The following is a 57,671-nucleotide window of genomic DNA, read 5'->3' on the forward strand; positions in this document are numbered from 1 at the left end:
TAAAAGCTATTGGCTAGGGACTAGCCATGGTAAAAGAGTGGAGTTCTGTAAGTTAGGTATCTTGAATACAGGTATAACATCCTAAATACTACTCTATGTTCCCAGAAGCGCGGTCATTAATGACCGAGTAGTTCACGTTTTAAATAGCTTTGGTTCCCATAGTTAACACTGAATGTGGTAAGATATTAATAGCTATTCAGGATCGAAATAAATTCTCGTTGCCAATCAAGCAGTGAGACACAATTAAATAAAGGAGCCATATTAGTTAATGAGTAAAATTAAGATTATCCCATTTGGTGGGGTACGTGAAAATGGTAAGAATATGTATGCTGTCGAGGTCAACGACCAGATTTTCATTTTGGATACGGGCCTAAAGTATCCCGAAAATGAGCTAATGGGAATTGATGTCGTAATTCCAGACTGGGAATACCTTCGTAAACACAAGGATAAGATTGTCGGGGTATTTTTGACCCACGGCCACGCCGATTCAATTGGTGCTTTACCGTACTTTTTGATGGACTTCAATGTTCCCGTATTCGGGAGTGAGATGACCATTGCCCTGGCCAAACTTGCCGTTAAGAAGCATAAGGAAGTTAAAAATTTCAACGACTTTCACGTTGTTGATGAAGCAACGGCAATTGATTTTGATGATGTTACCGTTTCATTCTTCCAGACAACCCATACGATTCCTGAGACCTTAGGGATTGTTGTGGGTACCGATGAAGGCAACATTGTTTACACCGGTGACTTCAAGTTTGACCAAACGGCTACCAAGGGTTACCAAACTGACTTGGCCCGGTTAGCGGAAGTGGGTTCACAAGGCGTCTTGGCGCTCTTGAGTGACTCAGCCGGCGCGGGAATTACTGGTGCTTCAACCCGGGAAAAGGACATTGGTGAATATATCAAGGAGACCTTCAAATACCAGGATGGTCGGATTATCGTTGCCAGTGTTGCTTCTAACATCATGCGGGTTCAGCAAATCATTAATGCTGCCGTCGCGGTTAACCGGAAGCTGGTTTTGTCCGGAAGTGACATCGAGCAAATCATTGACACGGCAATGAACTTGGGCAAATTAAAGCTACCTAAGGACCTGTTAATCAGTATGAAGGAGGCTGACCAGCTTGATCCAAACCAGGTAGTAATTTTGGAAACGGGGAAGATGGGCGAACCAATCAAGTCCCTGCAACAGATTGCTAATGGTGATAACCCTAAGATCAAGCTGAGCGATAGTGACCTAGTCTTCGTAACCACAACTCCATCCTACGCTCAGGAAACGGAAGTTCAAAAGACTAAGGACATGATTTACCGGACCGGGGCCGAGGTAAAGTTCATTTCAGACGACCTCAACCCGTCCGGGCACGCTAACCAAAATGACCAGCAGTTGATGCTAAACTTCATGAAGCCGCAGTACTTTATTCCAATCCAAGGGGAGTACCGCTTACTTGACCGGCATGCCCAACTAGCCGAAGAAGTTGGCGTTCCTGCCGACCACATCTTCATTACTAACAAGGGAGATGTCCTTGAATACAAGAACGGTGAATTCCACATTGGTGAACATATTGATGTGGGCAACACCATGATTGATGGTACCGGCATTGGTGACATTGGAAACATTGTTCTCCGCGATCGGCGGGTTCTTTCTGAAGACGGTATTTTTGTGGTGGTAGCCACTATCGATCGGAAGAAGAAGAAAATCGTTGCTCGGCCCCAAATTACATCGCGTGGTTTTGTCTTTGTAAAGACTAATCGCCAGCTGATGAAGCAAAGCGCCGACCTGGTTGAAAAGGTTGTTCAAGACAATTTAGACCAGAAGGAATTCGACTGGGGGCATCTCAAACAGGATGTTCGGGAGAAGCTCAACCGCTTCCTGTTCGACCAGACCAAGCGGCACCCCGTTATTTTGCCCGTGATTATGGAAATTAATCAACATTCCAAGAAGAAGTCTAAGAAGACATCCGAAAATAAGGGTAAGAAGGAAAAAGCGGGCCATAAAGAAAAACAGCATCGTGGTCGTGGCCGCGGACGTAAGCACCAGGCGGCAAATGAAAATAAGAACCACCAAAAGTAGTGGTGGGCAGGCCAGAAAAATGGCCGCTTAAAATGTTAATTTATGTATTTGGGGACTGAGAAAAAATTTTGCTTTTCTCAGTCTTTCATATATTTAGGGAAGATAAGCTTATCTATCCTTCCCATCTTCAAGAATAAACAAGTGCTGTACAAGCGATTAAGGGGGAAACAATGGATAAAGGACAAAGTGAGAAATATCAGCAGGCACTCCAACTGATGGCAGAAGAAAAGTGGCTGGATAGTGCTGTTATCCTGGAGGACCTGATTAACGAATCACCAAATGATGATGTAAATCGCCACTTGGTTCGCGCCCTCTACGAAGCAAAGCAATACCAACGGGCGTTTGTGTACTTCGTTGAGCAGCCGTTAGCGTTCACGGAAACCTATAGTGAGGCCTGTCTGGGGGTGCAGTTGATGTTGCACAACCAATCATACATGGCAGCTCGTCAGTTCATTGTTGAACTGCCAACCGCTTGGCAAGGCCCCCTGCGAAGGGATGTTAGCGAGGCAGAAATGGCCGCTGATCAAAAATACCGGGTAACGATTCAAACCCTTCTCCGTTCTTTTTATCACCTTGGCGATTGCTCCTTGAGTGAGCAGCAGGAACGGCTTAGTGAAGCCCAGCAGTTACCGCTTAACGACTACCTTACCGGTGCCCAGTTCCTCTTGCGTGACCCGTTTACCCATGAGCTGATCAAGGCGTCGATAATCGATACCCTCCGGCAGGCGACAGTTAATAAAGAGTTAACTTTGCAGTGGATTGACAAGCAAGACTATCAAATTAACCCCAGCCAACTGCAGGCAATTGACGACCTGCCAGTTGTCAAGGAACTTCGTCAGGAGCTTAACCGTCGACTAGGAAGTAAGAATCCCACCCAATTTCAACTTGCAAGCCAGGAGTTACAGCTGCAGCTGATGCTCCTCTACCCCCTAATTGAGGAGAAGGTTACTTCACCAGGGGAGTGGATTGACTACCTGATTGACAAGATTTCTGGGAAGAAGGAGGACAAAAAGAACCCAGTAGGCCCGCTCCAGGATACCTTAACGGAGATAATTGATGATTTAAGTGAAAAACATTAACAATATTATTTACAAATCGTCAGATAGTTGATATTATATTTAAGAATTCTTCTTCAAGCCTTTGATATAAAAGCTTTCAATTGGCGAAAAGAAGTAGTACAATACACATAAGGGTGTGTCAGTTATTTCGTAAAGAAACGACTGGCATTATACTTGTAAATTATCAGGAGGTTTTCATTAATGGCTGAAAAAGAACATTATGAACGTACAAAGCCCCATGTAAACATTGGTACTATTGGCCACGTTGACCATGGGAAGACTACTTTAACTGCTGCTATCACTAAGGTACTTGCAGCTAAGGGTCTGGCAAAGGAAGAAGATTACGCTGATATCGATGCCGCTCCAGAAGAAAAGGAACGTGGTATCACTATCAACACTGCCCACGTTGAATACGAAACTGAAAAGCGTCACTACGCACACATCGATGCTCCAGGTCACGCCGACTACGTTAAGAACATGATCACTGGTGCCGCACAAATGGATGGTGCTATCCTGGTTGTTGCTGCTACCGATGGTCCTATGCCACAAACCCGTGAACACATTCTTCTTGCTCGTCAGGTTGGTGTTAAGTACATCGTTGTATTCCTGAACAAGACCGACTTAGTTGACGATGACGAATTAGTTGACTTAGTTGAAATGGAAGTTCGGGACCTTCTTAACGAATACGATTTCCCTGGTGACGATATTCCTGTTGTTCGTGGTTCTGCCCTCAAGGCTCTTGAAGGTGACCCAGAACAAGAAAAGGTCATCCTTCACTTGATGGATGTTGTTGATGACTACATCCCAACTCCAAAGCGTCCTACTGACAAGCCATTCATGATGCCTGTCGAAGACGTCTTCACTATCACTGGTCGTGGTACTGTTGCTTCTGGTCGTATCGACCGTGGTACTGTTAAGATCGGTGACGAAGTTGAAATCGTTGGTCTGACTGAAGACGTTCTGAAGTCAACTGTTACTGGTTTGGAAATGTTCCACAAGACTCTTGACCTTGGTGAAGCCGGGGACAACGTTGGTATCCTTCTTCGTGGTATTTCTCACGACCAAGTACAACGTGGTCAAGTTCTGGCAGAACCAGGTTCGATCCAAACTCACAGGAACTTCAAGGGTGAAGTTTATGTTATGACTAAGGAAGAAGGGGGCCGTCACACTCCATTCTTCTCCAACTACCGTCCACAATTCTACTTCCACACAACTGATGTTACTGGTACGATTGAATTGCCAGATGGCGTTGAAATGGTTATGCCTGGTGATAACGTTACCTTCACTGTTAACCTTCAAAAGCCAGTTGCCCTTGAAAAGGGTCTGAAGTTCACCATCCGTGAAGGTGGACACACTGTTGGTGCCGGTGTGGTGTCCGAAGTCTTAGACTAATTTTTAGTCAGGCAAATAAAAAGGTCCGGTTTATCCGGATCTTTTTTCTTTTAAATTTTATGGGAAATCAGGGCCGGAAAACGCCCATTTAGTTGCAATTGGAGCGGCCGTACGGTAAACTAATAAAGTATGTAAAGACCAACTTGATAGAGTAATGGTCAAATTGATTGTTATTGGAGGAAATAAAATGTCAGCAAAATGGGAACGCGATAGCGATGCCAGCAAGGGGACATTAACTTTTGAAATTGATGTCGACACTATTAACAAGGGAATTGACGAAGCCTTTATCGAAACCCGGAAGAAGATTACGGTTCCTGGTTTCCGTAAGGGCCGTGTTCCTCGCCAAATCTTCAACCAAATGTATGGTGAAGAATCCCTGTACCAAGATGCTTTAAACAAGGTATTGCCTGCTGCCTACAGTGATGCTGTTAAAGAAGCTGGAATCAAGCCGGTTGACCAACCAAAGATTGATATTAAGAGCATGGAAAAGGGTCAACCATGGACTTTAACTGCTGAAGTGGCAGTTGAACCAGAAGTTAAGCTTGGCGATTACAAGGGAATGGAAGTGCCTGAACAAGACACGACTGTTTCTGATGCTGATGTTGACTCTGAAATTGAAAAGAAGCGTCAACAACAATCTGAATTGGTTCTTAAGGAAGATAAGCCAGCTGCTAAGGGTGACACCGTTGTCATCGACTACGAAGGTAGCGTTGATGGTAAGAAGTTTGACGGTGGTTCTGCCGACAACTACTCCCTTGAATTAGGTTCTGGTTCCTTTATTCCAGGATTTGAGGACCAACTGATTGGCCACAACACCGGTGACGATGTTGATGTTAAGGTTACCTTCCCAAAGGACTACCATGCTAAGAACTTAGCCGGTAAGGACGCAACCTTCAAGGTTAAGGTTCACGAAATCAAGGAAAAGCAACTGCCAGACCTGGATGACGACTTTGCCAAGGACGTTGACGAAGACGTTGATACGTTGGATGAACTGAAGGACAAGACCCGGAAGCAACTCCAAGAACAAAAGGATAACCAAGCTAAGGGCGCAATCGAAGACGCTGCTATTGAAAAGGCAGTTGCCAATGCCGAAATCGAAGACATCCCACAAGCAATGTTGGATGAAGATACTAACCGGCAAATGCAACAATACCTTGCTGGTATGCAACAACAGGGGATTAGCCCAAAGATGTACTTCCAAATCACTGGTACTAAGGAAGAGGACCTTAAGAAGCAATTTGCTAACGATGCTGAACAACGGGTTAAGACTAACCTGGTTCTGGAAGCAATCGTTGACGATGCTAACATTGAAGCCAGTGACGACGAAATCAAGGACGAAATCAAGGACTTGGCAAAGCAATACGGTATGGAAGAAGATGCCGTTGAAAAGGCACTGTCCAAGGACATGCTGAGCCATGATATCAAGATTAAGAAGGCCGTTGACTTGGTTGCTGATTCAGCAAAGCAAGTTAAGACTGATGACAAGAAGGCCGACAAGTAGGCTGACTAACTGGTGGAGTAACAATCCATTGGGAGGTTACCAAGACCGCTTGTAAGCAGGTTCCTAGTGTTCGAACTATCGAATGCTGGGAACTTTTTGTTTGCAGACGGATCGCATAATAGCGAACAGAATATTCGAATTCGCGGTAAAATTTTGGTATGATGGTCTCATAAGTTTTAGAGGAGGTCTATAAATGTTTGAAGATACCAGTGATATGGATTCAATTCACTGCTCCTTCTGTGGTAAGTCACAGGATGAAGTTAAAAAGATTGTAGCTGGACCAGGCGTTTATATTTGTAACGAGTGTGTTGATTTGTGTAAGCAAATCATCACGCAGGAATTAGCCGAAGACGGTGCCAAGAACACCTTCCGCGTCCCAACGCCGGCAGAGATCGTTAAGGAGCTCAACGATTACGTAATCGGCCAAAGTGACGCCAAAAAGACGTTGGCTGTTGCTGTTTATAACCACTACAAGCGGGTCAACGCAATGGTTACCGGAGACAACAACGATACGGAACTACAAAAGAGTAACATTGCCGTGATTGGCCCAACTGGTTCAGGGAAGACCTACTTGGCCCAATCCCTTGCCCGGATTTTGAACGTTCCGTTTGCCATTGCGGACGCAACAACGCTGACTGAAGCCGGATACGTTGGTGAGGACGTTGAAAATATCATCTTGAAGCTCCTCCAGGCAGCAGACTTCGATGTTGATCGTGCCGAGAAGGGGATTATCTACATTGATGAAATTGATAAGATTGCCAAGAAGAGCGAAAACGTCTCAATTACCCGGGATGTTTCCGGTGAAGGGGTCCAGCAAGCCCTGCTGAAGATCCTTGAAGGGACAATCGCTAACGTTCCGCCGCAGGGTGGTCGGAAGCACCCCCAACAGGAATTTATCCAGGTCGATACGAGTAATATCCTCTTTATCGTTGGTGGGGCCTTTGACGGAATTGAAAACATTGTTAAGGAGCGGGTCGGTGAAAAGACGATTGGTTTTGGGACCAGCTCTGCAGAGCGGGATAACATTACCGAAAAGAATATCCTGCAGCACGTTATTCCAGAGGACCTATTGAAGTTTGGACTGATTCCGGAGTTTATTGGTCGGCTGCCAGTTATGACGGCATTACAAAAACTTGACGAAGATGATCTCGTCCGGATTTTAACCGAGCCGAAAAATGCACTGGTAAAGCAGTACCAGGAATTGATTCGCCTTGATGGCAGTGAATTAAGCTTTACGGACGGTGCCCTGCGTGCAATGGCTAAACTGGCAATTGCCCGGAATACCGGTGCCCGGGGACTACGGTCAATCATTGAAGACGTGATGCAGGACGTTATGTTTGACCTACCAAGTCGTAGTGACGTGGCCAAAGTAGTGATTGACAAGCGTTGTGTTACGCACCACACCGAACCCAAGTACATCATGAAAGACGAGCAAGCCTCGTAAGTAAAGGAGGGTAACCAACGATGGAGGTTCACAACGTAGACTTGACAATCAGTGCGGTTCGTCCGAACCAGTATCCGCAGACTAACTACCCGGAGATTGCCCTGGTTGGCCGGTCCAATGTCGGCAAGTCATCACTGACGAATGTATTGATTAACCGGCGTAACTTTGCCCACACCTCCAGCCAACCGGGTAAGACCCAGACACTGAATTTCTACAATGTTGAGGACCAACTCTACTTTGTTGACGTGCCGGGTTACGGTTACGCGAAGGTTTCTAAAAAAGAGCGGGAGCGGTTTGGCCAAATGATTGAAGAATACTTGACCCAGCGGGAGCAGTTACGGGGGACGATTCTTCTGGTTGATGGTCGGCACGCCCCAACTGATGATGACGTCAGCATGTATCAGTGGCTCCAATACTATAACATCCCGACCCTGGTGGTGGCCACGAAGATTGACAAGGTCAAGGGTAACGCCTGGAACCGGCAGGAAAGCTTGGTCAATAAAACATTAGGCCTAGATAAGCAAACGCCCCTGATCCTCTTTTCAGCGGTAAAGAAACATGGTCAAACGGCCGTCTGGGAGTGGATAGAAAAGCAAACGGGGGTGGACGAGAAGTGAACTTTAACGAATACCAAAATGCTGCCAAACGAACGCTTTACGGCAATGAGCAGGTCTTGACGAACTGTGCCCTTGGTTTAGCAGGTGAGTCTGGACAGGTGGTAGATTTAGTTAAGAACTATGCCTTCCGAGGGCAAAAGCTTGACCGCCAGGAACTTATACACGAGATGGGTGATGTCCTATGGTACCTGTCACAAATTGCTGAATGGGCCGATATCCCGTTTGATGAAGTGGCAAGGGAAAATATCGCTGAATTAAATAAGCGGTACCCCGCTGGCTTCAAAAAGCAGGCTAATGAATAGAATCCGGAAATACTCTGGATAACAATCTAGAAACCATAAAATGGGCCGAGAAAATTCGTTTTTCTCAGCCCATTTTATGGTTACAGCTACTTCTTATCAGCCTTATTTTTCTTTTCTTGATCTTCTTTAGCTTTCTTATCCTTAGGAAGTTTCTTCTTTGGATCAATGGCAAACTGGTCGAAAAGCCGGTCCAGTTGCTCACTTCGTCTGGTAACTAAACCCATTTTGCTCGCTCCTTTTTTGTGTATCATAGCATAGGCAAGATTAAATCTGCAAATAAATGGCCAGGAAGCAGACACAATCTTTGCCATCTGCTGCCATCTTCAATTATAATATTATACTAGCATTTCTTACGGAGGGTTATGATGGCAAGCGATTATCTTGAACATAAATTAGCATTACTGCCGGATAAGCCCGGCTGTTATTTGATGAAGAATATCAATGATCAGATTATTTACGTTGGTAAGGCCAAAAACTTGAAAAACCGGGTTCGCTCCTACTTCAAGAGTAGCCATATGGGTAAGGTCGCCAAAATGGTTTCCGAAGTTGCTGACTTTGAAACCATCATTACATCGACCAATAAGGAATCTTTCTTGCTGGAAATTACCCTGATTCAAAAACACCAACCCTATTTTAATATCAAACTCAAGCGGGGGACGGGGTACCCGTACATTAAAATTACCAATGAGCGCGACCCCCAGGTTAAAATCGTCAGCAAGATCAAAAAGGACGGGGCCTATTACTTTGGGCCCTACCCCAACGTCTACGCAGCGGAAGAAACGGTTAACTTTATTCAAAAGGTATATCCGCTACGCCGGTGTAACGGCTACCAGGGACGGCCGTGCCTGTACTACCACATGGGTCAATGCCTCGGGGCCTGCTTTAAAAAGGTTCCCCAAGAAGAGTACGACCGGCAAATCAAGAAGATCAAGTCCTTCTTGAATGGTAACACCGCGACGGTAAAGCGGCAGTTGACGGAGAAAATGGATAAGGCAGCGGCAGCCCTCGAATTTGAACGGGCAGCGGAAATCCGTGACCAAATTCACTACATTGAAGTTACGGTTGAAAAACAGAAGATCATATCCAATGACAAGACCCCACGGGACCTGTTTAACTTTTACATGGACAAGGGCTGGCTCTCAATTCAGGTTTTCTTCATCCGTCAGGCGCGGTTGATGAAACGGGAAAAGCGGCTTTTTCCCGTGGTTGATACGGCAATTGAAGAAATGACCAGCTTCATCCTTCAGTTTTACAACCGGCGAAATAATATCTTACCCAAGGAAATCCTCCTTCCCAAGGGGCTCCCAAATAAGGAAATCAGTGAAATCCTCGGGGTGCCGGTCCGGACCCCCAAGCGGGGCGAAAAACGTGACCTAATAGCGATGGCGGCGGAGAACGCCCGGCTGGTCCTCGATGAAAAATTCCGCCTCTTAGAAATGGATAAGGGGAAGACCACGGGCGCCATGAAGGAGATTACCGACGCCCTCGGCTTACCGGTGGGGCATAAGATTGAAGCATTTGACCACTCCCACATTCAGGGGGCTGATCCAGTGAGCGCGATGGTCGTATTCATCGACGGGGAACCGGCAAAGAAGCTCTACCGTAAGTATAAACTTAAGACGGTCATTAACCATGCGGATGAGGCCGCTAGTACCCGGGAAGTAATTAGACGGCGTTATAGTCGCCTCCTGCGCGAAAACAAGCCGATGCCGGACATGATCTTCATGGATGGTGGCGAAATCCAAATTAATGCCGTCAAGGACGTCTTAGAAAACGAACTTGGCCTAGATATCCCTGTTGTCGGGATGGTCAAAAACGACAAACACAAGACCGCGGACCTCTTATTTGGTGATGAGGACCAGCATGTCAATCTGGATCCCCGAAGCCAGGGCTTTTACCTGGTCCAGCGGATTCAAGATGAGGTTCACCGGTTTGCAATCACCTTCCACCGGAATGTGCATACCAAGCACTCCCTAAGCTCCCGTTTGGACGAGATTAAGGGGGTTGGACCACGGACGCGGACAAAACTGTTAAAGAAGTACGGTTCGGTGACCAAGATTGCCCAGGCATCAGTTGACGAGATTCATTCACTGGGTATTAACCGGCCGACCGCCCAACTGATTAAGGTTTCCCTCCAAAAGAACGCAGAAGTAGCGAAGGGAAGCAGTCACGATTGATTTTGACGGTCCCTCATTTTTAAAATATACTAGGTAGTATATAGATTACAGATCGGAGAAATAAACATGAATACCTTTGTAGATCAAATCAAGATTGAAGCACATGCCGGCAAGGGTGGCGACGGAATGGTGGCCTTTCGCCGGGAAAAGTACGTTCCCAATGGTGGCCCAGCTGGTGGTGACGGTGGTCGCGGCGGAAGCATTATTTTAAAAGTCGACGAGGGTTTACGGACCCTGATGGACTTTCGTTACCACCGAATTTTTAAAGCTAAGAATGGCGGCAACGGGATGAACAAGCAGATGACGGGCCCGAGCGCTGAGGATACGGTGATTGCCGTGCCCCAGGGGACAACTGTTCGGGACCTGGATACTGGTAAGATTATTGGTGACCTGGTGGAAAAGGGCCAGGAACTGGTAATTGCCAAGGGCGGCCGTGGTGGTCGTGGCAACATCCACTTCGCAAGTGCCAAGAATCCAGCACCAGAGATTGCCGAAAACGGTGAACCCGGTGAGGACCGTTACCTGGAGTTGGAACTGAAGATGCTGGCCGATGTTGGCCTGATTGGCTTCCCATCCGTGGGTAAATCGACCCTCTTATCGGTGGTTACCGGTGCGAAACCGAAGATTGCGGCCTATGAATTTACCACCCTGGTGCCGAACCTGGGGATGGTGATGCTGCCTGATGGCCGGGACTTCGCCATGGCTGACATGCCCGGACTAATTGAGGGCGCTTCTAAGGGGATTGGTTTGGGCCTCCAGTTCTTGCGGCATATTGAACGGACGCGGGTTCTCCTGCACCTGGTTGATATGAGTAGTGAGGACGCGGATCAGGCGATTGACCGCTTCAAACAAATTAACCACGAGCTGGCTAACTATGATCCAGAACTGTTGAAGCGCCCCCAGATTGTGGTCGCCACCAAGATGGATATGCCAAACGCGGAAAAGAACCTGGCACACTTTAAGGCTCAGTTGGCAACGGATGATACGCTGAAGGAAACTCCCCGGGTCTTTCCAATTTCAGCGGTGACGCACCAAGGGGTTCAGCAGTTGATGCAACTGACGGCCGACCTCTTAGACCAGACCCCGGCATTTGACAGCGAAAGTCATGACGAAAAGCTTACTACCGAGTATGAAGCGGCCGGGAAGGAATACGAAGAAAACAAGGAGCCGGCCTTCACAATCACCCGGGATGAAGACGGCACCTGGGTTCTTGGTGGCACTAAGCTACTCCACCTCTTTGATATGACGGACCTTAATCACGAGCAAAGTCAGCTCCGGTTTGCCCGGCAAATGCGGCAGATGGGGGTTGATGATGCACTCCGTGAACGTGGTGTTAAGGATGGCGACCTGGTAAGGATCAGGAAGTTCGTCTTTGAATTTATTCAGTAATTGTGTGTTCAGAAGGTAGGGAATATAATGCAACTTGAATTTTTAGGGACTGGCGCGGGATCGCCAAGCAAACAGCGGAATGTATCTAGTGTGGCACTACGGCTACTGGAAGAACGCAACGCAATATGGTTATTTGACTGTGGTGAGGCCACCCAGCACCAAATCCTGTCAACAACGATTCGGCCACGGAAGATTGAGAAAATCTTTATCACCCACCTGCACGGTGATCATATCTTTGGCCTTCCGGGCTTATTGAGTTCACGCTCCTTTCAGGGGGGACACGAGCCCTTAACCGTTTACGGACCAGTGGGGATTAAGCGTTTTGTGGTGACGGCATTGCAAGTAAGCGAATCGCGGCTAAGCTACCCCCTGCATTTTGTGGAAATTGACCACGAAGGGGAAGTCTTTAACGACGGTAGTTTCAAAGTGATTGCAAGGAAGCTGGACCACAAGATTGCCTGCTATGGTTACCGGGTTGTTGAAAAAGACCATCCTGGCGAACTTCAGGTTGCAAAACTACGGGAGATGCACATTCCATCCGGCCCAATCTATGGTCAGTTGAAGGCTGGCAAGACGGTTACCCTGGATGATGGGCGTGTCCTTGATGGCCATGACTTCATCGGCGCCCCACAGAAGGGTAGGATCGTTGCCATCCTCGGTGATACACGGAAAACGGCCAATGCGGTGACTCTAGCCCAGGATGCGGATGTCCTGGTCCACGAGAGCACGTTTGCCAAGGGTGAAGATAAGATGGCCAAAAACTACTACCACTCGACTAGTCTCCAGGCAGCTGAGATTGCCAAAAAGGCGGGGGCAAAGCGGCTGCTGTTGAACCATATTTCAGCCCGCTATACCGGTAAGGCGGCCTATCAACTGGCATACCAGGTCCGGGATGTGTTCCCGAATACCCGGGTGGTCAACGATTTTGATATCATCGACATTCCATTTAATAAGTAAAGGGGCGGTTGCAATGATGAGAAGAGTGAAAACTTTACGATTCCTAAGAAACGAAGTGGTTCTGATCACCGGAGGTTCCAGTGGAATCGGCAAGGCGTTGGCACTAGAAGCCGCCCGGCGGGGAGCAATTGTCGTGGTGACGGCCCGCAATAAGGAAAAGGTTTCTGCGGTTGCCAAACAGTGCCTCCTGCTCTCTGGTCGGCCGGCATTTGCCTACCAAATGGACGTGACATCGCCCGATGAAATCGACGCGGTTCTTGATAAGATCTCCCACCAAATTGGGGGCATCGACGTCCTGGTCAACTCTGCCGGACTGGGGAAATTCGCCCCAGCTGCTGGGCAGTCCTATGAGACAATGAAGGGGATGACCGACGTTAACCTCCTAGCGTTGATGTACATCAGTCGCTGCGTTGCCAAGCAAATGATGAACCAGGGCTATGGGGCAATCATCAACTTGGGATCGGCGGACGGAAAGATCCCGACGCCCAACAGTGCGGTATACTCTGCTACTAAGGCCGGAGTCATTCAGTTCGACAATGTCTTGCGGATGGAAGTGGCCGATTACGGCGTTCAGGTTCTAACGGTTAATCCCGGACCAGTTAATACGCCGTTCTTTGATAAGGCTGACCATAGTGGGAACTACCGGAGTCACCTACCAAAGTGGATGTTTATTTCGGCGGACGAGCTTGCCCGGCGGGTATGGAACAACGTCGGTTACAAGACGCGGGAAATCAATGTTCCAAGCTATGTTTCTTATCTGGGCTGGGCATACCAAGTCTTCCCTGGCCTAGGTGATTGGGCAATCAAGAAGTTCTTCGACTTTCAGCAGAACAAGCAAGAGCTGTAATTAAACCCGGACGCGGACAAAGGCAGTACAATTGCCTGAGCCGTGAAGGGAAAAGACAAAGGCAGTGGAAGAACACCGCCTTTTATTATTTTCTGGATAGATGTGAGGGATAGAAATGATTAATTCACATTATGCTTGGCAATTTCAGCCAGTGGCGGATAAGAAGGTCTGCCATGATTTAAGCAGTCAGCTACATATTTCGCCAATCATGGCGCAGTTACTTGCTAACCGGGGCATCAAAGAAGCTGATGCTGCCCAGGCCTTTCTTCAGCCCGACCTGCAGACGGTTCACGATCCCCACCAGTTGCATGACATGGACAAGGCGGTTGACCGGATTGAACAGGCGATTGCCGCAAATGAAAAGATAACCGTTTACGGCGACTATGATGCTGACGGGATAACAAGCACCGCGGTCATGTACGAAGCCTTAAACGAAATTGGGGCAAACGTTGACTACTATATTCCGGATCGCTTTAAAGATGGCTACGGGCCCAACGCGGACGCCTACCAACGCATCATTGCGGCTGGCACAAAGCTTATTATCACGGTGGACAATGGGGTCAGTGGAAAAGATGTAATCGACGCTGCAATGGCCCAGGGGGTTGATGTGGTGGTGACTGACCACCACGAGCTCCCGAAGGAACTACCAAACGCGGTTGCCATTGTCCACCCCCGTTATCCCGGAAGCAATTACCCATTTCCTGACCTATCAGGGGTGGGGGTGGCCTTTAAAGTGGCCTGGGCCCTGCAAGATGAGTTCCCGGAAGAAATGCTGGACCTTTTGGCAATCGGCGAAATTGCCGATGTTGTGAGTGTGACCGATGAAAACCGGGCCTTGATCGGGGCTGGCATCCAACTTCTGCGTCAGGGGATGCGGCCTGGTATTCACGCCCTCTTACAAGCAGCGGGGGTGAATGAAGCACAGTTGACCTCCACCGACATTGGCTTTACGATTGCGCCCCGTCTTAATGCTCTGGGTCGTATCGCCGACGCTAATGCCGGAGTCGAACTGCTGACGACCGTTGACGAGCAAACAGGTAGCCAGCTTGCCCAACAGGTCGAAGCGGCGAACCAAAAACGACGCGAATTGGTTGATCAGATTATGGCGGAAGCCAGTGACCAGGCAGCCCATGCACTAGATCAGCCGGTCCTTCTTCTGGTTGGTCATAACTGGCACCAAGGCGTTTTAGGCATTGTTGCAAGTCGAATCATGGACCAGACAGGGAAGCCGACCATTATTGCCAGTGCTGATGACGGAAGTGAAGTGGCCAAGGCCTCCGGACGTAGTATCGCGGGCTTTAACCTCTTCGATGCCCTTGACCCCCACCGTGACCTCCTGACGACCTTTGGGGGCCACCCCGCTGCCTGTGGTTTGTCCTTTGAAATAGGTAAGACGGACGAGTTACGGGCGGCGTTGTTTGCCCAGGCACAAAAGTAGCAATTTGATAGTCATAAACAAATCCCGTTGGTGGTTGATGCCCAACTGCGGGCGGGGGATGTTAATGAGCAGTTGTACCAGGAAATTCAAAAGTTGGGCCCCTTTGGTCCTGGTAATGAGGAACCCGTTTTTGAATTTAACGATGTTCAGCCCAGTGACGTTCGCACGATGGGGAAGGCTAATGACCACCTTAAGTTTTCCCTGAATGGTCAAGTGACTGTTGTTGCCTTTAACCAGGGAAAACTGGCACCAATTCTCAAGGGGCAGGGTGGTCAAGTTGACCTGGTTGCGAAGCTGAGTGTTAATGAATGGCAGGGGAAACGGACAATCCAACTACTACTCACCGATATCCGTGTCCGGGGGACAGTTATCCTAGACCAGCGGACAAGCCACCTGACCGCTAACCATTTTGGTCAAGCGGGCTTCTATGTTGTCGAAGATACCCGGTTACGGGAGAACATTGCGCCTCACGTTGGGGACGGGAAAGCCCTATCGATTGACCAGGCGGCCGCGACGGACTTTGCTGGTAAGACAGTGACGGTTGTTGACTGCCCGAAGAGCTTAGCGACCTTTACCAAGATCTTCGACAAGGATAGCGCAAGTCCAGCCCTGATTCGCCTATTACTGTTTGAAAACAACAGTGTTTATCTTGCCGGGCTCCCCACCCGGGATGATTTTGCTGCCCTTTACCGTTTCCTGGCTCGAAAGGCAAATATCCAGTGGCCAGGCCAGCGGACGGCGGTTAGTCGTTATTTAAGAATTAATGAAGTTCGATTAAATTTGATGATTAATGTGTTTTCTGAGGTAGGATTTGTTACAATTAGTAATGGTGTTTTAAACCTTGCCAAGAATACGCAAAAGGCCGATTTAAAACAAACGGACCACTATCAGGCGCAGCTTGCCCGTTACCAGGCTGAGCAGACGCTCCTTTACAGTAATGCCGGAGCGCTCGCTAAATGGGTTTTACAGTGCCTGAAGGAAGATTAAAGGAGACATTTTCTGGTTATGACTTTAGACCTTTATAAATACGTTGCCAGTATCCCAGACTATCCAGAGAAGGGGATTATCTACCGGGATATCTTACCGTTGATGGCAAATGGTGAAGCGTACAAGCAAGCAACTGATGAGTTGGTTAATTATGCCAAAGATAAGAACGTTGATATGGTTGTTGGCCCTGAGGCCCGTGGCTTTATCGTTGGTTGCCCAATTGCCCGTGAATTAGGTGTTGGTTTTGCACCGGCACGGAAGAAGGGGAAGTTACCCCGTAAAGCAGTCAGTGCTAGTTACACCTTGGAATACGGTAGCGCAACCTTGCAGATGGAATACGATTCAATCAAGCCAGGACAACGGGTCCTCGTTGTCGATGATTTGCTGGCCACTGGTGGGACCATTTCCGCAACTATCAAGATGGTTGAAGAAATGGGCGGAATTGTCGTTGGCTGTGCTTTCTTAATTGAGTTGAAGGACCTTCATGGACGTGAAAAGGTTAAGGACTACGACGTTAAGGCACTGATGGAATTTTAAAAATAGAGGGTGAGGCATCACAGTCACACCCTTATTTTTATATCAAGGATATTTGAAAAGGAGTTTAACAATGATCTTTCTGGTTATTTTTGGCGGCCTGATGTTGATTCTCGGCGGCTTCTATTTAGCAAATTCATGGCAACGTTACCGTGAATGGAAGTCGGGGACGGTTATCGTTGTTTTGAGTCTGATTGCCGTGATTTTCGGGACAATTAATTTGCCGGTCTTTAAGGGGCAACAGCAGGCTTCAAGTCAGTCGAGTTCTTCTAGTCAACAAGTTAGTCAAAGTAGTTTTTCAAATGACTTCAGTACGATTAATGGCGGCCAGCAGGGGAGTTCTAACCACCAAATGGCGGTCCTGCGTCAGCTTCAAAAGGGGTATGCTAAGTTAGGAACGGTATCGTTTAACGAGGAGAATAACACTTACACGATTAAGCCAACGGCGGATAATACGGTTCAAGCGGTCAAGGCAATCGTAAGTGACCCTAGCCAGGCTAGTCAGATGGGGTGGTCAAACCTGACCAATTCGATTAAGGAGAATTCCAGCCAGGTTTCGACTGCTTTGAATGGCGATTACACGATTCGAATTGTTAACCCAGACAACACTGACCAGGCGGTTTATAGTGCCAAGAATGGTAAGACCACCTATAATATCGCGAATAACTAGCTAGATACGGGATTTTTAAGGAGACCACTGGCTAGGTCAATTGAACGTCTACAAAAATAATACTTATGCTTATTTGATTGACGAGTAAAGAAATAAAACCGTTAAGCAAATTGTTGAGGCCCTTAAAGTCTTGTAGCTCTGAGAACTAGCCAATTTCTGTACATATTTTGTCGGCCTGCACAAAATGCGGGCTTTTTTAGTAGATGTGTGCAGACTTTATTTTTATGGTGTTTCTTCATACCAAATAAAAAAGCACGAACCCTCGATATTAAAGGATTCATGCTTTTCTGTGTTTCCACATTTTTATATAAAAGGAGAGTACAGGATTTGAACCTGCGCGCCCGCTCTACACGGGTTCGCCGGATTTCGAGTCCGGTGCATTACCACTCTGCCAACTCTCCATCGTCAACTTCTATATTGTATCAGATAAGCCCTAAAAGGTAAAGTGGTCTCCTGGAATTCCTTCCTAACAGCATTCCATGATTTATTGATTGTAATTGTTTGTTGATATTTTCAAATATCAGTAATTGGACCTCTTATAGTCGTATACCAGTGAAAATAGCTGTCAGAATTATGTAATGGCCGGTAAAGCATGAACTGAAGTGAGTAGTATCCAACCGGTTGGTTAAAGCTTTAATTCCTTTTAAGTTAAAAAGCTCAACTTGCTTAATCTTTTTTTGCTTGAAGTCAGTACAGCATCTTGAATGTAATTTTTGAACAAGTAATCGCCTAAAATAGCCGGCCTAGTACAAGTATAGATAAAGCCGTTAATCCATTACACCGTTGGAATCTCTAGCCAAAAACACCCAGCTGATTTAATGTTTTAAATGGTTTTGAATTATTAGTGTATGTCAAAATACCACCTTCAAAAAACAAAAAACCTGAGACCTATGTAAATACACAGAACTGAGGCTTTGCTAGTCCAACACCTACTCTAAGGGTCCTTTAGACTTGATCTATACAATTTATTATCACAGATAATAACGTGGGCGTTAATTGCTATTATTTATTTGGTTTATAATTTTCAATCTCTGCACCAGCAGAGATGGGCTTCTCTAGTTACTGATTAATGTCCATAGATTGCATTAACTTTAGATTGCATATTAGGGTCTTGTTGTCCTGTTGAGCTATTGACAGCCCACTCAGTAAGTTCACCTTCTCCATTGTCACCAACGAGCATGTCATAGTTGGAGTCTCCATCATTAACGTTTTGGTGATGAAAACTATGACCATCAATCACAACCTTGCTGTCATCATCTTTATTGCTGCTTTTTGAAGAATCATCTGAACTTTCAGCAGTGTTGGCCATTCTACTGGTGCTATTAGAACCAGTAGCTACCTGCTTATTACCATTGGTGGATGCAGATCCCTCATCCTTAGGAGTTGCTTTTGCCTTGAACTTATAAGTGTGTTTTCCGATTAGCTGGCCAGCGTCGTCTTTGGCCTTTAGAACAACGGGACGCTTACCACTCTTAAGTACCGCAATAAATTCACCCTTTTCATGACCACCTTTGTTGATTTCTTGATTCATTTCATCATCTAATGAATCACTAACGTCAACAACATCACTATCAAGTTGGTTTTGTGTGTTTTTATCAGGCTGATAAGCGCTGAAAGTCTGCATCCAAGCGTCCTCCGCTGACATGTCTTTAGCGGACTTATTATAAACGGTGTAATCAAAAATTATACATTTTTTACCGTCATCATTTTCACCAAGAGAAACGTTTGTAATTTTGATAGTATACTTAGGCAGTTTAGCAATATGACCATCAAAACTCCCCTTTGGCTTTGAAATATCGGTAATTTTATCGGTGTTATTATTAGTACTACTTATCGATTTTGAAGAAGAGCTGGTGCCGTCAAATATAGCAGTAATTACAATTCCGCTGATTCCAATAACGAACGCGTCAATAATTACCCATCCCCAAAATTGCTTATACCAGGGAACAACGTTTTTATACCTATCTGATCGCATTACAGCTCACCTTACTTCTTGCTGTCTTCTAGTTTATGCCAGGCAAAAAATACAATTCCGATAATAAAAGCTAACCATGACCAGATGATTAAATCTTTGTAGATGCCTGCATTAATTAGGCCAAGGATCCAAGCAATCAAGAGCATAATTAAAGATGCAATGTCAGGGCCAAAATTGTCTTTACCACGTGTAGCAATATAAACGATTCCGGAAGCGAGATATAAAATTTCAACAATAAGTCCTGCGGTACCAGCATGGCCACCAGAATTAATAAATGCTTCGCTCATACCAGCCATAACAGATTGAATAGAAATGAAAAATGCAACAACAATCATAATGATTCCCACAACTAGTTTTGTTGTTTTCAAGAGAAGACCTCCTCTAAATATTCAGCTTTTAACGTCTTCAGCATTTGGACAATGTAAAATTAGGTTCCAAGATTATTTCAGCAACATATGACCTCAATTATTCTTATAATTTAAGTATAAATGAGTACGCTCGTAATACCTAGGAAATTCGGAAAATCATATACGGATACGAATATTGACGCTGTTCGCAAAGCTTCTCGTACATATCGCAAAAGCAATGATTTGATATAAACCGTTCGACCTCTGTATAATAAGCAGCGGAATAATTAATCGTCTTAGATCAAATAAAAAGCAGGAGCATCATGGCAAAAAAATATTACGTCGTAAAAAAAGGCCGCCAGCCGGGAATATACAATTCATGGCCGGCGTGTCAAAAACAAGTAAGTGGTTACGCTGGAGCAGTTTACCGGGGATTTTCGACCTTAAGTGAAGCACAGGCTTGGCTCGCAGTCCCATCAACGTCCAAACGGTCAACGCGGCGACCTGAACAGCTGCGGCTAGCGTTAGGGGACCAACAACCAGCTAATCAACCCGAAGTCTACTTGTACTCCGATGGGGGCTCACGTAACCACGGAAATAAACTTGGTCAGCACGTCAAGCAAACTGACAAGGCGGCCTGGGCCTACCTCATTGAGGGTGCTGGTCGCCGGCTCACTGGGACTGGTGGTGAGTGGGGGAGTACCAACAACCGGATGGAGCTACTGGGGCTGATCAATGCCTTAAACAGGCTCCTTGAACTTGGCTGGCAGGATAAAAAAATTGCGGCAACTCTTGACTCACACTACGTCTTGGACCCGATCATGAAGGGGTGGTTAAACGGTTGGCGACGGCGTAACTGGCGGACCTCAACGGGTAAACCGGTCGCCAACCAGCAACTGTGGCAGGAAATTTTAATCCTGTTACCGCGCTTCTCCGCATTGCACTTTACCTGGACCAAGGGGCACGCCAATAATTCTGGTAATAACACGGTTGATGAATTACTAAACAAAACGATGGATAAAATGAGGGAATAGCAGTATGAAGATTGGAATTGACCAGATGGCTTTTGCCACGACAAACGATTATATTGACCTCCGCGAACTAGCCAAAGTTCGGGGTGTTGATCCGAATAAGTACACAATTGGAATTGGCCAAGACCAGCAGGCCGTTGTTCCACCCACCCAAGACATCGTTACGCTGGGGGCCGCCGCTGCTCAGAAGCTTATGACTAAGCAGGTTATTGATCACCTATCGACAATCATCGTCGCCACTGAGTCGGGTGTTGACAACTCTAAGGCAAGTGCGATTAATATCAAAGAATTACTGGGCCTCAACGACTATGTCCGCGCAGTTGAACTAAAGGAAGCCTGTTACGCGGGAACGGCGGGAATTCAATTTGCCCGCGGCCTGGTAGCATTACATCCCCAAGAGACGGTGCTAATCATTGCCGCCGATATCGCCCGCTACGGTTTGCAAACGGCGGGCGAGGTTACCCAGGGGGCAGGTGCCGTTTCCATGCTGATTAGTGCCAACCCCCACATTTTGGCAATTGAACCGACAAGCGTGAACCTGACAAAAGACGTGATGGACTTCTGGCGTCCCCTCTATGCCACTGAGGCAATGGTGGATGGTAAATACTCAACCAACGTTTACGTTGACTTCTTCAAACAGGTATTTACCCGTTATCAAATGATGACTGGCCACCAGCTCGCTGATTTTGCGGGCCTGCTTTTCCACCTGCCATTCACTAAGATGGGTAAGAAGGCCCTGGAAGGGGTCCTGGGTGACCGGCAGGATCCAGTGGCAACTCGGTTGCGCACGGCGCTTACCGCCAGTCAATTGTACTGCCGCCAGGTCGGCAACCTATACACCGGTTCACTCTACCTCGCCCTCCTTTCGTTCCTGCAAAATGGGCAGGTCAAGGCTGGTGACCGGTTGGGCATGTTTAGTTACGGTTCCGGTGCCGAAGGTGAGTTTTACACGGGAATCGTTCAGCCGCACTTCTTGGACTATACTAATGATGTCCAAGCAATGCTTCAAAAGCGCCACCAGGTCTCAATTGCGGAATATGAGGACATGTTTAACCACCAGCTGGGGATGGATGAGCAGGATGTGGAATTTGACCTCGGCAATGACCATGCCCCCTTTGTTCTCGCGGGGCAGCAAAATCATCAGCGGATTTACAAACAACAATAATAAAAAGGGGCGCCAGCACTCGTATCTTCGAGTCCTGACGCCTTTGTTAGCTAAGTAGTTAAAAAATATTGTCGCGGAAGAGACCGACAACCTTTCCCAGGATCTTAACGTTCTTGAGAAAAATCGGGTCCATGGTATCATTTTCGGGTTGGAGACGGAAACGATTCTTTTCCTTAAAGAATCGCTTGCAGGTGGCCTCATTATCATCGTTCATTGCGATGACAATGTCACCGTTCTTGGCGGTGGACTGTTTACGGACGATTACTTGGTCACCGTTTAAAATGCCGGCCTTGATCATACTGGTTCCCCGAATCGTTAACATGAACAAGTCGTTGTTGTCCTGGATAGAAGGTGGAATGGGGAAAAAGTCCGTGGCGTCTTCTACGGCAAGAATTGGTTGCCCCGCCGTAACCACCCCTAACAGGGGAATTTTTGTCTGGCGTGGCTTTACCCCCAAGAGGTCCAGCCCTTTTGGCGTGATTTCCAGTGCCCGTGGCTTAGCAGGGTCCTTTTCCAAAAAGCCCCCTTCAATTAGACGGTTAATATGACCGTGGACGGTTGAAGTTGATGAAAGGCCGACCGCACTACAGATTTCACGAACGGTTGGCGGGTAGCCGTGGTCAGTGACCTGCTTGTGAATAAAACTTAGAACAGCCATTTGTTTATTTTTTGCCGGTTTTGCCATGATAGCACCTCATTAATTTATTATTATCTTAAGGATATCATAGCCTTACCGGAATTTCAAACGTACGTTCGCAATTGACAAAAAAAGTGATTAATTTAAAATGATATTGTGAATTAAAGAACTGGAGGTCAGCTTAATGACAGAATCAAAGGAACAGGAAAAGCTTTTAAAGCGGATCAATGAGCTTGCCCACAAAAATAAGAAGGAGGGCCTTACTGAGGCCGAAACCCGGGAACGTGAACGCCTGCGCCGTGAATACATCAAGAACTTCCGTGAGACCATGCGGAGCAACATTGAGATGATGCGGATCTACAACAATGAAGGAAAGGAAGTCACACCTGAAAAGGTGAAGGAAATCCAGCGGAAGAAAGGTCTCCGTGACGATTAATTTAATTTGCTACTTTTCAAGTGTTAAACATTCGTGTAAGATGAAAAGGTAACTTAACAAAGGAGGAAGCAATCTTGGGTATGACGATTTTATTTGTCATTCTGGCGCTGCTGGTTGGTTTATTAATCGGCTTCTTCGGTGCTCGTAAGTACATGGAAAACTACCTTCGTAATAATCCCCCAATTTCTGAGGAAATGTTGCGGACAATGATGCTCCAGATGGGGCAGAAGCCATCCAGCCGGAAGTTACATCAAATGATGCAAACGATGAAGGCACAAGCACGTAAGGCTAATAAGTAATTGGCCGGGTGACTTATATAAAAGAATAGGACTTCAATGCCTGGTTTACCAAACATTGAAGTCCTATATTTTTAATTAAAAATCATCGTCTTTAGGCTTTGGGGGCATGACGTAAACGAAGCTGGGGTCAATCTGCTTGTCGAGGTCATCAAAGGCCGTCTGCATCTCGTTTTCCAATTCTGCCTCGTACTCTTCATTTAGCTTTTTCTTCCGGTCAACGTAAATCGGCTTGCCAAAAGCAATCTTACGTGGCTTGCGAGTGAAGAGTTGCCCAAACTTAAGGGGCCCCTGGTAGACTGCCGGAACGAGGGGCACGTTCGCTAATTTAGCAATCAGGGTTGCGCCACCCTTGAGCTTGGCTGAGTAACGGGAACCACTGGGAAAAATAATTGTGGAAAGATCACCGTTACGCAGGAACTTCACCGGTGTTTTAATGGCGGATGGGCCCGGGTGCTTTCTATCTACTGGGTAGGCATTAAGGGCCCTTAAAAACCAGCCCGCGATTGGATTCTTAAATAACTCCTTTTTAGCCATAAAGCTAAATTTCTTTGGCCAAACGGCAAGGGCTAATAAAACGGGGTCCATCCATGTCCGGTGGGGTGCTACAATAATGTAGTTACCGTCGGGGAGGTTTTCCCGATTGTAGATACGGGCGCGCCCGTTAATCAATGTCAAAAATGGATTGACGATTTTTACTAAGAATGTGTAAAGCATTTTTATTCTTCCAATCTATGTTAAATGATACTTCAAAGCTAAAGTATGACTAAAAAAAGATCAACTTGCAAGGACAAAAGGGGAAATAGCGATGAATGAACCAACGAAATTCTTACGTGGCGACGAGCGAATCGACCAGTTATATAGCCAGGACGTCAAAATTATTCAGAGTCCGTCCTGCTTTGCCTTTTCCCTCGATGCGGTTTTGCTGGCCGACTTTGTCCGTCCCAACCACCGTCACCGCCTGAAAACGGTCGATTTGTGTGCCGGTAACGGGGCAGTGGGGCTCTTCCTTCATGACAAGTTAGGCGGGACCTTTACTGAAGTGGAAATCCAGAAACGTCTGGCGGATATGGCCGCCCGCAGCATTCAACTTAATCAACTTGATAACCGTTACCGCGTTTTAAATATGGACATTGCCGATATCTTCGCCCAGGTGCCTAAGGATTCTGTCGATGTGGTCCTCTGCAACCCGCCTTATTTTCCCGTCACGGAAAAAAGTCAACGTAACCCTAACCGCTACCTCGCGATTGCCCGCCACGAGATTAAGACGAACTTCACGATGGTTGCTCAGCAGATGAGTGGCCTATTGAAGATGAACGGTCACGGATACCTGGTTCACCGCCCGGACCGCTTAACAGAAATCCTGACGACCCTTCAAGAACACCGCCTGGTTCCCAAACGACTGCGCTTCATCTATCCAAAACCAGGACGGGAAGCGAATATGATGCTGATTGAGGTGATCAAGGATGGGAAGCCCGGGGGGATGAAGGTTGTTCCACCGATTATTGTTAACGGGGACGATGGGGAATACCTTCCAGCAGTGAGGAAGCTTTTATATGGCAAAGAGTAAACCTTATTATATCTATGTCCTGTACTGTGCCGACGACAGCCTTTACTGCGGCTTTACTGATAATGTCCAACGGCGCTTTGACCAGCACCAGACTTATAAGGGAGCCAAGTACACCCGGGTGAAGAGCCGCCACCCCCTCCAGTTGATTTACCAGCAGGAATTCGGCAGTAAACATGCCGCCCTCAGTGCAGAATACCATTTTAAACACCAAACGCGGCAGAAAAAAGAACGGTTCCTAAAGGCCCACGGAATCGACGTGGCACACTATTTTGTTTTGAACCACCAAAACACCAAAAGAAAAGGTTAAAAAGCTTGTCATTAGACAAGCTTTTTTGTATACTATTAAGCGGTGTTTAATAACATATAACACACCTGTGACGATAAGAAGGGATGTGCCAGTAATGGTTCCCATTCTTAGACGACTCATGGGGAGGAAAAACAATTTGGAGGTATTTTTATGTCTGTTGTTACTATGAAGCAATTGCTTGAAGCAGGTGTCCACTTCGGTCACCAAACTCGTCGTTGGAACCCAAAGATGGAACAATACATCTTCACTGAACGTAACGGTATTTACATCATTGACTTACAAAAGACTGTTAAGCTGATTGATACTGCTTACGACTACATGAAGAACGTTGCCGCTGATGGCGGAGTTGTTCTCTTTGTTGGTACCAAGAAGCAAGCTCAAGACTCAATTGAAGAAGAAGCTACCCGTGCAGGTCAATTCTACGTTAACCACCGTTGGTTAGGTGGGACCTTGACTAACTGGAAGACCATCCAATCCCGGATCGCTCGTCTGAAGGAATTAAAGAAGATGTCCGAAGACGGTACCTTTGATGTTCTGCCAAAGAAGGAAGTTGCTGTTCTGACTAAGCAACGTGAAAAGCTGGAACGGTTCCTCGGCGGTATCGAAGACATGCCTCGGATCCCAGACGTACTGTTCATCGTTGACCCACACAAGGAACAAATCGCTGTTAAGGAAGCACAAAAGCTCCACATCCCAATCGTTGCCATGGTTGATACGAACACCGACCCAGATGACATCGACTACGTAATTCCTTCTAACGATGACGCAATTCGTGCCGTTCGTCTGATTACTTCCAAGATGGCCGACGCAATTGTTGAAGGTAAGCAAGGTCAAGATGAAGCTCAACAAGCAGATGCTGATGCCGAAGAAGCTGCTGAAGACACTACTGTTAGTGAAGATTCTCTGAAGAACCTCAAGAACAGTGTTGAAGGCAAGTAATTTAAAAACCGATTAATACTTGGGCTGTTTTGTGTTATGGACCATTGTGGCCCTGAGTACAAACAGTCCTTTTTTTGTAAAACTTATTAACTGTTAAAGGAGAGACTCTGTCATGGCTGAAATTAAAGCTGCTCAAGTTATGGAATTACGGAAGAAGTCCGGTGCCGGAATCATGGATGCCAAGAAGGCATTGGTTGCAAGTGATGGTGACATGGACAAGGCAATGGATTACCTTCGTGAAAAGGGAATCGCCAAGGCTGCTAAGAAGAGCAGCCGGGTTGCTGCTGAAGGTTTAGCAGACATCGCAGTTAACGGCAATACGGCCGCAATTGTTGAACTGAACTCCGAAACGGACTTCGTTGCTGCCAGTGACCCATTCAAGGACCTGCTGAAGAAGATCACTAAGTTAATTAGTGAAAACAAGCCGGCCAACGTTGACGAAGCTTTGGCAATTAAGACCGATAATGGTACGCTGAAGGATGATATCATCAGCACCACCCAAAAGACCGGTGAAAAGGTTAGCCTGCGGCGTTTTGAAGTCGTTGAAAAGGACGACGGTGATTCCTTCGGTGCTTACCTCCACCAAGGTGGCCAAATTGCTGCCTTAGTTGTTCTGAAGGGTGCCGATGAAGCTACTGCTAAGGACGTTGCAATGCACGTTGCTGCTATCAACCCTGAATTCATGACTCGTGACGATGTTTCCAAGGAACGTCTTGACCACGAACGCGCTGTCTTCAAGGAAGAAACTTTGAACGAAGGCAAGCCTGCTAAGATTGTTGACAAGATTGTTGAAGGGCGTTTGAACAAGTTCTTGTCCCAAATCTGCCTGGCTGACCAGGAATTCGTTAAGGATTCTGACAAGACCGTTGCTGAATTCGTTAAGGCTAACAACGGTGAACTGAAGTCCTTCATCCGTTACGAAGTTGGTGAGGGAATCGAAAAGAAGCAAGACGACTTTGCTAAAGAAGTTAAGGACCAAATGAACTAAGCGTTCGATTGGCGAGAAGGACGTACTTATTAAGTGCGTCCTTTTTTACAAGGTTGATAAGGGATAAGGAGGAACATGATGGCTGATATTAAGTATAATCGAGTTATCTTGAAGCTCAGTGGCGAAGCACTTGCTGGTGAAAAGGGATTCGGCATTAACCCACCGGTGCTCAAGGATGTTGCTAAGGAATTAAAGGCGGTTCACGATAAAGGAGTCCAAATTGCCATCGTCGTCGGCGGTGGAAATATGTGGCGGGGCGTTACCGGTGCCCAGCTCGGCATGGAACGCGCCCAGGCGGACTACATTGGGATGCTAGCAACAATTATGAACGCCCTGTCTTTACAGGACGCCCTTGAGTCAATTGGCGTCCCAACCCGGGTGCAAACGTCAATTGAAATGCGGCAAATTGCTGAACCATATATCCGGCGGAAGGCCATTCGGCACCTGGAAAAAGACCGGATCGTAATCTTTGCCGGCGGTACCGGGAGCCCTTACTTCTCAACCGACACCACCGCAGCACTGCGGGCGGCAGAAATCAATGCTGACGCAATCTTAATGGGGAAGAATGGGGTTGATGGTGTTTACTCCGCTGATCCGAATAAGGATAGTAGCGCGGTTAAATTTGACCACTTGACCCACATGGACCTGATTGAAAAGAACCTGCACGTGATGGACACCACCGCTAGTTCGCTGTCGATGGATAACCACATTCCAATCGTCGTCTTTAATCTGAACACGGCCGGCAACATTATGAAGGTTGTTACTGGCCAGCAAGTTGGAACAACTATTGAGGGAGACTAAATTATGGCATCAAGTAAAGAAATCTTAAATGACGCAAAAACAAAGATGAAGAAGTCGGGGGAAGCATTGCAAAGAACCCTTGCCGATATCCGGGCAGGGCAAGCCAATGCGAGCCTTCTGAACTCTGTTAAGGTTGAATATTACGGAGCAGAAACGCCGCTGAACCAGGTTGCTTCGATCACAATTCCGGAAGCACGGCAGTTGCTGATTACCCCGTACGACGAAAGTATCTTAGAGGAAATTGAACGGGCAATTTATGCTTCTAACCTGGGACTGACACCACAAAACGATGGTAGTGCGATTCGCTTGATCATTCCGCAATTAACTGAAGACCGGCGTAAGGAACTGGTCAAGGACGTTAAGGCGGAGTTGGAAAAGGCTAAGGTTGCCGTTCGTAATGTTCGCCGTGAAGCCATGGATGACCTGAAGAAGGGCAACAAGAATGGTGACTTCAACGATGACGAATTCCACGACCTGGAAAAGAAGGTCCAGGACGAAACGGACGCCGGGATTAAGAACCTGGAATCAATTGCCGCAGATAAGGAAAAGGAATTGCTCCAATAAACATTTACCTGCTAGGGGATGGCCCGTGCTGTCCCCTTTTTTGTTATTAGGTATAAATTTTTGCTAAAAAGCGGCCGTGAGTTGATAATTCGCTAACGGGAGCTTTATAATTAATTAGCGCTTTGTTTAAAAATATTCATTTACCATAGTATGGAGGGAGAAATTTGTTTTCTAAAAGAAAAACCGCTGGTGTTGAGCCAGAGTTGGACCCGCAGCGCGTTCCACAACATATTGCAATCATCATGGACGGCAATGGTCGGTGGGCCCAAAAGCGGCACCTGCCCCGGGTTGCCGGTCACAAGCAGGGAATGCAGACCGTCAAGACGGTTGCCATTGCGGCTAGTAAATTAGGAGTCAAGGTCCTATCCCTATACGCTTTTTCTACCGAGAATTGGAAGCGACCCAGCAGTGAAGTCAATTACCTGATGCAACTGCCAATTCGCTTTTTCTCAACCTTTGTTCCGGACCTGATTAAAAACAACGTCCGGGTAATGGTGATGGGCGATACAAGTAAGCTGCCCGTTCAGACCCAGCAGGCGGTCCGCGATGCCATTAAGGATACCGCCAAATGTGATGGGATGGTGCTCAACTTCGCCTTAAACTACGGAAGCCGTGATGAAATTACGCGGGCCATGAAACAGATTGCCGGTGAGGTAAAACAAGGCCAGCTTTCACCAGATGATATTAACGAAGAAACGATTAGCCGCCACCTGATGTCTGCCAGCCTGGGGACACTCGCGGACCCCGACCTTTTAATTCGGACGAGTGGTGAAGAACGAATTAGCAACTTTATGCTATGGCAGATTGCTTATAGTGAGCTTGAATTTGTGCCAGAACACTGGCCTGACTTTGATGCCGAGTCATTGAAGAGGGCCATTATCGAGTTTCAAGGTCGTCACCGCCGCTTTGGCGGATTAGAGAACCAATAGGGAGGATGTTTTAAAAGTGAAGACGAGAATTATCACGGCGGTGGTGGCCCTGGCCATCTTTATTCCACTGATAATCTATGGTGGGTGGCCACTGACCGTTGCTGCTGTTGTGTTAGGAATCATTGCGATGTCAGAAGTCCTCGTGATGAAGCGGATGTTTGTGATCTCTTTTGAGGCGATTGTTAGTTATCTGGGAGTGGCCCTATTAATCTTGCCGGATAACTGGTTGGATTTCTTACCCAGTGTGGCGACCCGCTGGTTTGGCTTCTACTTGCTGGTTGTCTTATTGCTACTCCACACTGTCTTGCGGAAGCAACGTTTTACCTTCGATGATGCGGGCGTAATTACCTTAGCAATGCTGTACATTGGGATGGGCTTCCACTACTTTGTGGCGGCCCGGGCAATTAATTTCCAGACCCTGTTGTACGGGATGCTGATTGTCTGGATCACTGATAGTGGCGCTTACTTGATTGGGCGAAAACTCGGGAAAAATAAGCTGGCACCAAAGATTAGTCCCAACAAGACCTGGGAAGGATCGATTGGGGGGACAGTCTCTGCAACCATTATTTTAGCGATCTACCTGTACCTGTTCCCTGTTGGTGATGGCTTTGTTACCATGATTATCCTGACGCTAATTCTGTCGATCATGGGCCAGTTAGGGGACCTAATCGAATCTTCTTTGAAGCGGTATTATGGCGTCAAGGATTCCGGTAAAATTCTGCCTGGTCACGGGGGAATCCTGGACCGCTTTGACAGTATGTTGATCGTTATGCCACTTCTACACATGGTTGGTATTATTTAAGGAAGGGATTCTGTGATAATAACAATTATTACGTTTATCATCGTTTTTGGGGTCCTCGTGCTTGTTCACGAATTCGGCCACTATTACTTTGCCAAACGGGCTGGTATCTTGGTTCGTGAATTCTCCATCGGCATGGGCCCTAAAATATGGTGGAAGAGGAAAAATGGCACGACCTACACCGTCCGCATTCTTCCCGTTGGGGGTTATGTACGCCTGGCAGGAAATGACGATGAGGATGAAGAGGAGATGCGCCCGGGGACCCCACTGACACTCCAGTTAAACGACCAAAATAAGGTCGTTACCATCAACACGAGTTCGAAGTCGACCCTGTTTCAGGGGATCCCCCTCCAGCTAGTGGACAGTGACCTGACGGATGGCCTGTGGATCAAGGGTTTTGTTAATGGCGACGAAAGCAAGGTCAAAACTTATGAGGTTGACCACGACGCCGTTGTCATCGAACGTGACGGCACCCAGGTTCAGATTGCTCCTCGTGACGTCCAGTTTCAGTCGGCCAGTTTGCCCGCGCGGATGATGACCAACTTTGCGGGGCCGATGAATAATTTCATCTTGTCACTACTGGTGTTTATCATCCTGGGCTTTACCCTTGCTGGGGTTCCCACCAATAGCAACCAGATTGGAAAGGTCAACGCCAACTCAGTTGCAGCCCGTGCTGGCTTAAAAGCCGGTGACCGAATCACGCACGTGGGGAAGGTCCGGGTCAACAACTGGTCAGAACTGGCCACTAATCTTTCCAGCAAACCGGGACAAAAAGTTCACCTTACCTACCAGCGGGCTGGAAAAACAAAATCCGTTACCGTGAAACCAAAGACGGTTAAACAGGGTAAGCAGAAAGTCGGCCAGATTGGGATTATCGAACAGCAAAAGACGGGTATCAAGGCCCGCCTGTTATTCGGCTGGCAACAGTTTGCCCAGGCGGGGACGCTGATTTTTAGTGTCTTAGGCCACATGTTCACGCACGGCTTCAGCCTAAATGACCTGGGAGGCCCAGTAGCAATTTATGCGGGGACTTCTCAGGCGACCGCACTCGGGGTTAACGGTGTATTGAACTTCTTAGCCATGTTATCGATTAACCTGGGGATCGTAAACCTGTTGCCGATTCCAGCACTTGATGGTGGTAAACTACTACTAAACATTATCGAGGCAGTTATCAGAAGACCAATCCCGGAGAAAGCCGAAGGAATTGTGACGATGATTGGATTTATGCTACTATTGATACTAATGATTTTGGTTACCTGGAATGATATTCAACGCTATTTCATTCGGTAATCGGGGGAATTAAAGGAGAATGATGATGAAGCAGTCAAAGATTTTAATACCAACCAAGAAAGAGGCCCCAAGTGATGCCGAGGCCCTCAGCCATAAGATGATGGTCCGGGCAGGTTACATTTACCAAATCTCATCGGGGGTCTGGTCATACCTGCCACTTGCTTACCGGGTTATCCGTAAGGTTGAACAAATTATCCGCGAAGAAATGGACAATGCTGGTGCTTACGAAATGATGATGCCCGCTCTTTTACCAGCCGAACTGTGGAAGCAGTCTGGTCGTTACGAAGCTTATGGCGATAACCTCTATAAGTTGAGTGACCGTAATGACCGGGAATTTGTTCTCGGCCCGACCCACGAGGAATCATTTACTGAGGTCCTTCGTGACAGCATTAAGTCGTACAAGAAGTTGCCACTGGTTGTTTACCAGCTTCAGGATAAGTTCCGTGACGAAGACCGGCCGCGGTACGGCATCCTTCGGGGCAAGGAATTCGAGATGCTGGATGCCTACTCATTTGCTGCTGACGAGGCGGGCCTTGATGAAGCCTACCAGCAACAAGCCCAGGCTTATCGGAACATCTTTGACCGGGTTGGGCTGAAGTACAAGATTATCCTGGCGGACTCTGGAACCATTGGTGGGGACAATTCTCAAGAATTCTCCGCCCCTGCTGAGGTTGGTGAAGACGTCATCGTTTATACAGACGGTGGTTATGCCGCTAACCTGGAGAAGGCAACTTCCAAGTTTAATGGTGTTCAACAAACCGCTGAACCAGCTGAACTGAAGAAGCAGGCGACGCCGGGCGCTCATACGGTTGACGAGGCAGCCGAAAGCTTGGGGATCGATGCCAGTCAGATCTTGAAATCGATGCTTTTCATGGCTAAAATGGGCGAAGACGATTACCAACCGGTATTGGTTCTGATGCGGGGGAACGACGAGGTTAACGAGACCAAGGTGACTAACGCACTGGGGTGTGAAGACCTTGAACTAGCCACTGAAGCGGACGCCGCTAAGTACCTCGGCGCGCACCCAGGTTCCTTAGGCCCAGTTGGCGTTGGTGAGGATGTTAAGATCCTGGCCGATAACTACGTGAAGGTTCTGGTAAACATGGCTTGTGGTGCTAACGATGATGGTTACCACTTTGTCAATGCCAATATTGACCGCGACTTCCGGGTTGACCAGTTTGGTGACTTCCGGAATGTTCAGGAAGGCGAAATCGCCCCTGACGGTCACCCAATCAAGTTTACGAACGGGATTGAAATTGGTCACATCTTCAAATTAGGAACGGGCTACTCCGAAAAGCTCGGTGCAAAGGTCCTTGATAAGAACGGCCGCCTGGTTGACATGATCATGGGTTGCTACGGCATTGGTGTGACGCGGATGTTATCAGCGGTTGCAGAACAAAATGCTGATGAAAATGGTCTGGTATGGCCAGACAGTATCGCCCCGTTTGACGTTCACGTCATTCCGGTTAACGCCAAGAAGGAAGAACAGATGACGATGGCAAACAACATCGAAGACCAACTTACTAAGGCGGGCTACGAAGTCTTAGTTGACGACCGGAAGGAACGGGCCGGTGTTAAGTTTGCTGATTCTGACCTGATTGGGATTCCATTGCGGGTTACGATTGGTAAGAAGGCTGCTGATGGAATTGTTGAAGTCAAGATTCGGAAGACGGGCGAAACAATTGAAGTCAAGCAGGAAGAACTTGTTAATACGGTTGGCATCTTGCTGAAACAACTTGCAGACCAATCTGTTGAGGATAAGTAAATAAAATGTGGTACGGAATGGTACCACATTTTTTAAGTAGGAGGACTCAAAAGAAGTGGCTTTAAACAGACAAGAATTATTTAGGAAGCTGTTGGAGCAGATCCATTTTCCTGAGAAGGATAACGGCGCTTTCAAGGAAGCAGCGGTTCAATCGGTTGTCGTTCACCGAGCCAGCCGGCGGTGGGAATTTCACCTGATAATGCGTCAGCCATTGCCATTAAAGCTCTACAAAGAGTTTTACCAGTCCCTACAAATGGGATTTAAGGACATCGCGGGGGTTAGCCTCCAAATTAACACGCCGGCAACTGATATTGATCCTGGCCTCGTTGCTGACTACTGGGAAGAGGTCATCAACCAGAGTAAGGTTGAATCACCGATGCTCCAGCAGGCCTGCGTATCGACCGTTCCAGAAGTTCGCGACGGTCGGGTGACCATCGTTGTCGAAAACGATATTGTTAAGGAGATGCTGGTAAAGAAGGCCCTGGCCCAAATTGAAGAATCGTACCAGCGGTTTGGTTTCCCCCATTTTAAAATCCACCCCTTTGTTGATCAGTCTGCCTCGCAGGCGAAGATCAAGGAGTTGAAGGAAAAACATGAAGCTGCAGATGCCGCATTAGCTGCAAAGGCGATCGCCCAGATAAAAAAGAAGAATACCACCAAGAAGCATTCTGGCAGTCATCCGGCCGCACCAGCGGCGGGCCCGGCACAACTCGGTCGGGTGATTAACGACAAGCAAGAAGTTGTCCAGATGAAGGATATCCAGGGTGAGGAGCGGTCGGTAGTTGTTGAGGGCTACGTCTTCAATGCTGAGGTCCGTGAATTACGGTCCGGTCGCCAGCTTCTGACCTTTGAAATCACCGACTACACCTCATCCTTTGCGGTTAAGAAGTTCTCCCGCAACAGTGATGAGGAAGCCCAGTTTGCGAACATCAAACCGGGGGTCTGGCTTAAGGTTCGCGGGCCGGTTCAAGAGGATACCTGGATGCATGACCTGGTTATCAATGCTTATGATATCAACCAGGTTAGCCATCAGGAGCGTCAAGATACGGCACCAGCGGACAATAAGCGGATTGAGTTACACGCCCACAGTGAAATGAGCCAGATGGACGCCACTAATTCGATCAGTGAACTTGCTGCCCAAGCCAGCAAGTGGGGACAACCAGCAATTGCCATTACGGACCACGGGAACGTTCAGGCCTTTCCAGAGGCTTTCAAGGCCGCCAAGAAAAACAAGATTAAGATGCTCTACGGAATGGAAGCCAACGTTGTTGATGACGGGGTTCCCCTGGTTTATAACGAGAATCATGCGGTCTTAAAGGACCATTCCTACGTTGTTTTCGATGTTGAAACAACCGGGTTATCAGCAATCTATGATAAGGTCATTGAACTGTCGGCCGTTAAGATGAAGGACGGAAACGTCATCGAACGGTTTGATGAATTTATTGACCCTGGTTTTCCCTTGTCAGAACAAACGACTAACTTAACCAGTATTACTGATGAGATGGTCCATGGCTCCAAGAGCGAGGAAGAAGTCTTCCGGATGTTCAAGAACCTGTGCAAGGGTAGCATCATCGCTGGGCATAACGTTTCCTTTGATATGGGCTTTATGAACACCGGTTACCGTCGCCACGGAATGGAAGAAATTACGGAACCAGTGATTGATACTTTACCACTGGCCCGTTTCCTGTATCCGAACATGCGGGGTTACCGGTTGAATACCCTGAGTAAGAAGTTCAAAGTGGCTTTGGAACACCACCACCGAGCAAATTACGATGCGGAGGCTACGGGGCACTTGCTTTATAAGTTCTTAAAGGACGCCGAGGACCGTTATGGTGTTCGCTACGTTGATGACCTGAATAAACACATGGCAGAAAACGATGCCTATAAACACGCCCGGCCGTTCCACGCGACGCTGATTGCCCAGACCCAGGCTGGCTTGAAGAACCTCTTCAAGTTGGTTTCATTCTCAAACGTTAAGTACTTTCACCGGGTACCCAGAATTCCGCGGACAGTGCTGACCAAGTACCGAGAAGGTATTTTGCTGGGAACCGCCTGTTCCTCTGGGGAAGTCTTTACTGCAATGATGGAAAAGGGGTATTCGGAAGCAATGCGCAGGGCCCGCTACTACGACTTCATCGAGGTCCAGCCACGCCCAAATTACGCACCGCTGCTGGAGCAACACGTCATCAGCGATCAGGCCCACCTGGAAGATATCATTAAAAACATGGTTAAACTTGGTGATGACCTTAACAAGCCAGTGGTGGCAACGGGGGATGTGCATTACATTAACCCGCATGACGGAATTTACCGGCGGATCCTGATTAACTCCCAAGGGGGCGCTAACCCATTGAACCGGACAAAGCGCCCGGACGTTCACTTCCGGACGACCGATGAGATGCTGAAGGAGTTCAGCTTCCTGGGTGAGGACGTCGCCCAAAAGATTGTGGTGGACAATACCCATAAGGTGGCCGACATGGTTGATGATGATATTCGACCAGTCAAGGACCGTCTGTACACCCCCCACATGAAGGGTGCGGAGCAGGAAATTCAGGACCGGACCTGGCACACGGCCAAGGCCTGGTATGGTGACCCACTACCTAAATTGGTTAAGGACCGGGTGGAGCTTGAGCTCAACAGTATTGTGAAGAACGGATTCTCCGTTATTTACTTAATTGCCCAGCGACTGGTTGCCAAGTCAAACAAGGACGGATATCTGGTTGGGTCCCGGGGTTCCGTTGGTTCTAGTGTGGTGGCCACCCTGTCGGGGATTACGGAAGTTAACCCCTTGCCACCACATTACCGGTGCCCAAAGTGCAAGTACACCCACTTCTACACCAAGGGTGAGTACAGTTCTGGCTTTGACCTGCCGGAGCGGAAATGCCCTAAATGTGGGACCCTGCTGGTGAAGGATGGACACGATATCCCGTTCCAAACCTTCCTCGGTTTCAAGGGGAACAAGGTGCCAGATATTGACCTGAACTTCTCCGGTGACTACCAGCCAATTGCCCATAACTACATGAAGGTCCTCTTCGGAGAAAAGAACGTATTTCGGGCCGGAACAATCGGCACGGTGGCGGACAAGACGGCCTACGGTTATGTAAAGGCCTTTGAACGGGATAACGATGTTCAGTTCCGCGGTGCCGAGGAAGACCGCCTGTCTAAAGGGGCAACCGGCGTCAAACGAACGACCGGGCAGCACCCGGCCGGGATTATCATTGTCCCCGACGATATGGACATTTACGATTTCACGCCCGTTCAGTACCCGGCAGATGACCAGGATGCCGCCTGGGAGACGACCCACTTCGACTTCCACTCAATCCACGACAATATCCTGAAGATGGATATCCTGGGTCACGATGACCCGACGATGATTCGTGCCCTGCAGGATCTTTCTGGGGTGAACCCGAAGACCATTCCAATGAACGATCCAGGGGTAATGTCCTTATTCTCGAGTCCGAAGGTATTGGGAGTTACAGAAGAACAGATTCAAAGTAAGACCGGGACACTGGGCTTGCCGGAGTTCGGGACCCGGTTTGTCCGCGGGATGCTGAATGATACCCACCCGAAGAACTATTCTCAGTTACTCCAGATTTCCGGACTGTCCCACGGAACCGGTGTGTGGTTGGATAACGCCCAGGAGCTGATCAAGGAAGGGACGGCAACGATTGCCAACGTGATTGGTTGCCGGGACAACATCATGACCGACTTGATCCACTACGGTTTGGATTCTGAAACCTCCTTCCAGGTTATGGAATCAGTCCGTCACGGGCGCGGAATCCCGGATAACTGGCAGAAGAAGATGAAAGAAGCTAACGTTCCCCAGTGGTACATGGATTCTTGCCTGAAGATCAAGTACATGTTCCCGCGGGCTCACGCGGCCGCTTATGTCCTAATGGCCTTGCGGATCGCCTACTTTAAGGTTTACTTCCCACTGGTCTACTACTGTGCCTTCTTCTCTGTGCGGGCGGATGACTTCGATGTCGTTGCCATGGCGCACGGCAAGGAAGCCGTCAAGGCGCGCATGGCGGAGATTAACGAGAAGGGTAATGACGCCAGTGCCAAGGAAAAGAGTCTGTTGACTATTCTGGAACTAGCAAACGAGATGCTGGAACGGGGCTTCAAGTTTAAGATGGTTGACCTGAAACGGTCAGACGCCTCTAACTGGCTGATCGATGGCGACTCGTTGATTGCACCGTTCCGCGCAATCCCGGGGCTGGGGCTCAACGTTGCCAAGCAAATTGTTGCGGCCAGAGAAGAGCGGCCGTTCCTTTCTAAGCAAGACTTGGCAGAGCGGGGCAAGGTCTCGCAAACCCTTATCGACTTTTTAGATGAAAATAATGTTATCTCCGACTTACCGGACGAGAACCAGCTTAGTCTGTTTTGATTGCAGTGCTTTTTTTCAGAATTAAAAAATGAAATGCGGGTAGGATGACCATTGCCTACCCGCATTTTTTATTTTTGCAAAGAAAACGCTACCACGTATTAAAAATATCCTATAATGAAGAAGAATTCATGTCATTGCATGGTTGTGAGATTAGGGAGGACTTATTTTGAAAAATGGTTTTAGTCGTGCACAGCAAGGAGTTGTTGGCTGTTTAATAATGGCGAGTTGTTCCTTCTTTTTGTTAATGAACCAGGCCCAAATCAAGGCCAATACAACCGCCGCCACGACGGCAACTGCTCAAACACAGACAGTTAACGCCAGTGCAACTGGTCAGCAATTGGCATTCGACAGCAAGGGGAACCCCAGCTACAATGCCACCGACCAGGGCAACTATGGTTGTTTGGACCAGGTCAAATTTAATGATGGTCAGCTGAGTGTCAGTGGTTGGCACGCTACCAACCGTGCACAGGGGCGACCTTACCATTACATCATTGCCTATGATCGGACCAACAGCCGTGAACTTAGCCGGGTCAATGTCACTAGCCAGCCAACAGAACGTGCTGACGTGGCCACGGTCCACAATGTTTATGGGGCAAAAGAATCTGGCTTTCGGACCAGCTTTAACCTCGGCCCGGCAGCGGCAACCACTGGTGAGGTTCAAATCATCAGTCGTTATACCGATGACCAGAATGGTAACGGCAATGCAGCCGACTACTGGTTTGCCCCCGTCACGGTGAACAGGGGTAACTATGCCCACCTTGACCAGGTTACCGTTAATAATAACGAGTTACAGCTAGCGGGCTGGCACGCTACCAACCTGGCAGCCGATAAACCGTACCATTACCTGATCATGATCGATCGGACAAACAATAATCGGGAAGTCGGTCGTGTACTGGTTGACCAACCGGTTAAGCGCCCTGACGTTGCCGCGGCCTATCCAGACGTGGAAGGGGCCGGTAAATCTGGCTTCAGTGCCAACATTTCCTTGCAAGGGCTTAATCTCAGCCACCAGCTCCAGGTCATCAGTCGTTACTCTGGTGCCAAGAATGGGAATAGTGATTACGTTGACTTCTGGTTTAGTCCAATTACCAAGGAAAATGAAGCTAACCAGGGATGTCTAGACTCTTATAATCTTAATAGTGGGAAAACAATGACCGTTAGTGGCTGGCACGCCAATGATCTGGCCCAAATTAAGTCCCACCACTTCATTATTCTGTTTGACCAGACGGCAAATCGGCAGGTCAGCCAAACAGCGGCCCAGCAGGTTGAACGACTAGATGTTGCGAGCGCATTTCCCCAAATCACCCAGGCGCGCCACGCGGGTTTTACCGCGGTATTTGACCTAAGTTCGACCCGGCTCACAGCCGGTCACGTCTACCGGGTCATTAGTCGCTATTCCACCAGTAATACCGGGAACGGGGACCAGGGACAGTTTGTTGACTACTGGTACGCACCAATTAAGTTGGACCAACGAGGTGGTGCCTGCTTGGACACCGTTCAAATGACTAGTGATGGTCTCAAGGTTGCCGGGTGGATGGCTAGTGACCAGTCGCTCGACCGGCCCTATGCCTACTTAATTGTGTTGAATAATGGTCAAGAAATTAGCCGAACCCGCCTTAACCTACAAGCACGGGGCGATGTTGCTAGGAAGTACGGCCAAGTATATAACAGCCAAAACAGTGGCTTCTCAACCCTGCTAAAGCTTGATCCGCAAAGCGTTACCGGGCAACTCGGTATTATTCTTCGCTTTAGCGGCAAACCAGACGGTAACCGCGACTATGTTGACCTGTTAAGTCAGTCGTTTGCCTCTAATGATGGTTACTTTGACAACATCAACGTTAGCCCCAATAGTATTTACATCAGAGGTTGGCACGCCAGTAACCAATCGGCAGATAAACCCTACCAGTGGCTGATTTTTGTTAATCAGGATGGGCATGAACTATACCGTCAGCAAGTATTGGATATTAATAACCCGCGGCCAGACCTGGCACAAAACCGTTCCTTCATCTTCGGGGCTGGTCGTGCGGGCTTCAAGTTGGCCTTTGCCATTCCCCAAGCGCTCCAGCACCATGTCGTCCGGGTTATCCACCGCTTAACTAATGATCCGCAGGGTAACGGTAACTATGTTGACTGGTGGTCGGGCCCCGTTGACATTAATGCCTACCAGCAGCGTCTAATTAGCCAGTGGCAGCAAGTAGCCAACCGCTTTGCCAACCCGGTAAGTATCGCAATTCAAGTTGCCCAAACTGGTGAGGTCATCACATACACCAACGTACCGGGACAAAATTTTGTAACGGCAAGTACGGTCAAAGTGGGAATCCTCGCAAAGTTACTTCATAATCAAGGAGGCAACTTATCAGCCGCCCAGCAAGGGGTAGCATCCCGGATGATCCGTTTCAGTGACAATGATTGTGCGACTGAGTTATATAACGAGATTGGTGCCGAAAATGGCCTCAACCAGCTATTCCAAGAATTGGGGATGAATTCCTCCCACTGTAATGGTCACTGGGCATTTACGACGACGACTGCTACTGACCAGCTCTGTCTCCTTCATGAAATTTTCCTTAATCCGCGCTCTTCTTACCTGAATCAGCAGTCGCAACAGTATATTCAAAACCTGATGGGTCAGGTTACCCCTAGCCAGGCCTGGGGGATTTCGGCCGGCAGTTCACATTTCTACATTAAGGACGGTTGGAATACTAGCAATGGTTGGAACGTCAGCAGCATTGGCGCAATCCCTGGCAAATACACAATTGCAGTATATACAGTAGCCCCTTCATTTGACCGGTGCCGGTCATACGTTGAACAATTGGTTTTGGCAACCCGGCAAGTAATCAGCTGACTTAAGAAAAGCGCGTCGCTTGTGTTTGGCCCTTAGCCATGCTACAATATCAATTGGTAAATAACTCGTGGGAGTGAGCAGCAATGCTCGCTCTTTTTATTGCAAACAATGGAGGTGACAAGATGAGTACTGTTACTGAAACCGTAAAGGACTTAGTAACCCCAATCCTTGATGAACACGACTTTTACCTGTACGACATTGAATTTGTCAAGGAAGGCAAGAGTTGGTATCTCCGGGTATACATTGATAAAGATGGTGGAATCACGCTTGAAGACTGCGCAACGGTTAGTGATCAACTAAGCGAGGCCCTGGACAACGTTGAGCCCGATCCAATCCCCCAGGCTTACTTCTTGGAGGTTTCCTCCCCTGGTGCAGAACGGCCGTTAAAGAGCGAGGCCGACTATGAACGGGCGGTAAACCAATACATCCACGTTTCTCTGTACCAGCAGATTGATGGTCATAAAGTTTATGAGGGAACGTTGACCAAGCTATCGGATAAGGAATTAACTTTAGATTATTTAGATAAAACCCGTCACCGGCAAGTTGTGATTGACCGGAGTAAGGTTGCGAAGGCCCGCTTGGCCATTAAGTTTTAATTAAAGGAGTGTTCGCTGTGAGCAAGTCAAAAGTCAATGCAGAAATGATTGGCGCCCTTGACTACTTGGAAAAGGAAAAGGGAATTAAAAAGGAAGTTGTAATCGAAGCACTTGAACAGGCTCTTGAATCGGCCTACAAGCAAAACTACGGCGAGAAGAACGTCGAGGTTGAATTTAACGCCACTACTGGTAACATCAAGGTGTACGCCGTTAAGACGATTACCGATGATGAAGATAAGGTTGCAGAAGACGGTAATGAGTACATGAGCCTCGCTGCTGCCCGGAAGCTTCCGCATGGTCAAGGTTATGACCTTGGTGACCAAATTCGTGAAGAGGTAACGCCCCGGAACTTTGGCCGGATCGCTGCCCAAACCGCTAAGCAGGTGGTTATGCAGCGTCTTCGGGAAGAAGAACGGAAGATCATTTACGATAAGTACAAGACTTACGAAAACGAAATCATCACTGGGGAAGTTTCCCGTGAGGACAAGCGCTTCACCTATGTCGACCTCGGCGATGGGGTCGAAGGGGCAATGGGTTACCGTGACAAGATGCCCAACGAACATTACCATGTTCACGACCGGATCCAGGTTTATGTATCAAAGGTTAACGATGACCGGCGTGGTCCCCAAATCTACGTCAGTCGGACAGCTCCAGAACTGTTGAAGCGGCTCTTCGAACGGGAAGTCCCTGAGATCAAGGACGGGACCGTGTTGATTGAAAACATCGCCCGTGAGGCCGGTGACCGGGCAAAGGTCGCTGTTTACTCCAACGACGATAACGTCGACCCGGTTGGAACATGTGTTGGGCCACGGGGCTCCCGGGTTCAGGCAATCGTCAACGAACTTGATGGTGAAAACATGGACATTGTGGAGTACGTAAAGGATCCTGCTAAGTTCATCGCTAACGCCCTTAACCCGGCAGAAGTTCTTGACGTCATCTTCAACGATCCGGTTACGATTGAACGTGAAGATGGTGAAGAAGAGCAGGAACGGTCGTGCACCGTTGTTGTTCCGGACGACCAGCTTTCCCTAGCAATCGGTAAGCGGGGACAAAACGCACGCTTGGCGGCCCGGTTGACTAAGTACAAGATTGATATCAAGTCGGCTTCCGAAATGGAAGAGATTCAGGCCCAAGAGGCAGAAGATGATAGCGAACCAGCAGGTGATGATGACCAGCCAGCAAGTGACGGTCAAGCATCTGACGAAGAATAATTGAGCAGTGGGGTGAAAATGATGAAAAAGAGAAAAGTACCAATGCGCAAGGATATCGTCACCGGAGAAATGATGCCCAAGCGGCAACTTATCCGGGTGGTTAAGAACAAGGAAAACGAGGTTTCTCTAGACCCCACCGGCAAGAAGGCCGGACGGGGCGCCTACATTGCGGTTGATGTTGAAATCGCTAAGCGGGCCAAAAAGGAAAAGACCTTTGAAAAGGCGTTTCACGTTAAGCTTGACGACGCTTTTTATGATGAACTGATCAAGTATACCGACCACTTGCAAGCTCGCCAGGAATTATTCGGAAAAAATGAAAAATAACCGCCAACAGGCACTCGGTTTGCTCGGGTTAGCGCGGCGTGCCCGCCAGTTAACCAGTGGTGAAGAAACAGTATTAAAAAATATTCAAACTAATAAGGCAAAGTTTGTGTTTTTGGCAGGGGATGCTGGTACAGCAACGGCTAAGAAGTTTACTGACAAGTGTCGGTACTACCATGTCCCGTACTCACAAGCCTTTACTAAAGACCAGCTCAGTCAGGCAACGGGCCAATCACGGACCGTTATTGGTGTGATGCAACCAGGTTTTGCAAGAAAGTTTGAGGAACTAATGACAATGGAATAGGAGAGTGAGCATATGGCCAAGGAACGAATCTATGAACTAGCTAAAGAGCTCAAAATGCCAAGTAAGAACCTTGTTAAGGTTGCTAACCAACAAGGGATGGAAATTAAAAGTCACATGTCTTCCGTAACTCCCGCTCAAGCGGCCAAATTACGGGAAGTCGTTAAAAATGAGAATGGTGGTCCAAAGAAGGCCAGTGCTAAGCCAGCCAACCATCATAAGAACCACCAGGCAAAGGATGACCACCAAAAAGCGGCGTCCAATAAGCACCAAAATAAGCGGGAACACGAAAACCATCCGAAGAAGGACAATAAGCCTGCCCGGCATGAGAATGAACGGCCCCGTGAAGAACACCAAAACCGGCACAGCGAAAAGCGGCATAACGAGAGCCGCCGTAACCAAAACAATGGTGGTCGTTTTGGTGGCAGCTTGAACAACAATGACCGGCATGGCAAGCGGTTCAACAAGAAGAACAAGAAGCGCAATAAACGTAATAAGGGGAATAACCGTCTCCGTGAAGTGAACCACAAGCAGCCGACCCAACGGAAGGATAAGCCGCTTCCGGACGTACTGGAGTACACCGAAGGGATGAACGCCCAGGACCTGGGTAAGATCTTACACCGTTCCCCAGCTGAAATTATTAAGAAGCTCTTTATGCTCGGCGTAATGATCAACCAAAACCAGTCCCTCGACAAGGACACCATCGAACTCTTAGCAACCGACTACGGGATTGATGCCAAGGAAAAGGTTGAGGTTGACGTTTCTGACATTGATAAGATGTTTGAAGACGAACAAAACAACACCAAGCACCTTGTTAAGCGGCCACCAGTTGTCACTGTCATGGGACACGTTGACCATGGTAAGACCACCCTGCTGGATAAGCTGCGGCACTCGCACGTCACTGAACATGAAGCCGGTGGGATTACCCAGGAAATTGGGGCCTACCAAGTTCACTATAACGATAATTTGATTACCTTCTTGGATACCCCAGGACACGCTGCATTTACCGAAATGCGGGCTCGTGGTGCTAACATCACTGATATTACCGTCCTGGTGGTTGCCGCTGATGATGGGGTAATGCCGCAGACGGTGGAAGCCATTCACCACGCCCAGGCTGCCAAGACACCAATCATCGTTGCCGTTAACAAGATTGATAAGCCAGGTGCTAACCCGGACAAGGTTACAGAAGAGCTGGCGAAGTACAACCTGATTCCAGAAGACTGGGGCGGTGACACCATCTTCGTCAAGATTTCCGCTAAGTTTGGCAAGAACCTTGACGAGCTGTTGGACATGATCTTGCTCCAAGCTGAAATGATGGAATTAAAGGCTAACCCTGACCAAAACGCGGCCGGATCCGTTGTCGAAGCACGGCTCGACCAAGGTAAGGGACCCGTGGCAACCGTGCTGGTTCAACAAGGGACCCTACACGTTGGGGACCCAATCGTGGTTGGTAACACCTTTGGCCGGGTTCGGACGATGACTAACGAAAATGGCCGGCGAATTAAGGCGGCGACCCCATCGACCCCTGTTGAAATTACGGGGCTCAACGAAGTTCCTGAAGCCGGGGACCGGTTCGTTGTCTTTGACGATGAAAAGACTGCTCGTGCAGCTGGTGAGGCACGGGCAAAGCGGGCCCAAGACAAGGAACGGCAAAAGACTTCCCATGTTACTCTGGACAACCTCTTTGCCACAATGAAGAAGGGGCAAATGAAGACCTTGCCATTAATTATTAAGGCCGATGTTCAGGGGTCAGTTGAGGCCCTGAGTCAAAGCTTACAAAAGATCAAGGTTGATGGTGTCCGGGTTGACATCATCCACCAAGCAGTCGGGGCAATCAGTCAGAGTGATGTTACCCTGGCGGAAGCTTCCAACGCGGTTATTATTGGTTTCAACGTCCGGCCAACACCAGTTGCTAAGTCGCTCGCTGACTCCAGCAATATTGATATCCGTCTCCACCGGGTCATCTACAACGCCATCGAAGAAGTTGAGGATGCCATGAAGGGGATGCTTGAACCGGTCTACAAGGAAGAAACGATTGGTGAAGTTGAAGTTCGGCAAATCTACAAGGCTTCCAAGGTCGGGACGATTGCTGGGGGGATGGTTACCTCTGGTAAGATTACCCGTGATTCCAAGGTCCGCTTAGTTCGTGACGGCGTGGTCGTTTACGAAGGTGAACTGGGTTCATTGAAGCGGTTCAAAGATGATGTTAAGGAAGTCAAGGCCGGCTTTGAATGTGGTTTGACCATTGCTAACTACAATGACATCAAGGAAAAGGATGTTATTGAAGCATACCAAATGAAAGAAGTACCAGTTAAATAAAGGAGGAGGCAAAATGCCAAACAGACAATATCGCGTGGACCGGCTCGCACAGCAGATCCAACGCGAAGTTGACGATATCCTTTTGAAGCGGGTTCGTGATCCACGTGTTCAAGGCGTAACGATCACCGGCGTTGATGTTACTGGCGATTTGCAGCAGGCAACGATCTATTACAGTATCCTGTCTGATAAGGCCTCAGCGGGTGAAAAGACCCAGGAAGGCTTGGATAAGGCCACCGGGCTAATCCGCTCTGAATTGGGGGCCCGCCTAAACATCTTTAAAACACCAGAGATTAAGTTTGAACGGGACCCGTCCGTAGCTTATGGCAGTCGGATTGACCAACTGATCAATAAGCTTCATCAACAAGAAAAGTAACTGACTGAAATAAGGGAGCGGGGCAGATCTTTGACCAGCTCCCTTTTTGTATACGGAGGAGCAAACGAATGGACGGAATTATTCCTTTATATAAAGAACGGGGAATGACCAGCTTTGACTGTGTTAACCGCCTGCGACGAATACTGAAGACCAAAAAGATTGGTCACTCGGGGACCCTTGACCCGTCTGTTGATGGGGTCTTACCAATTTGTATTGGCAAGGCAACGAAGGTCGTTGAGTACTTGATGCAGTCAGGGAAGGTTTACCAGGGCGAGCTGTTAATTGGCAAGGCGACGACAACGGAGGACCTTGACGGTGAGATAATCGCTGCCCAGCCCGTGACTAGTAAGATTTCCCCAGATGTCATCCGTGATCAGATGGCAACGCTGACGGGGGCGATTACCCAAATTCCGCCCATGTATTCAGCGGTGAAGGTAAAGGGAAAACGCCTTTACGAATATGCACGGGCGGGGGAAAGCGTTGACCGTCCAGTTCGCCACGTGACGATTGACAAGTTTGAACTAGTAAGTGCTGACTATGACCAGGATAAGCAAGAAGAACGGGTCCGCTTTAAAGTTGCATGCAGCAAGGGGACCTATGTACGAACACTAGTGGTTGAGCTGGCCAAGCGGCTCGGTTATCCGGGCACAATGAGTTGGCTAACCCGGTTAAAGAGCGGTGGCTTTACCTTAGATCAGACACTAAGCCTAGGGGATGTTCAGGATGCCGTAACGGCAGGAACAATTACCCATTACCTTTATCCGCTTGACTACGCCCTCCGTAATTATCCAGCGGTTGAGCTTAGTGCTGACCAGTGGAAAGCTGTGCAGAATGGGGGCTGGTTAAAGCCAGCCGAGCTTTCTTCATCGGCGGCCGAGCTGGTTCTTAAGTATGATCACCAGACCAAAGCGCTTTACCACTTTGATGATTACCACCACGCCTACCAGCCGACTAAGATGTTTTCGACGAACTAGGAGGATTGACATTGCAGGTTATAAGAATACACCACCCAATTGACAAGCAATTGATTCCTAACGGACCGGTAGTGCTCGCGATGGGGTTCTTTGATGGGGTCCACCGTGGCCACCAAGCGGTCATCCGCCGGGCCCGGCAAATTGCTGACCAGCGGAAGCTACCCCTGGCAGTCTTAACCTACGGACATGCACCGGGAGTCGTCTATCGCCAATTTCCCGGCGGCTTTAAGTACCTTTCCACTACTGACCGCAAGTTAGCCCTCCTAAAGCAGCTGGGGGTTGACCTGGTGTACCTGGTTAGCTTTACCTCCAGCTTTGCCAGCCAGGACCCCCAGGACTTTGTCGACCACTACCTTGTTGCCTTCCATAGCCAGGTCGTCGTGGCGGGTTTTGACCATACCTATGGCCCAGCCAATGTTGCTACCATGGCCAAACTACCTACTTATGCGCGAGACAGGTTTGCCGTGGTGACGGTTCCTAAATTTACCAGTCCGGGCACGACCAAGAAGGTTGGTTCCCGGGCAATTCGTGAGGCGATTGACCGCGGGGACGTTCAGACTGCAAACCAGGAACTGGGCTACTATTACCAGACTACGGGGTTGATTGTCCACGGACTTGCCCGCGGACGGACCCTAGGCTTTCCCACGATTAATGTGGAAACACCATCACGGGAAAGAATTCCGGGGATTGGTGTGTACGCGGTCGACGTTAAAATTGGTGACCAGTGGTACGGGGGGATGGCCAGTGTTGGTCATAACATTACCTTTGGTGACCATAACCAGCTGACCGTTGAGATTTACCTATTTGACTTTGACCAAATGGTTTACGGCGAAGAGGTAACTGTTCGTTGGTACCAATACCTTCGTGGTGAGCAAAAGTTTGCGGATGCCGCTGGTTTGGTGGCGCAAATGAAGCATGATGAGCACGCTGCGCGTCAGGTTGTGCAGGCACCACCAGCAATTGCGGGTCAGATAATTCATTAAAACGGTAAGGATGAAGTTAGCCGCAAGAAAGAAGAGGCCTTTAGCGTTCGGAAAGTTTGAACGCTAAAGGCCTCTTTGTGTCCTACATTGAACGCTGAAAGACTAGAACTACTTTTTTACAAAAGATTTTCCTAGTGGCGACTAGCCCGGTGGTTAGTGCCCTGGTGAATCTTGTGGATCCGCCGTTTAAACTTTGGCCCGTCCGTGGTAACTAACCGGAAGTGGCGCATTTTGCCGTGAAAGGGGTGACCAGTTAAGCGGAGGTTGGTCCATGAACGCATGATGTCAGTCATCTGGTCAATCTCCTTAACCCGCTCTTGGTTGCCTTCTCTTTTAGCAGCATCCTTGATGTCGGACTGGAGACGGTAGATGAGGTTATTGTGATAGGCCAGCAGCTCGTTGGTTAGCGGGGCGCTCCGGTACTTATTGAAGAGCCGTTGGATGAGCTCCATTGCCTCCTGAGCGTTATGAGGTTGCACGTAACGGTGGTCGTCTGTACTCATTTATAAAATCTCCTTAGAATTAGTTTGACATTCCTTGACTTTTAAACAGGTGATTGGTATATTATTAAGTGTGTTTAGCACTTAGCCCTAAAGAGTGCTAAAAAGGGATGTGATCAAAATGCTAACACAACGACAAAAGACAATCCTGCAAGCGATTGTACGTCAATACACCTCAACTGGTCAACCGGTGGGGTCAAAACACCTTGCTGAAAAGTTGCCATTCAAGGTCAGTTCCGCAACAATCCGGAATGAGATGGCGGTATTAGAAGAACACCAGCTGATCAAAAAAGAGCATTCGTCTTCGGGACGGGTACCTTCAAAGCGTGGCTATCGCTATTACGTCGACCACCTGCTGGATGCAAATGCGCTCACGGATAATGACCTGGTTGTTATCCAGAATTCTTTAGGGACAAGTTTTCAAAAGATTGATGAGATTGTTTCACATTCGGCGGATATCCTGTCCGACCTGACTTCGTACACGGCCTTTACCCTTAAGCCAGAGCAAACCGATGTCCGCTTAAGTGGGTTTCGGGTAGTCCCGTTGGGTAACCAAAAGGTAATCGCCATTTTGGTTACCGATAGTGGGGACGTTGAGAGTCAGTCGTTTACTTTACCCCGTAATTTTGATACCGATGCACTCCAAGCGGTAATCAGGATGATTAATGACCAGCTAGTGGGACGACCACTAACTGAAGTTGTTAAGCGGCTGAATGATGACATCCCAATGCGGATTATGCATTACATGCATGGTGCGGACGGCTTCTTAGACCTGTTCGATAACGTCGTTTCCCGGGCGGCCCGGGAACGCTTCTTTGTCGGTGGTCGGCTGAACATCCTAGGATTTTCCAACAACCAAGATCCGCAAGCCCTGCAGGCGTTATACAGCCTGATTGATCGGAACGACGAGTTGTCGCACCTACTTGACACCGGGGCTGATGATAAGGATGTCAACGTCAGGATTGGTTCGGAAATTTCTCAAGACCAGGTATTAAAAGATTACAGTCTAATCACGGCAAGCTATGATGTCGACCAGTATGGCAAGGGAATTATTGCTGTACTGGGGCCCACCAGGATGCCGTACTCACGAACGATTGGAATTGTGAATGCCTTTCGTCAGGAGTTAGCCAAGCGACTACTTGACTTTTACCGACACTATTACGATTCATAGGAGGCGAGTCATTTGGCAAAAGAAGAAAAGAAGGATCAGCAGGCGCAGCCAAAAGACAAGGTCAAAGCTGCCCACAATGATAATAAGGCTGAACACCAAGGTGGCCATAAGGGTCAGTGCCACCACCGCTGCGAGCAGCTCCAGAAGCAAGTTGACGACTTGAAGAAGCAACTTGCGGACAAGGATGATAAGTACCTGCGTGCTGAAGCGGAAATTCAAAATATGACGACCCGCTTTAATAAGGAACGTGCCCAGATCTTGAAGTATGATGGTCAGGACCTGGCAAAGAGCGTTCTTCCCGTTCTTGATAACCTTAAGCGGGCACTAACAATTGAAGTTAAAGATGAAAATGGCCAACAGCTAAAAAAGGGTATTCAAATGGTCCACGACCACTTAACGGCGGCCTTAAAGGACCATGGGGTCACTGAGATCCCCGCAGAAGGAAAGATTTTTGATCCGACCTTGCACCAGGCGGTTCAGACCGTCCCGGTAGAAGGTGATCAGAAACCGGAAACAGTTATTAAAGTCTTACAGGCTGGTTACCAGCTGAAAGACCGGGTTCTGCGTCCCGCAATGGTTGTTGTGGCACAATAAAATATAAGAGAGGGAATAAACAATGGCAAGTAACAAGATTATTGGTATTGATTTAGGTACTACTAACTCCGCCGTTGCCGTTATGGAAGGTAACGAGCCCAAGATTATTACTAACCCAGAAGGGAGCCGGACAACGCCATCCGTTGTTTCATTTAAGAATGGCGAAACCCAAGTTGGTGAAGTTGCCAAGCGGCAAGCAATTACTAACCCGAACACGATTTCTTCTATCAAGAGTCACATGGGTGAAGCCGGCTACACAGTGGAAGTCGACGGTAAGAAGTACACTCCACAAGAGATCTCCGCGATGATCCTTCAATACATCAAGAAGTATGCGGAAGATTACATTGGCGACACCGTTGACAAGGCCGTTATTACGGTACCTGCCTACTTCAACGATGCTCAACGTCAAGCAACTAAGGATGCCGGAAAGATCGCCGGTTTGGACGTTAAGCGGATTATCAACGAACCAACCGCTTCTTCTTTGGCTTACGGCCTGGACAAGAAGGACAAGGACGAGAAGATTTTGGTTTACGACCTTGGTGGTGGGACCTTTGATGTCTCCATCCTGGAATTAGGTGACGGGGTCTTCCAAGTCCTTTCAACTAATGGTGATACCCATCTGGGTGGGGATGACTTCGACCAAAAGATTATGGATTGGTTGATCGACGGCTTCAAGCAGGAACACGGCATTGATCTTTCACAAGACAAGATGGCTCTGCAACGGTTGAAGGATGCCGCTGAAAAGGCCAAGAAGGACCTTTCCGGTGTTCAGGAAGCACAAATCAGTCTGCCATTCATTTCATCCGGTGAAAACGGTCCCCTCCACTTGGAGAAGAGTTTGACCCGGGCCCAATTCAACCAGTTGACTAATGACCTGGTTGAACGGACGAAGCAACCAGTATTGAATGCTTTGAAGGATGCGGACCTTTCATTCGATGACATTGATGAAGTTATCCTGAACGGTGGTTCGACTCGGATCCCGGCCGTTCAAGAAATGGTTAAGGAATTGACTGGTAAGGAACCAAACCACTCCATCAACCCTGATGAAGCCGTTGCCCTTGGTGCCGCTATCCAGGGTGGGGTTCTGACCGGTGATGTTAAGGACGTTGTTCTGCTTGATGTTACTCCACTTTCTCTTGGTATTGAAACCATGGGTGGGGTCTTCACCAAGTTGATTGACCGGAACACGACCATTCCAACATCCAAGAGCCAAATCTTCTCAACGGCCGCCGATAATCAATCTGCCGTTGACATTCATGTTCTTCAGGGTGAACGGCCAATGGCAGCTGATAACAAGACCTTAGGGAACTTCCAGCTGACAGACATTCCAGCTGCTCCTCGTGGTGTTCCTCAAATCAAGGTTACCTTCGACATTGATAAGAACGGGATTGTTAACGTTTCTGCCAAGGACATGGGAACTGGTAAGGAACAAAAGATCGTTATCAAGTCCAACTCTGGTCTGTCCGACGAAGAAATTGAACGGATGAAGAAGGATGCCGAAGAACACGCTGAAGCCGACAAGAAGAAGAAGGAAGAAGTTGACCTGAAGAACGAGGTCGACCAAGAACTCTTCCAAGTTGACAAGACCTTAAAGGAAGTTAAGGGCAAGGTTCCTGATGAAGACATCAAGAAGGCCGAAAGTGCTCGTGACGACCTGAAGAAGGCCAAGGAAAGCGGCAACCTTGATGACATGAAGGCCAAGAAGGACGCCCTCAACAAGGTTATCCAAGACTTGAGTGTCAAGCTTTACAAGCAGGCACAAGGAGCCCAGGGTAATGCCCAGGGTGGTGCAAACCCGACTGGCAACGCCGGCAATAACGGTAACCAAAAGGGTAATGACGATGGCAACACCGTTGATGGTGACTTCAAGGATGTTACCCCAGACGACAAGAAGTAATTTCTAATTGCTAGATGCATTGTAAAAGCCAAAGGCCGCGGTTTAGGACTTTGGCTTTTACTTTCGTTTCCGATCTGTGGTATAACTATACAAGCAATTAAGTTGTGAGGGATATAAATGGCAGAAGAAAACTATTACGATGTTTTAGGTGTCTCAAAGGATGCCTCTGAAGCAGATATTAAACACGCTTACCGGCGACTCGCTGCTAAGTACCACCCGGATGTTAACCATGCACCTGGCGCGGAAGAAAAATTTAAGAAGATCAATGAAGCTTACGATGTCTTAAGTGATTCGCAGAAGCGGGCCCAGTATGACCAGTTTGGTTCTGCTGGTCCACAGGCCGGAGCAGGTCAAGGCTTTGGTGGCTTTGGCAATGGCGGCTTTAGTAGCCAGGGCTTCGGTGGCGCCAGCGGCTTTGATGATATCTTCAGCCAATTCTTTGGTGGTGGCGGAAGTCGTCGTCCTAACCCAACTGCGCCACGGCAGGGTCGGGACCTCCAGTACGCCATGACACTGAAATTCATGGATGCCATTTTCGGGAAGACGACGACCATCAAGTACGACCGTGATGAACAGTGTAAGACCTGTCACGGGACCGGTGCCAAACCAGGTAAGTCCGCGACGACTTGTAAGCGGTGTGGCGGTAGCGGCGTAATTGTTACCGTCCGCCGGACCCCATTGGGAAACATGCAAACCCAAACCACCTGTCCAGAGTGTAACGGGACTGGTAAGGTAATTAAGGCTGCCGACCAGTGTCAGACATGCCACGGTAGCGGCCACGTTCACGCCAAGCACGAGTTGGAAGTCAAGGTTCCAGCCGGGGTTGACGATGGCCAGCAGATGCGCCTTGAAGGGCAAGGTGACGCTGGTGAGAATGGTGGCCCCGCTGGTGACCTGTACATTGTCTTCAGGGTTACCCCAAGTCGGGACTTCCGGCGGGATGGTACGACTATTTACGTTGATCGTGACATTTCGTTCGCTCAAGCTGCCTTAGGGGACGAAATCAAGGTTAAGACCGTTCATGGTGACGTTGACCTAAAGGTTCCTGCCGGGACGCAGTCAGAAACTAACTTCCGCTTACGGGGGAAGGGTGTTCCTTACTTGAATGGCAAAGGAACTGGCGACGAACACGTTACCGTCCACGTCAAAACACCGAAGAACCTCAACAAACGCCAGCGGGAGGCAATGATGGCCTTCGCTGCTGCTAGTGGTGAGGATGTCAAGGGCGTCAAGAAATCTGTCTTGGATAAGCTTAAGGACGCCTTTGAGGACCGTTAATACAATAATGATTAAGCCAGGAAAAGGGACAAGTTGTCCTCTTTCCTGGCTTTTTTCGTTATCGCTTTCATAAAGGGGTATAATGATAAAGAATACGTTATTATTGGGGGATTAGACAATGTTAATCGATTTTAATCGTGCGAAAAAGATTGCTGCTGGTTGTCTGGCAATGACCAGTTGTGGCTTTGCCCTTTGGCTAAGTCAAACTAATAGTTTTGCTGCAGACAACACGCCAGCACCAGTAGTGGTCGCTGACCAACAAGCGCGGCCAAGTCAAACGGCGCCTGCTAAGAGCCAGACAACGCCAGCACAGAGCACAAACTATGACCATGCTGACCAGGGAAACTATGCTAACCTTGATAGTGCTCAGATTAATGACCAGGGACAGTTGACTGTTAGTGGCTGGCACGCTACTAACGCCGCTAAGGACCGCCCTTACCACTACATTATTGCCGTCAATAAGGCAACTAACCAGGAAATTGGCCGGCAAAACGTTACTGACCAGGCCGTGACGCGTACAGATGTCCAGCGGGTTCACAATGTCTATGGCGCGGATCAATCAGGCTTTAACACAAGCTTTAAGCTTGGCAAGGGACTGGCGAAGTTAAACCAGGTACAGATCGTAAGCCGCTATACGAATGATGCACAGGGGAATGGCAACGCGGTTGACTACTGGTTTGCACCAGTGACAATTGATCGTAATAACCGCGCTAACCTTGATGGGGCAACGGTAGCTAAGGGCCAAATGGTTATTAACGGTTGGCACGCAACGAACTTGGCTGCCGGCAAGGGCCACCACTTCATCATTGTCCTCGACCGGACTAGTAATCAAGAGGTGGCTAGACAGCTCGTTACACCAGTTAAACGTCCCGATGTTGCTAAGGCATTTCCGGGAATTGCGGGTGCTGACGAATCTGGCTTTACCGTCAAGATTCCACTGACTAAGTTGAACCTTAACCACCAGCTCCAGGTTATCAGTCGGTACGCCGGCGCAAGTGACGGGAATAGTGATTACGTTGATTACTGGTTCAGTCCAATCACCAGCGGCAACCAGTTTAGCCAGGGCTATTTAGACAGCTTTAACCTTAGTGATGGCCATCATTTAACCTTCAGTGGTTGGCACGTTGATAACCTGAGTGGGTTTGAGAACAACCATTACGCAATTCTCTATGACTTGACGGCCCGCCGGCAAGTGGCGGTGGTAAACACAACCACGGTAGACCGTCCCGACGTTGTCCGGGCCTTGCCAAACGTGACGGGCGCAGCCCAGAGTGGCTTTAACGGACAGTTTGACCTGACTAAGGCCTCACTAATTTCGGGTCATAGTTATGCGGTGGTTAGTCGGTACTCCACAAGTGACCAGGGTAACGGGGACCAGGGGCAATACAATGATTTCTGGTCCGCACCGGTTGTCTTAAACCAGCGTGCCTCCTGGCTCGACAGCGTTAAAATGTCTAAGCAGGGATTGCAGATTGCGGGGTGGATGGTTAGTGATGCCGCCCTTGCTAAGAAGTACCCGTACGTGATTGTCCTGAACAATGGTAAGGAGATTAAGCGGGCCAAGCTGACCTTGACTAACCGGCCTGATGTGGCAGCGCGCTATAGTCAGGTTTATAACAGTGCTCAAAGCGGCTTTGCGACGACCGTTCCCTTAGACCTGGGCACGGCTAATGGAACATTAAAGCTGATTCTGCGCTTCAGTAACGATGCTGCGGGTAATGGTAACTTCGATGACCAGTACAGTCCTGATTATGCCACCAATGCTGGTGCCTTTGACCAGATTAATATTACCGCCAACTCGATTTACGTTAGTGGCTGGCACGCTAGCAACCAGGCGGTTAACAAGCCATACCAGTTTCTGATCTTTGTTGACCAGAATGGTCATGAATTGTACCGGCAGGAAGTTCTGGACAAGAACCGGGCACGGACTGACGTGGCCAATGCCTTCCCCGCAATTTATAACAGCGGTCAATCTGGTTACCAACTGGCCTTTGGAATGCCAAACCAGCTTCGTAACCAAAACGTGCGGATCATTCACCGCTTCACGGATGATAAGCTCGGGAACGGTAACTACGTTGATTACACTTCTGGCCCTGTTTCGACGAGTCTGATGCGGACGCCAATTGACTACCGGATGCCCTCTGAGTACGGCCCGTACCCGAATGTTAGCCAGTTAAAGAACTTCTGGATTCACGTCCGGATTGGTCAGAACCGGGTTTACATGATGGACGGTAACAACGTTGTCTACACGATGTACTGTACAGCCGGTCGGTACGTCAATGGGGTCAGCCTGACGCCAACCGGGACCTACTACGTGCAGAATGAACGTGGGGACCTCTTTGACTATGGGGAACACTGGACCTCATGGAAGGACCACGGGGTATACCTCTTCCACAGCGTTGTCTTTGATGCACCATGGCATGATGGTCACTTTGATCAGGCCCAGTTGCGGTTGCTTGGTGTTTCTGCCGGGTCACACGGTTGTATCCGGCTCCCAATTCCGGATGCCAACTGGATTCAGCACAACGTTCCCGCTGGTACCCGGGTGGTAATTGAAAACTAGGGTTGATTAATCAAAACGAGATCATGGTGGTAACGCCACGACCTCGTTTTTTAAATTTCGGTTTGTCTTTGTTATACTAGATAAGAGTATTTTCGTAGAAAGTAGTGAATAAGCATGACAATGAGTCTGGAAGAAATGAAGGAGCGCCAAAAGCACATCCGTAATTTTTCAATTGTTGCCCACATTGACCACGGTAAGTCAACGCTGGCCGACCGGATCTTGGAAATGACGGATTCGATTAGTAAGCGTGAGATGAAGGACCAGGTCCTTGATGATATGCCGTTGGAGCGTGAACGGGGGATTACCATTAAACTAAATGCGGTGGCCCTTACCTACCATGCTAAGGATGGGCAGGACTACATTTTTCACCTGATTGACACCCCGGGGCACGTGGACTTCTCTTATGAGGTCTCGCGTTCACTGGCGGCCTGTGAAGGCGCAATCCTAGTCGTGGATGCCACTCAGGGAGTGGAGGCCCAGACATTGGCAAATGTCTACTTGGCCCTGGATAACGACCTGGAAATTCTCCCGGTCATTAACAAGATTGACCTACCGTCCGCTGATCCGGAGGGGACCAAGGCCCAGATTGAAGACGAAATCGGTCTGGAAACTGACGAGGCGGTTGACGTCAGTGCGAAGACGGGTCTCAATGTCGATCAAGTTCTAGAGAAGATTGTCAAGGATGTTCCCGCCCCTACTGGTGACCTGACCGCGCCCCTTAAGGCCCTGATCTTTGATTCGAAGTACGATGATTACCGTGGGGTTGTCCTGAGTGTCCGGGTATTTGAGGGGACCGTGAAGAAGGGTGACCGGATTCGGCTGATGAATAGTGGAACCGAGTACGAGGTTGCCGAAGTCGGTATTAACTCGCCCAAGCCACTGGCCCGGGATGTTCTGATGGCGGGGGACGTTGGTTACATTACCGCCGCAATCAAGGACATTAAGGATACCCGGGTCGGGGATACCGTGACTAGTGCTGACCACCCTACGGACAAGCCATTAGAAGGTTATCGGCAAATGACGCCAATGGTTTATGCCGGCCTGTACCCAACTGACAATGCGAAGTTTAATGATCTTCGGGAGGCCCTTGAGAAGTTGCAGCTAAACGATGCCGCGCTTGTTTTTGAACCAGAAAGTTCCCAGGCCTTAGGTTTCGGTTTCCGTTGTGGTTTCTTGGGATTGCTGCACATGGATGTTGTCCAGGAACGCCTAGAGCGTGAATTTAACCTTGATCTGATCACCACGGCGCCATCGGTTACCTACCACGTTGACCTGGCCGATGGCTCCACGGTTGAGGTGGAGAACCCAGCTGAGATGCCTGATGCTTCCTCAATCAAGGCGATTAAGGAACCTTACGTCAAGGCATCAATCATGGTGCCAAATGACTATGTGGGCCCCGTGATGGAACTTTGTCAACGGAAACGGGGGATCTTTGAGACCATGGAATACCTCAGCGACACCCGGGTGAACGTAATTTACCATGTGCCGTTGTCAGAAATTATCTTTGACTTCTTTGACAAGCTGAAGAGCTCGACCCGGGGCTATGCGTCGATGGATTACGAAATTGACGAATATAAGCCAAGTAACCTGGTTAAGATTGATATCCTATTGAATGGTGACAAGGTAGATGCACTGAGCTTCATTGCCCACAAGGACTTTGCTGCTGAGCGGGGGCGGGAAATTACTTCCAAGCTGAAGAAGATCATCCCTCGGCAAAACTTTGAAATCCCAATTCAGGCGGCAATTGGCTCTAAGATTATCGCCCGGACAAACATTAAAGCCTACCGGAAGGATGTTACTGCCCGGATCCACACTGGTGATCCCGACCGGCGGGCCAAGCTGCTGGAAAAGCAGAAGCGTGGTAAGAAGCGGATGAAGGCCGTTGGTAAAGTTGATATCCCTCAGGAAGCCTTCATGGCCGTTTTGAAGACCGATGAGGAAACCGACGAGCGTTAAACGTTGATATAGCAGCATTCTTGGAAGTATATGCATATATACATTCACCCAGAAAGTGCTGATTTTACCACATTTTTACCACATGGCTTAATTTGTGGTAAGCTTAGGACTCTTTATAAACCTCGTCAAAGAGGTTTGCTGTTTTACGCTTAGACTTAGTTGTTAAGTGAACATAAGTGTCTAAGGTT

52 protein-coding genes and 1 tRNA gene (1 of these 53 running past the window's edge) are annotated in these 57,671 nt (G+C 48.4%); 45 read left to right on the forward strand and 8 right to left on the reverse strand.

The window, feature by feature from the left end; translation table 11 throughout:
* The first annotated feature begins 268 nt into the window (after positions 1–268).
* From QOS01_RS00005 to QOS01_RS00035, 7 genes are all read left to right on the forward strand, one after another.
* Positions 269–2,068, forward strand: coding sequence for a ribonuclease J (locus tag QOS01_RS00005; protein ID WP_283620523.1), 1,800 nt, complete (start codon positions 269–271; stop codon positions 2,066–2,068).
* Positions 2,069–2,238: 170 nt separating this feature from the next.
* Positions 2,239–3,147 (forward strand): hypothetical protein, encoded by a 909-nt coding sequence (locus tag QOS01_RS00010; RefSeq protein ID WP_283620524.1) that lies wholly within the window; start codon positions 2,239–2,241, stop codon positions 3,145–3,147.
* Between the two features lie 180 nt (positions 3,148–3,327).
* On the forward strand, positions 3,328–4,518 hold the full coding sequence (tuf, locus tag QOS01_RS00015) for an elongation factor Tu (protein WP_283620525.1): 1,191 nt from the start codon (positions 3,328–3,330) through the stop codon (positions 4,516–4,518).
* 187 nt (positions 4,519–4,705) lie between these two features.
* Positions 4,706–6,019, forward strand: coding sequence for a trigger factor (tig, locus tag QOS01_RS00020; RefSeq protein ID WP_283620526.1), 1,314 nt, complete (start codon positions 4,706–4,708; stop codon positions 6,017–6,019).
* Positions 6,020–6,212: 193 nt separating this feature from the next.
* Positions 6,213–7,463 (forward strand): ATP-dependent Clp protease ATP-binding subunit ClpX, encoded by a 1,251-nt coding sequence (clpX, locus tag QOS01_RS00025; protein ID WP_283620527.1) that lies wholly within the window; start codon positions 6,213–6,215, stop codon positions 7,461–7,463.
* 20 nt (positions 7,464–7,483) lie between these two features.
* A complete protein-coding gene (gene yihA / locus QOS01_RS00030; protein ID WP_283620528.1) occupies positions 7,484–8,080 on the forward strand; it encodes a ribosome biogenesis GTP-binding protein YihA/YsxC in 597 nt (198 codons plus the stop codon).
* Entirely contained in the window at positions 8,077–8,382 is a 306-nt protein-coding gene (locus QOS01_RS00035; RefSeq protein ID WP_283580140.1) for a nucleoside triphosphate pyrophosphohydrolase family protein, read from the forward strand. Before yihA ends, QOS01_RS00035 begins: the two co-directional genes overlap by 4 nt.
* An 86-nt stretch (positions 8,383–8,468) precedes the next feature.
* Here the strand turns inward: QOS01_RS00035 and QOS01_RS00040 are convergent, their stop codons facing one another.
* Positions 8,469–8,606 (reverse strand): SPJ_0845 family protein, encoded by a 138-nt coding sequence (locus tag QOS01_RS00040; protein WP_283620529.1) that lies wholly within the window; start codon positions 8,604–8,606, stop codon positions 8,469–8,471.
* A 141-nt stretch (positions 8,607–8,747) separates the two neighbouring features.
* Between QOS01_RS00040 and uvrC the strand changes: the two genes are divergently transcribed.
* From uvrC to QOS01_RS00080, 8 genes are all read left to right on the forward strand, one after another.
* Positions 8,748–10,559: an excinuclease ABC subunit UvrC gene (gene uvrC / locus QOS01_RS00045; RefSeq protein ID WP_283620530.1), complete on the forward strand. Its 1,812-nt coding sequence runs from the start codon at positions 8,748–8,750 to the stop codon at positions 10,557–10,559.
* 66 nt (positions 10,560–10,625) lie between these two features.
* The gene (obgE, locus tag QOS01_RS00050; RefSeq protein ID WP_283620531.1) at positions 10,626–11,948 is read left to right on the forward strand and encodes a GTPase ObgE; all 1,323 of its coding nucleotides are present in this window, start codon (positions 10,626–10,628) and stop codon (positions 11,946–11,948) included.
* Between the two features lie 27 nt (positions 11,949–11,975).
* Positions 11,976–12,905 carry a ribonuclease Z gene (gene rnz, locus QOS01_RS00055; RefSeq protein ID WP_283620532.1) on the forward strand — a complete coding sequence of 310 codons (930 nt, stop codon included), beginning with the start codon at positions 11,976–11,978 and terminating at the stop codon, positions 12,903–12,905.
* Between the two features lie 13 nt (positions 12,906–12,918).
* Positions 12,919–13,752, forward strand: coding sequence for an SDR family NAD(P)-dependent oxidoreductase (locus QOS01_RS00060; protein ID WP_283620533.1), 834 nt, complete (start codon positions 12,919–12,921; stop codon positions 13,750–13,752).
* Between the two features lie 115 nt (positions 13,753–13,867).
* On the forward strand, positions 13,868–15,190 hold the full coding sequence (recJ, locus tag QOS01_RS00065; RefSeq protein ID WP_283620534.1) for a single-stranded-DNA-specific exonuclease RecJ: 1,323 nt from the start codon (positions 13,868–13,870) through the stop codon (positions 15,188–15,190).
* Between the two features lie 30 nt (positions 15,191–15,220).
* The gene (locus QOS01_RS00070; RefSeq protein ID WP_283620535.1) at positions 15,221–16,177 is read left to right on the forward strand and encodes a single-stranded-DNA-specific exonuclease C-terminal domain-containing protein; all 957 of its coding nucleotides are present in this window, start codon (positions 15,221–15,223) and stop codon (positions 16,175–16,177) included.
* Positions 16,178–16,195: 18 nt separating this feature from the next.
* Entirely contained in the window at positions 16,196–16,714 is a 519-nt protein-coding gene (locus tag QOS01_RS00075; RefSeq protein ID WP_283620536.1) for an adenine phosphoribosyltransferase, read from the forward strand.
* Positions 16,715–16,784: 70 nt separating this feature from the next.
* On the forward strand, positions 16,785–17,381 hold the full coding sequence (locus QOS01_RS00080; RefSeq protein WP_283620537.1) for a DUF308 domain-containing protein: 597 nt from the start codon (positions 16,785–16,787) through the stop codon (positions 17,379–17,381).
* Positions 17,382–17,693: 312 nt separating this feature from the next.
* Here QOS01_RS00080 and QOS01_RS00085 read toward each other — a convergent pair.
* From QOS01_RS00085 to QOS01_RS00095, 3 genes are all read right to left on the reverse strand, one after another.
* Positions 17,694–17,782, reverse strand: a tRNA-Ser gene (locus QOS01_RS00085).
* 665 nt (positions 17,783–18,447) lie between these two features.
* On the reverse strand, positions 18,448–19,356 hold the full coding sequence (locus tag QOS01_RS00090; protein WP_283620538.1) for a DUF5067 domain-containing protein: 909 nt from the start codon (positions 19,354–19,356) through the stop codon (positions 18,448–18,450).
* Positions 19,357–19,367: 11 nt separating this feature from the next.
* A complete protein-coding gene (locus QOS01_RS00095; RefSeq protein ID WP_283620539.1) occupies positions 19,368–19,724 on the reverse strand; it encodes a hypothetical protein in 357 nt (118 codons plus the stop codon).
* Between the two features lie 302 nt (positions 19,725–20,026).
* On the opposite strand from QOS01_RS00095, the gene QOS01_RS00100 reads away from it, so the two are divergent.
* Entirely contained in the window at positions 20,027–20,737 is a 711-nt protein-coding gene (locus tag QOS01_RS00100) for a ribonuclease H family protein (RefSeq protein ID WP_283620540.1), read from the forward strand.
* Between the two features lie 4 nt (positions 20,738–20,741).
* Positions 20,742–21,899, forward strand: a complete 1,158-nt coding sequence (locus QOS01_RS00105; protein WP_283620541.1) for a hydroxymethylglutaryl-CoA synthase — start codon at positions 20,742–20,744, stop codon at positions 21,897–21,899.
* 58 nt (positions 21,900–21,957) lie between these two features.
* On the opposite strand, the gene lexA is transcribed toward QOS01_RS00105, so the two are convergent.
* On the reverse strand, positions 21,958–22,584 hold the full coding sequence (gene lexA / locus QOS01_RS00110; protein ID WP_047769108.1) for a transcriptional repressor LexA: 627 nt from the start codon (positions 22,582–22,584) through the stop codon (positions 21,958–21,960).
* Between the two features lie 136 nt (positions 22,585–22,720).
* Between lexA and QOS01_RS00115 the strand changes: the two genes are divergently transcribed.
* A complete protein-coding gene (locus tag QOS01_RS00115; protein ID WP_283620542.1) occupies positions 22,721–22,972 on the forward strand; it encodes a DUF896 domain-containing protein in 252 nt (83 codons plus the stop codon).
* 74 nt (positions 22,973–23,046) lie between these two features.
* A complete protein-coding gene (locus QOS01_RS00120) occupies positions 23,047–23,271 on the forward strand; it encodes a YneF family protein (protein ID WP_152666529.1) in 225 nt (74 codons plus the stop codon).
* A 75-nt stretch (positions 23,272–23,346) separates the two neighbouring features.
* Here the strand turns inward: QOS01_RS00120 and QOS01_RS00125 are convergent, their stop codons facing one another.
* Complete coding sequence (locus QOS01_RS00125; RefSeq protein ID WP_283620543.1) at positions 23,347–23,985, reverse strand: lysophospholipid acyltransferase family protein; 639 nt, start codon at positions 23,983–23,985, stop codon at positions 23,347–23,349.
* 91 nt (positions 23,986–24,076) lie between these two features.
* Here QOS01_RS00125 and QOS01_RS00130 point away from each other — a divergent pair, with 91 nt between their 5' ends.
* The 20 genes from QOS01_RS00130 to ribF all read left to right on the forward strand — a co-directional run bounded on the left by QOS01_RS00130 (position 24,077) and on the right by ribF (position 47,524).
* Positions 24,077–24,838, forward strand: coding sequence for a tRNA1(Val) (adenine(37)-N6)-methyltransferase (locus QOS01_RS00130; RefSeq protein ID WP_283620544.1), 762 nt, complete (start codon positions 24,077–24,079; stop codon positions 24,836–24,838).
* Positions 24,825–25,145, forward strand: a complete 321-nt coding sequence (locus QOS01_RS00135; RefSeq protein ID WP_283620545.1) for a GIY-YIG nuclease family protein — start codon at positions 24,825–24,827, stop codon at positions 25,143–25,145. Before QOS01_RS00130 ends, QOS01_RS00135 begins: the two co-directional genes overlap by 14 nt.
* A 150-nt stretch (positions 25,146–25,295) precedes the next feature.
* Positions 25,296–26,084, forward strand: a complete 789-nt coding sequence (gene rpsB / locus QOS01_RS00140; protein ID WP_283620546.1) for a 30S ribosomal protein S2 — start codon at positions 25,296–25,298, stop codon at positions 26,082–26,084.
* A gap of 112 nt (positions 26,085–26,196) precedes the next feature.
* The gene (gene tsf, locus QOS01_RS00145) at positions 26,197–27,072 is read left to right on the forward strand and encodes a translation elongation factor Ts (RefSeq protein ID WP_283620547.1); all 876 of its coding nucleotides are present in this window, start codon (positions 26,197–26,199) and stop codon (positions 27,070–27,072) included.
* Between the two features lie 78 nt (positions 27,073–27,150).
* On the forward strand, positions 27,151–27,873 hold the full coding sequence (gene pyrH / locus QOS01_RS00150; RefSeq protein ID WP_283620548.1) for a UMP kinase: 723 nt from the start codon (positions 27,151–27,153) through the stop codon (positions 27,871–27,873).
* Between the two features lie 3 nt (positions 27,874–27,876).
* Positions 27,877–28,437, forward strand: coding sequence for a ribosome recycling factor (gene frr, locus QOS01_RS00155; RefSeq protein ID WP_283620549.1), 561 nt, complete (start codon positions 27,877–27,879; stop codon positions 28,435–28,437).
* A gap of 164 nt (positions 28,438–28,601) precedes the next feature.
* Complete coding sequence (locus tag QOS01_RS00160) at positions 28,602–29,366, forward strand: isoprenyl transferase (RefSeq protein ID WP_283620550.1); 765 nt, start codon at positions 28,602–28,604, stop codon at positions 29,364–29,366.
* Positions 29,367–29,382: 16 nt separating this feature from the next.
* Positions 29,383–30,168, forward strand: a complete 786-nt coding sequence (locus QOS01_RS00165; RefSeq protein ID WP_283620551.1) for a phosphatidate cytidylyltransferase — start codon at positions 29,383–29,385, stop codon at positions 30,166–30,168.
* Positions 30,169–30,180: 12 nt separating this feature from the next.
* Positions 30,181–31,455 (forward strand): RIP metalloprotease RseP, encoded by a 1,275-nt coding sequence (gene rseP / locus QOS01_RS00170; protein WP_283620552.1) that lies wholly within the window; start codon positions 30,181–30,183, stop codon positions 31,453–31,455.
* Positions 31,456–31,480: 25 nt separating this feature from the next.
* On the forward strand, positions 31,481–33,220 hold the full coding sequence (locus tag QOS01_RS00175) for a proline--tRNA ligase (protein WP_283620553.1): 1,740 nt from the start codon (positions 31,481–31,483) through the stop codon (positions 33,218–33,220).
* A 55-nt stretch (positions 33,221–33,275) separates the two neighbouring features.
* Positions 33,276–37,604, forward strand: coding sequence for a PolC-type DNA polymerase III (locus tag QOS01_RS00180; RefSeq protein ID WP_283620554.1), 4,329 nt, complete (start codon positions 33,276–33,278; stop codon positions 37,602–37,604).
* 166 nt (positions 37,605–37,770) lie between these two features.
* On the forward strand, positions 37,771–40,446 hold the full coding sequence (locus QOS01_RS00185) for a serine hydrolase (RefSeq protein ID WP_283620555.1): 2,676 nt from the start codon (positions 37,771–37,773) through the stop codon (positions 40,444–40,446).
* A gap of 122 nt (positions 40,447–40,568) precedes the next feature.
* Entirely contained in the window at positions 40,569–41,042 is a 474-nt protein-coding gene (rimP, locus tag QOS01_RS00190) for a ribosome maturation factor RimP (protein WP_283620556.1), read from the forward strand.
* Between the two features lie 17 nt (positions 41,043–41,059).
* Entirely contained in the window at positions 41,060–42,253 is a 1,194-nt protein-coding gene (gene nusA / locus QOS01_RS00195; protein WP_283620557.1) for a transcription termination factor NusA, read from the forward strand.
* 21 nt (positions 42,254–42,274) lie between these two features.
* A complete protein-coding gene (gene rnpM, locus QOS01_RS00200) occupies positions 42,275–42,577 on the forward strand; it encodes an RNase P modulator RnpM (protein WP_283620558.1) in 303 nt (100 codons plus the stop codon).
* On the forward strand, positions 42,567–42,878 hold the full coding sequence (locus QOS01_RS00205; RefSeq protein ID WP_283620559.1) for a L7Ae/L30e/S12e/Gadd45 family ribosomal protein: 312 nt from the start codon (positions 42,567–42,569) through the stop codon (positions 42,876–42,878). The genes rnpM and QOS01_RS00205 overlap by 11 nt, the downstream gene beginning before the upstream one ends.
* A gap of 12 nt (positions 42,879–42,890) precedes the next feature.
* Positions 42,891–45,194 carry a translation initiation factor IF-2 gene (gene infB / locus QOS01_RS00210; RefSeq protein ID WP_283620560.1) on the forward strand — a complete coding sequence of 768 codons (2,304 nt, stop codon included), beginning with the start codon at positions 42,891–42,893 and terminating at the stop codon, positions 45,192–45,194.
* Between the two features lie 13 nt (positions 45,195–45,207).
* On the forward strand, positions 45,208–45,567 hold the full coding sequence (gene rbfA, locus QOS01_RS00215; RefSeq protein WP_222259695.1) for a 30S ribosome-binding factor RbfA: 360 nt from the start codon (positions 45,208–45,210) through the stop codon (positions 45,565–45,567).
* 68 nt (positions 45,568–45,635) lie between these two features.
* Positions 45,636–46,541, forward strand: coding sequence for a tRNA pseudouridine(55) synthase TruB (truB, locus tag QOS01_RS00220; RefSeq protein ID WP_283620561.1), 906 nt, complete (start codon positions 45,636–45,638; stop codon positions 46,539–46,541).
* A gap of 11 nt (positions 46,542–46,552) precedes the next feature.
* Entirely contained in the window at positions 46,553–47,524 is a 972-nt protein-coding gene (gene ribF / locus QOS01_RS00225; RefSeq protein ID WP_283620562.1) for a riboflavin biosynthesis protein RibF, read from the forward strand.
* A 131-nt stretch (positions 47,525–47,655) separates the two neighbouring features.
* On the opposite strand, the gene QOS01_RS00230 is transcribed toward ribF, so the two are convergent.
* On the reverse strand, positions 47,656–48,027 hold the full coding sequence (locus QOS01_RS00230; RefSeq protein WP_283620563.1) for a hypothetical protein: 372 nt from the start codon (positions 48,025–48,027) through the stop codon (positions 47,656–47,658).
* A 118-nt stretch (positions 48,028–48,145) separates the two neighbouring features.
* On the opposite strand from QOS01_RS00230, the gene hrcA reads away from it, so the two are divergent.
* From hrcA to lepA, 6 genes are all read left to right on the forward strand, one after another.
* Positions 48,146–49,195, forward strand: coding sequence for a heat-inducible transcriptional repressor HrcA (gene hrcA / locus QOS01_RS00235; protein WP_283620564.1), 1,050 nt, complete (start codon positions 48,146–48,148; stop codon positions 49,193–49,195).
* Positions 49,196–49,207: 12 nt separating this feature from the next.
* Positions 49,208–49,789 carry a nucleotide exchange factor GrpE gene (gene grpE, locus QOS01_RS00240; protein ID WP_283620565.1) on the forward strand — a complete coding sequence of 194 codons (582 nt, stop codon included), beginning with the start codon at positions 49,208–49,210 and terminating at the stop codon, positions 49,787–49,789.
* 22 nt (positions 49,790–49,811) lie between these two features.
* Positions 49,812–51,686 carry a molecular chaperone DnaK gene (gene dnaK / locus QOS01_RS00245; protein WP_283620566.1) on the forward strand — a complete coding sequence of 625 codons (1,875 nt, stop codon included), beginning with the start codon at positions 49,812–49,814 and terminating at the stop codon, positions 51,684–51,686.
* A gap of 117 nt (positions 51,687–51,803) precedes the next feature.
* Entirely contained in the window at positions 51,804–52,964 is a 1,161-nt protein-coding gene (dnaJ, locus tag QOS01_RS00250; protein ID WP_283620567.1) for a molecular chaperone DnaJ, read from the forward strand.
* Between the two features lie 118 nt (positions 52,965–53,082).
* A complete protein-coding gene (locus QOS01_RS00255; RefSeq protein ID WP_283620568.1) occupies positions 53,083–55,527 on the forward strand; it encodes a L,D-transpeptidase in 2,445 nt (814 codons plus the stop codon).
* 120 nt (positions 55,528–55,647) lie between these two features.
* Positions 55,648–57,483, forward strand: coding sequence for a translation elongation factor 4 (gene lepA, locus QOS01_RS00260; protein WP_283620689.1), 1,836 nt, complete (start codon positions 55,648–55,650; stop codon positions 57,481–57,483).
* A 103-nt stretch (positions 57,484–57,586) separates the two neighbouring features.
* Here the strand turns inward: lepA and QOS01_RS00265 are convergent, their stop codons facing one another.
* A protein-coding gene (locus tag QOS01_RS00265; RefSeq protein WP_283620569.1) for a tyrosine-type recombinase/integrase crosses the window boundary here: on the reverse strand, positions 57,587–57,671 show its 3' portion. Its footprint extends 1,079 nt past the window's final position; only the last 85 of its 1,164 coding nucleotides appear in the window; its start codon lies off the right edge, out of view — the gene reads right to left on this strand; its stop codon occupies positions 57,587–57,589.

This window comes from Limosilactobacillus avium, assembly GCF_947381485.1.
In the GTDB taxonomy this organism is placed as follows: Bacteria; Bacillota; Bacilli; order Lactobacillales; family Lactobacillaceae; genus Limosilactobacillus; species Limosilactobacillus avium.

What these genes read in the sequence shown, in the direction of transcription:
- clpX (WP_283620527.1), top strand. Translation starts at nt 6,213, where the DNA reads ATGTTTGAAGATACCAGTGATATGGATTCAATTCACTGCTCCTTCTGT.
- frr (WP_283620549.1), top strand. Translation starts at nt 27,877, where the DNA reads ATGGCATCAAGTAAAGAAATCTTAAATGACGCAAAAACAAAGATGAAG.
- QOS01_RS00040 (WP_283620529.1), bottom strand. Translation starts at nt 8,606, where the DNA reads ATGGGTTTAGTTACCAGACGAAGTGAGCAACTGGACCGGCTTTTCGAC.
- QOS01_RS00230 (WP_283620563.1), bottom strand. Translation starts at nt 48,027, where the DNA reads ATGAGTACAGACGACCACCGTTACGTGCAACCTCATAACGCTCAGGAG.
- lexA (WP_047769108.1), bottom strand. Translation starts at nt 22,584, where the DNA reads ATGGCAAAACCGGCAAAAAATAAACAAATGGCTGTTCTAAGTTTTATT.
- QOS01_RS00125 (WP_283620543.1), bottom strand. Translation starts at nt 23,985, where the DNA reads ATGCTTTACACATTCTTAGTAAAAATCGTCAATCCATTTTTGACATTG.
- pyrH (WP_283620548.1), top strand. Translation starts at nt 27,151, where the DNA reads ATGGCTGATATTAAGTATAATCGAGTTATCTTGAAGCTCAGTGGCGAA.
- QOS01_RS00115 (WP_283620542.1), top strand. Translation starts at nt 22,721, where the DNA reads ATGACAGAATCAAAGGAACAGGAAAAGCTTTTAAAGCGGATCAATGAG.
- QOS01_RS00060 (WP_283620533.1), top strand. Translation starts at nt 12,919, where the DNA reads ATGATGAGAAGAGTGAAAACTTTACGATTCCTAAGAAACGAAGTGGTT.
- rimP (WP_283620556.1), top strand. Translation starts at nt 40,569, where the DNA reads ATGAGTACTGTTACTGAAACCGTAAAGGACTTAGTAACCCCAATCCTT.
- QOS01_RS00205 (WP_283620559.1), top strand. Translation starts at nt 42,567, where the DNA reads ATGAAAAATAACCGCCAACAGGCACTCGGTTTGCTCGGGTTAGCGCGG.
- tig (WP_283620526.1), top strand. Translation starts at nt 4,706, where the DNA reads ATGTCAGCAAAATGGGAACGCGATAGCGATGCCAGCAAGGGGACATTA.
- QOS01_RS00135 (WP_283620545.1), top strand. Translation starts at nt 24,825, where the DNA reads ATGGCAAAGAGTAAACCTTATTATATCTATGTCCTGTACTGTGCCGAC.
- QOS01_RS00005 (WP_283620523.1), top strand. Translation starts at nt 269, where the DNA reads ATGAGTAAAATTAAGATTATCCCATTTGGTGGGGTACGTGAAAATGGT.
- infB (WP_283620560.1), top strand. Translation starts at nt 42,891, where the DNA reads ATGGCCAAGGAACGAATCTATGAACTAGCTAAAGAGCTCAAAATGCCA.
- QOS01_RS00080 (WP_283620537.1), top strand. Translation starts at nt 16,785, where the DNA reads ATGATCTTTCTGGTTATTTTTGGCGGCCTGATGTTGATTCTCGGCGGC.
- QOS01_RS00255 (WP_283620568.1), top strand. Translation starts at nt 53,083, where the DNA reads ATGTTAATCGATTTTAATCGTGCGAAAAAGATTGCTGCTGGTTGTCTG.
- tsf (WP_283620547.1), top strand. Translation starts at nt 26,197, where the DNA reads ATGGCTGAAATTAAAGCTGCTCAAGTTATGGAATTACGGAAGAAGTCC.
- tuf (WP_283620525.1), top strand. Translation starts at nt 3,328, where the DNA reads ATGGCTGAAAAAGAACATTATGAACGTACAAAGCCCCATGTAAACATT.
- recJ (WP_283620534.1), top strand. Translation starts at nt 13,868, where the DNA reads ATGATTAATTCACATTATGCTTGGCAATTTCAGCCAGTGGCGGATAAG.
- lepA (WP_283620689.1), top strand. Translation starts at nt 55,648, where the DNA reads ATGAGTCTGGAAGAAATGAAGGAGCGCCAAAAGCACATCCGTAATTTT.
- QOS01_RS00100 (WP_283620540.1), top strand. Translation starts at nt 20,027, where the DNA reads ATGGCAAAAAAATATTACGTCGTAAAAAAAGGCCGCCAGCCGGGAATA.
- rnz (WP_283620532.1), top strand. Translation starts at nt 11,976, where the DNA reads ATGCAACTTGAATTTTTAGGGACTGGCGCGGGATCGCCAAGCAAACAG.
- QOS01_RS00105 (WP_283620541.1), top strand. Translation starts at nt 20,742, where the DNA reads ATGAAGATTGGAATTGACCAGATGGCTTTTGCCACGACAAACGATTAT.
- rpsB (WP_283620546.1), top strand. Translation starts at nt 25,296, where the DNA reads ATGTCTGTTGTTACTATGAAGCAATTGCTTGAAGCAGGTGTCCACTTC.
- uvrC (WP_283620530.1), top strand. Translation starts at nt 8,748, where the DNA reads ATGGCAAGCGATTATCTTGAACATAAATTAGCATTACTGCCGGATAAG.
- QOS01_RS00075 (WP_283620536.1), top strand. Translation starts at nt 16,196, where the DNA reads ATGACTTTAGACCTTTATAAATACGTTGCCAGTATCCCAGACTATCCA.
- rnpM (WP_283620558.1), top strand. Translation starts at nt 42,275, where the DNA reads ATGAAAAAGAGAAAAGTACCAATGCGCAAGGATATCGTCACCGGAGAA.
- dnaJ (WP_283620567.1), top strand. Translation starts at nt 51,804, where the DNA reads ATGGCAGAAGAAAACTATTACGATGTTTTAGGTGTCTCAAAGGATGCC.
- QOS01_RS00175 (WP_283620553.1), top strand. Translation starts at nt 31,481, where the DNA reads ATGAAGCAGTCAAAGATTTTAATACCAACCAAGAAAGAGGCCCCAAGT.
- QOS01_RS00010 (WP_283620524.1), top strand. Translation starts at nt 2,239, where the DNA reads ATGGATAAAGGACAAAGTGAGAAATATCAGCAGGCACTCCAACTGATG.
- rbfA (WP_222259695.1), top strand. Translation starts at nt 45,208, where the DNA reads ATGCCAAACAGACAATATCGCGTGGACCGGCTCGCACAGCAGATCCAA.
- QOS01_RS00090 (WP_283620538.1), bottom strand. Translation starts at nt 19,356, where the DNA reads ATGCGATCAGATAGGTATAAAAACGTTGTTCCCTGGTATAAGCAATTT.
- QOS01_RS00130 (WP_283620544.1), top strand. Translation starts at nt 24,077, where the DNA reads ATGAATGAACCAACGAAATTCTTACGTGGCGACGAGCGAATCGACCAG.
- dnaK (WP_283620566.1), top strand. Translation starts at nt 49,812, where the DNA reads ATGGCAAGTAACAAGATTATTGGTATTGATTTAGGTACTACTAACTCC.
- yihA (WP_283620528.1), top strand. Translation starts at nt 7,484, where the DNA reads ATGGAGGTTCACAACGTAGACTTGACAATCAGTGCGGTTCGTCCGAAC.
- obgE (WP_283620531.1), top strand. Translation starts at nt 10,626, where the DNA reads ATGAATACCTTTGTAGATCAAATCAAGATTGAAGCACATGCCGGCAAG.
- hrcA (WP_283620564.1), top strand. Translation starts at nt 48,146, where the DNA reads ATGCTAACACAACGACAAAAGACAATCCTGCAAGCGATTGTACGTCAA.
- truB (WP_283620561.1), top strand. Translation starts at nt 45,636, where the DNA reads ATGGACGGAATTATTCCTTTATATAAAGAACGGGGAATGACCAGCTTT.